The 55,979-nt window shown below is 59.9% G+C and carries 53 protein-coding genes (2 of these 53 cut by a window edge); 28 read left to right on the top strand and 25 right to left on the bottom strand.

Translation table 11 applies throughout. From position 1 onward, the window contains the following. The 3 genes from ACIF4X_RS08435 to ACIF4X_RS08425 all read right to left on the bottom strand — a co-directional run. Positions 1-6,037: the 5' portion of a filamentous hemagglutinin N-terminal domain-containing protein gene (locus ACIF4X_RS08435; protein ID WP_397481750.1), read on the bottom strand. Its footprint begins 5,630 nt before the window's first position; 6,037 of the gene's 11,667 nt are visible here — the first part of the coding sequence; it begins with the start codon at positions 6,035-6,037; its stop codon lies beyond the left edge, outside the window. 24 nt (positions 6,038-6,061) lie between these two features. Beyond that, positions 6,062-7,768 (bottom strand): ShlB/FhaC/HecB family hemolysin secretion/activation protein, encoded by a 1,707-nt coding sequence (locus ACIF4X_RS08430; protein ID WP_397481749.1) that lies wholly within the window; start codon positions 7,766-7,768, stop codon positions 6,062-6,064. Between the two features lie 192 nt (positions 7,769-7,960). Continuing rightward, a complete protein-coding gene (locus ACIF4X_RS08425; RefSeq protein WP_397481748.1) occupies positions 7,961-8,410 on the bottom strand; it encodes a winged helix-turn-helix transcriptional regulator in 450 nt (149 codons plus the stop codon). A 180-nt stretch (positions 8,411-8,590) separates the two neighbouring features. Between ACIF4X_RS08425 and ACIF4X_RS08420 the strand changes: the two genes are divergently transcribed. The 6 genes from ACIF4X_RS08420 (at position 8,591) to argE (ending at position 13,717) form a co-directional block, all read left to right on the top strand. Next, positions 8,591-9,409, top strand: coding sequence for an alpha/beta fold hydrolase (locus tag ACIF4X_RS08420; RefSeq protein WP_397481747.1), 819 nt, complete (start codon positions 8,591-8,593; stop codon positions 9,407-9,409). Positions 9,410-9,471: 62 nt separating this feature from the next. Beyond that, positions 9,472-9,738, top strand: a complete 267-nt coding sequence (locus ACIF4X_RS08415; RefSeq protein WP_397481746.1) for a FecR/PupR family sigma factor regulator — start codon at positions 9,472-9,474, stop codon at positions 9,736-9,738. 206 nt (positions 9,739-9,944) lie between these two features. After that, positions 9,945-11,264, top strand: coding sequence for a flavin-containing monooxygenase (locus ACIF4X_RS08410; RefSeq protein ID WP_397481745.1), 1,320 nt, complete (start codon positions 9,945-9,947; stop codon positions 11,262-11,264). Between the two features lie 59 nt (positions 11,265-11,323). Further along, positions 11,324-11,740: a RidA family protein gene (locus ACIF4X_RS08405; protein WP_038367990.1), complete on the top strand. Its 417-nt coding sequence runs from the start codon at positions 11,324-11,326 to the stop codon at positions 11,738-11,740. A gap of 154 nt (positions 11,741-11,894) precedes the next feature. Beyond that, positions 11,895-12,572, top strand: a complete 678-nt coding sequence (locus ACIF4X_RS08400) for a DUF1028 domain-containing protein (protein ID WP_397481744.1) — start codon at positions 11,895-11,897, stop codon at positions 12,570-12,572. Then, positions 12,569-13,717, top strand: a complete 1,149-nt coding sequence (gene argE, locus ACIF4X_RS08395) for an acetylornithine deacetylase (protein WP_397481743.1) — start codon at positions 12,569-12,571, stop codon at positions 13,715-13,717. Before ACIF4X_RS08400 ends, argE begins: the two co-directional genes overlap by 4 nt. 18 nt (positions 13,718-13,735) lie before the next feature. On the opposite strand, the gene ACIF4X_RS08390 is transcribed toward argE, so the two are convergent. Then, entirely contained in the window at positions 13,736-14,647 is a 912-nt protein-coding gene (locus ACIF4X_RS08390; RefSeq protein WP_397481742.1) for a LysR family transcriptional regulator, read from the bottom strand. Positions 14,648-14,882: 235 nt separating this feature from the next. On the opposite strand from ACIF4X_RS08390, the gene ACIF4X_RS08385 reads away from it, so the two are divergent. Together ACIF4X_RS08385 and ACIF4X_RS08380 are read left to right on the top strand one after the other, a co-directional pair. Next, positions 14,883-16,298: a purine-cytosine permease family protein gene (locus tag ACIF4X_RS08385; protein ID WP_397481741.1), complete on the top strand. Its 1,416-nt coding sequence runs from the start codon at positions 14,883-14,885 to the stop codon at positions 16,296-16,298. Between the two features lie 100 nt (positions 16,299-16,398). Continuing rightward, entirely contained in the window at positions 16,399-17,022 is a 624-nt protein-coding gene (locus ACIF4X_RS08380; protein ID WP_397481740.1) for a glutathione S-transferase family protein, read from the top strand. Positions 17,023-17,028: 6 nt separating this feature from the next. Here ACIF4X_RS08380 and ACIF4X_RS08375 read toward each other — a convergent pair whose 3' ends face one another. Next, complete coding sequence (locus ACIF4X_RS08375) at positions 17,029-17,526, bottom strand: winged helix-turn-helix transcriptional regulator (RefSeq protein ID WP_397481739.1); 498 nt, start codon at positions 17,524-17,526, stop codon at positions 17,029-17,031. 98 nt (positions 17,527-17,624) lie between these two features. On the opposite strand from ACIF4X_RS08375, the gene ACIF4X_RS08370 reads away from it, so the two are divergent. Beyond that, positions 17,625-18,263 carry an isochorismatase family cysteine hydrolase gene (locus ACIF4X_RS08370; RefSeq protein WP_397481738.1) on the top strand — a complete coding sequence of 213 codons (639 nt, stop codon included), beginning with the start codon at positions 17,625-17,627 and terminating at the stop codon, positions 18,261-18,263. Continuing rightward, positions 18,260-19,825 carry an aldehyde dehydrogenase (NADP(+)) gene (locus ACIF4X_RS08365; RefSeq protein ID WP_397481737.1) on the top strand — a complete coding sequence of 522 codons (1,566 nt, stop codon included), beginning with the start codon at positions 18,260-18,262 and terminating at the stop codon, positions 19,823-19,825. The genes ACIF4X_RS08370 and ACIF4X_RS08365 overlap by 4 nt, the downstream gene beginning before the upstream one ends. Positions 19,826-19,884: 59 nt before the next feature. On the opposite strand, the gene ACIF4X_RS08360 is transcribed toward ACIF4X_RS08365, so the two are convergent. The 3 genes from ACIF4X_RS08360 to ACIF4X_RS08350 form a co-directional block, all read right to left on the bottom strand. Further along, on the bottom strand, positions 19,885-20,313 hold the full coding sequence (locus ACIF4X_RS08360; protein ID WP_025111546.1) for a molybdopterin-binding protein: 429 nt from the start codon (positions 20,311-20,313) through the stop codon (positions 19,885-19,887). A gap of 152 nt (positions 20,314-20,465) precedes the next feature. Further along, entirely contained in the window at positions 20,466-21,128 is a 663-nt protein-coding gene (locus tag ACIF4X_RS08355) for a M24 family metallopeptidase (RefSeq protein WP_397481736.1), read from the bottom strand. A gap of 83 nt (positions 21,129-21,211) precedes the next feature. Further along, positions 21,212-22,090 carry a LysR family transcriptional regulator gene (locus ACIF4X_RS08350; RefSeq protein ID WP_397481793.1) on the bottom strand — a complete coding sequence of 293 codons (879 nt, stop codon included), beginning with the start codon at positions 22,088-22,090 and terminating at the stop codon, positions 21,212-21,214. Between the two features lie 103 nt (positions 22,091-22,193). Here ACIF4X_RS08350 and ACIF4X_RS08345 point away from each other — a divergent pair, with 103 nt between their 5' ends. Beyond that, positions 22,194-23,585, top strand: a complete 1,392-nt coding sequence (locus ACIF4X_RS08345; RefSeq protein ID WP_397481735.1) for an aldehyde dehydrogenase family protein — start codon at positions 22,194-22,196, stop codon at positions 23,583-23,585. A gap of 117 nt (positions 23,586-23,702) precedes the next feature. On the opposite strand, the gene ACIF4X_RS08340 is transcribed toward ACIF4X_RS08345, so the two are convergent. Next, positions 23,703-24,872 (bottom strand): DUF1624 domain-containing protein, encoded by a 1,170-nt coding sequence (locus ACIF4X_RS08340; RefSeq protein WP_397481734.1) that lies wholly within the window; start codon positions 24,870-24,872, stop codon positions 23,703-23,705. A gap of 219 nt (positions 24,873-25,091) precedes the next feature. Between ACIF4X_RS08340 and ACIF4X_RS08335 the strand changes: the two genes are divergently transcribed. Continuing rightward, positions 25,092-25,688, top strand: coding sequence for a paraquat-inducible protein A (locus tag ACIF4X_RS08335; protein ID WP_397481733.1), 597 nt, complete (start codon positions 25,092-25,094; stop codon positions 25,686-25,688). Continuing rightward, positions 25,685-26,371, top strand: a complete 687-nt coding sequence (locus ACIF4X_RS08330; protein ID WP_397481732.1) for a paraquat-inducible protein A — start codon at positions 25,685-25,687, stop codon at positions 26,369-26,371. Before ACIF4X_RS08335 ends, ACIF4X_RS08330 begins: the two co-directional genes overlap by 4 nt. Here ACIF4X_RS08330 and ACIF4X_RS08325 read toward each other — a convergent pair. Next, positions 26,304-29,330: an FAD-binding and (Fe-S)-binding domain-containing protein gene (locus ACIF4X_RS08325; protein WP_397481731.1), complete on the bottom strand. Its 3,027-nt coding sequence runs from the start codon at positions 29,328-29,330 to the stop codon at positions 26,304-26,306. The genes ACIF4X_RS08330 and ACIF4X_RS08325 overlap by 68 nt on opposite strands. A gap of 157 nt (positions 29,331-29,487) precedes the next feature. On the opposite strand from ACIF4X_RS08325, the gene ACIF4X_RS08320 reads away from it, so the two are divergent. Continuing rightward, positions 29,488-30,372 (top strand): LysR substrate-binding domain-containing protein, encoded by an 885-nt coding sequence (locus ACIF4X_RS08320; RefSeq protein ID WP_397481730.1) that lies wholly within the window; start codon positions 29,488-29,490, stop codon positions 30,370-30,372. 103 nt (positions 30,373-30,475) lie between these two features. On the opposite strand, the gene ACIF4X_RS08315 is transcribed toward ACIF4X_RS08320, so the two are convergent. Together ACIF4X_RS08315 and ACIF4X_RS08310 are read right to left on the bottom strand one after the other, a co-directional pair. After that, complete coding sequence (locus ACIF4X_RS08315) at positions 30,476-31,750, bottom strand: glucarate dehydratase family protein (protein ID WP_397481729.1); 1,275 nt, start codon at positions 31,748-31,750, stop codon at positions 30,476-30,478. A 30-nt stretch (positions 31,751-31,780) separates the two neighbouring features. Next, a complete protein-coding gene (locus tag ACIF4X_RS08310; protein WP_397481728.1) occupies positions 31,781-33,148 on the bottom strand; it encodes an MFS transporter in 1,368 nt (455 codons plus the stop codon). 117 nt (positions 33,149-33,265) lie between these two features. Between ACIF4X_RS08310 and ACIF4X_RS08305 the strand changes: the two genes are divergently transcribed. After that, entirely contained in the window at positions 33,266-34,165 is a 900-nt protein-coding gene (locus tag ACIF4X_RS08305) for a LysR substrate-binding domain-containing protein (RefSeq protein WP_150652518.1), read from the top strand. Between the two features lie 102 nt (positions 34,166-34,267). Here the strand turns inward: ACIF4X_RS08305 and ACIF4X_RS08300 are convergent, their stop codons facing one another. Then, positions 34,268-34,912 (bottom strand): DUF6338 family protein, encoded by a 645-nt coding sequence (locus ACIF4X_RS08300; protein WP_397481727.1) that lies wholly within the window; start codon positions 34,910-34,912, stop codon positions 34,268-34,270. Between the two features lie 175 nt (positions 34,913-35,087). Continuing rightward, positions 35,088-36,293, bottom strand: coding sequence for an NAD(P)/FAD-dependent oxidoreductase (locus ACIF4X_RS08295; RefSeq protein WP_397481726.1), 1,206 nt, complete (start codon positions 36,291-36,293; stop codon positions 35,088-35,090). Between the two features lie 292 nt (positions 36,294-36,585). Between ACIF4X_RS08295 and ACIF4X_RS08290 the strand changes: the two genes are divergently transcribed. Beyond that, the gene (locus ACIF4X_RS08290) at positions 36,586-37,134 is read left to right on the top strand and encodes an RrF2 family transcriptional regulator (RefSeq protein ID WP_397481725.1); all 549 of its coding nucleotides are present in this window, start codon (positions 36,586-36,588) and stop codon (positions 37,132-37,134) included. Positions 37,135-37,213: 79 nt separating this feature from the next. On the opposite strand, the gene ACIF4X_RS08285 is transcribed toward ACIF4X_RS08290, so the two are convergent. Beyond that, complete coding sequence (locus ACIF4X_RS08285) at positions 37,214-37,549, bottom strand: hypothetical protein (protein WP_397481724.1); 336 nt, start codon at positions 37,547-37,549, stop codon at positions 37,214-37,216. Positions 37,550-37,733: 184 nt separating this feature from the next. On the opposite strand from ACIF4X_RS08285, the gene ACIF4X_RS08280 reads away from it, so the two are divergent. Next, a complete protein-coding gene (locus ACIF4X_RS08280) occupies positions 37,734-37,973 on the top strand; it encodes a hypothetical protein (protein ID WP_397481723.1) in 240 nt (79 codons plus the stop codon). A 68-nt stretch (positions 37,974-38,041) separates the two neighbouring features. Here ACIF4X_RS08280 and ACIF4X_RS08275 read toward each other — a convergent pair whose 3' ends face one another. Then, positions 38,042-38,239, bottom strand: coding sequence for a DUF2188 domain-containing protein (locus ACIF4X_RS08275; RefSeq protein WP_397481722.1), 198 nt, complete (start codon positions 38,237-38,239; stop codon positions 38,042-38,044). 225 nt (positions 38,240-38,464) lie between these two features. Here ACIF4X_RS08275 and ACIF4X_RS08270 point away from each other — a divergent pair, with 225 nt between their 5' ends. Next, complete coding sequence (locus ACIF4X_RS08270) at positions 38,465-38,827, top strand: NUDIX hydrolase (protein ID WP_397481721.1); 363 nt, start codon at positions 38,465-38,467, stop codon at positions 38,825-38,827. Positions 38,828-38,831: 4 nt separating this feature from the next. Here ACIF4X_RS08270 and ACIF4X_RS08265 read toward each other — a convergent pair whose 3' ends face one another. From ACIF4X_RS08265 to ACIF4X_RS08255, 3 genes are all read right to left on the bottom strand, one after another. Next, on the bottom strand, positions 38,832-39,074 hold the full coding sequence (locus ACIF4X_RS08265) for a DUF1652 domain-containing protein (RefSeq protein ID WP_397481720.1): 243 nt from the start codon (positions 39,072-39,074) through the stop codon (positions 38,832-38,834). 111 nt (positions 39,075-39,185) lie between these two features. Then, a complete protein-coding gene (locus ACIF4X_RS08260) occupies positions 39,186-40,085 on the bottom strand; it encodes a polysaccharide deacetylase family protein (protein WP_397481719.1) in 900 nt (299 codons plus the stop codon). A gap of 131 nt (positions 40,086-40,216) precedes the next feature. Next, positions 40,217-41,164, bottom strand: a complete 948-nt coding sequence (locus ACIF4X_RS08255) for an ABC transporter substrate-binding protein (RefSeq protein WP_397481718.1) — start codon at positions 41,162-41,164, stop codon at positions 40,217-40,219. Positions 41,165-41,457: 293 nt separating this feature from the next. Between ACIF4X_RS08255 and ACIF4X_RS08250 the strand changes: the two genes are divergently transcribed. The 4 genes from ACIF4X_RS08250 (at position 41,458) to ACIF4X_RS08235 (ending at position 44,592) form a co-directional block, all read left to right on the top strand. After that, on the top strand, positions 41,458-42,438 hold the full coding sequence (locus ACIF4X_RS08250; RefSeq protein WP_397481717.1) for an aliphatic sulfonate ABC transporter substrate-binding protein: 981 nt from the start codon (positions 41,458-41,460) through the stop codon (positions 42,436-42,438). 61 nt (positions 42,439-42,499) lie between these two features. Next, positions 42,500-43,342 carry an ABC transporter permease gene (locus ACIF4X_RS08245; protein ID WP_397481716.1) on the top strand — a complete coding sequence of 281 codons (843 nt, stop codon included), beginning with the start codon at positions 42,500-42,502 and terminating at the stop codon, positions 43,340-43,342. A 29-nt stretch (positions 43,343-43,371) separates the two neighbouring features. Next, the gene (locus ACIF4X_RS08240; RefSeq protein WP_397481715.1) at positions 43,372-44,052 is read left to right on the top strand and encodes an SOS response-associated peptidase; all 681 of its coding nucleotides are present in this window, start codon (positions 43,372-43,374) and stop codon (positions 44,050-44,052) included. A gap of 267 nt (positions 44,053-44,319) precedes the next feature. Then, positions 44,320-44,592 (top strand): hypothetical protein, encoded by a 273-nt coding sequence (locus ACIF4X_RS08235; protein ID WP_277761731.1) that lies wholly within the window; start codon positions 44,320-44,322, stop codon positions 44,590-44,592. A gap of 46 nt (positions 44,593-44,638) precedes the next feature. On the opposite strand, the gene ACIF4X_RS08230 is transcribed toward ACIF4X_RS08235, so the two are convergent. From ACIF4X_RS08230 to ACIF4X_RS08220, 3 genes are read right to left on the bottom strand one after another with little or no spacing between them, the layout of a single operon-like run. Continuing rightward, positions 44,639-44,785: a hypothetical protein gene (locus ACIF4X_RS08230; RefSeq protein ID WP_397481714.1), complete on the bottom strand. Its 147-nt coding sequence runs from the start codon at positions 44,783-44,785 to the stop codon at positions 44,639-44,641. Positions 44,786-44,838: 53 nt separating this feature from the next. After that, positions 44,839-45,150: an AzlD domain-containing protein gene (locus tag ACIF4X_RS08225; RefSeq protein ID WP_174244501.1), complete on the bottom strand. Its 312-nt coding sequence runs from the start codon at positions 45,148-45,150 to the stop codon at positions 44,839-44,841. Then, positions 45,150-45,848 carry an AzlC family ABC transporter permease gene (locus ACIF4X_RS08220; RefSeq protein ID WP_016983007.1) on the bottom strand — a complete coding sequence of 233 codons (699 nt, stop codon included), beginning with the start codon at positions 45,846-45,848 and terminating at the stop codon, positions 45,150-45,152. The genes ACIF4X_RS08225 and ACIF4X_RS08220 overlap by 1 nt, the downstream gene beginning before the upstream one ends. 186 nt (positions 45,849-46,034) lie before the next feature. Here ACIF4X_RS08220 and ACIF4X_RS08215 point away from each other — a divergent pair, with 186 nt between their 5' ends. After that, positions 46,035-46,409, top strand: a complete 375-nt coding sequence (locus ACIF4X_RS08215; protein WP_397481713.1) for a DUF2784 domain-containing protein — start codon at positions 46,035-46,037, stop codon at positions 46,407-46,409. On the opposite strand, the gene ACIF4X_RS08210 is transcribed toward ACIF4X_RS08215, so the two are convergent. Continuing rightward, positions 46,410-46,937, bottom strand: a complete 528-nt coding sequence (locus ACIF4X_RS08210) for a DUF3087 domain-containing protein (protein ID WP_397481712.1) — start codon at positions 46,935-46,937, stop codon at positions 46,410-46,412. 224 nt (positions 46,938-47,161) lie between these two features. On the opposite strand from ACIF4X_RS08210, the gene ppnN reads away from it, so the two are divergent. Continuing rightward, entirely contained in the window at positions 47,162-48,535 is a 1,374-nt protein-coding gene (gene ppnN / locus ACIF4X_RS08205; RefSeq protein WP_047598267.1) for a nucleotide 5'-monophosphate nucleosidase PpnN, read from the top strand. Between the two features lie 201 nt (positions 48,536-48,736). Here the strand turns inward: ppnN and ACIF4X_RS08200 are convergent, their stop codons facing one another. Beyond that, positions 48,737-50,131, bottom strand: coding sequence for an FAD/NAD(P)-binding protein (locus ACIF4X_RS08200; RefSeq protein ID WP_397481711.1), 1,395 nt, complete (start codon positions 50,129-50,131; stop codon positions 48,737-48,739). After that, on the bottom strand, positions 50,132-50,695 hold the full coding sequence (locus ACIF4X_RS08195; RefSeq protein WP_397481710.1) for a helix-turn-helix domain-containing protein: 564 nt from the start codon (positions 50,693-50,695) through the stop codon (positions 50,132-50,134). It abuts the gene before it with no gap. An 85-nt stretch (positions 50,696-50,780) separates the two neighbouring features. On the opposite strand from ACIF4X_RS08195, the gene ACIF4X_RS08190 reads away from it, so the two are divergent. From ACIF4X_RS08190 to ACIF4X_RS08175, 4 genes are all read left to right on the top strand, one after another. Further along, positions 50,781-51,716: a DMT family transporter gene (locus ACIF4X_RS08190; RefSeq protein ID WP_397481709.1), complete on the top strand. Its 936-nt coding sequence runs from the start codon at positions 50,781-50,783 to the stop codon at positions 51,714-51,716. 176 nt (positions 51,717-51,892) lie between these two features. Next, a complete protein-coding gene (locus ACIF4X_RS08185) occupies positions 51,893-54,811 on the top strand; it encodes a monovalent cation/H+ antiporter subunit A (RefSeq protein ID WP_397481708.1) in 2,919 nt (972 codons plus the stop codon). Next, positions 54,811-55,155 (top strand): Na+/H+ antiporter subunit C, encoded by a 345-nt coding sequence (locus ACIF4X_RS08180; RefSeq protein WP_007910763.1) that lies wholly within the window; start codon positions 54,811-54,813, stop codon positions 55,153-55,155. Before ACIF4X_RS08185 ends, ACIF4X_RS08180 begins: the two co-directional genes overlap by 1 nt. Further along, on the top strand, positions 55,152-55,979 hold the start of the coding sequence (locus tag ACIF4X_RS08175) for a monovalent cation/H+ antiporter subunit D (RefSeq protein WP_397481707.1). It continues 852 nt past the right edge of the window; the window shows 828 of its 1,680 coding nt (coding positions 1-828); the start codon lies at positions 55,152-55,154; its stop codon lies off the right edge, out of view. The genes ACIF4X_RS08180 and ACIF4X_RS08175 overlap by 4 nt, the downstream gene beginning before the upstream one ends.

Raw genomic sequence — 55,979 nt, 5'->3', positions numbered from 1 at the left:
CGCCGCTGAGACCGAAGTCGATGCGCTCCGCGGCAATCTGCCCGGCGCCGTTATCCAGACCAGTGCCGCTGACGCTCACCAGGCCTTTTGCATAGAGCACACCGTTGCGGTTATCGAAACCTGCCGTGGTGATAACTGCATCGGCCGCTTGCGCGGAGATTCGTCCGCCGTTGTTGTCCAGCCCGGCCAATGCCGACACGATCAGACCCTGTGCCTGAATGATGCCGCCCTGGCGGTTGTTGTTGAGATCAAAGCCATTGCGCAGCACACCGACGGTGCGCGCTTCGAGTGCGCCCTTGATGCTGGACAGAATCCCGCCACGGTTATCGATGTTGGCAGCACTGATGCTCACATCGCCGTTCTGGGCGATGACTTTGCCGCTCTGGTTGTCGAGGTCACCGGTGACGTTCAGGGTCAGGCCGGTTTCGCTTTGCAGCGCGCCCTTGCCGTTATTCAGGCTCGCAGCCTTCAGTTGGAGGGCGGCGTTCTGGCTATAGATCAAACCGTCAGCGTTATTACGCACTGCGCCGCTGGCGGTGATCTGCAACAGATCCCTGGCAGCGATGGTGCCCTTGTTGCTGTTGTCCAGCGATCCGGTCAGCAGTTCCAGCGTTTTCTGGCTGGCGAGTTGGCCGTTCTGGTTGCTCAGGTCAGTTACGCCCTTGATCAGCACCGGACCTGCGCCGGCCAGTCGGCCGCCGTTGTTGTTAAGGTCGCCACTGAGGTCAAGGGTGATCGCGTCGTTACTGGCGATCTGGCCGCCACTGTTGTCCAGTCGCGAAACCGTAGCGCTGATCGCCTGCTGCGCATTGATCGCGCCGCCGACGTTGGTCAACGCCATGCTGACCAGATCCAGCGCCGCACCACTGGCGATCAAACCGCCCTGATTGTTATTGAGCGCGCCGCTCAGCGTCAGGCTCTGCCCTGCGCCACTGCTCAGAATGCCTTTGTTGCTGTTATCGAGGCTGCCGGCCTTGACCGTCAGGCTGCCCTCGGCGACCAACGCACCGGCGCCGCTGTTGAGCAACGCGTCTTTGAGGTCGACCGAGATATCACCGAGTTTGCCGGAGAGCGTGCCGCTGTCGCGGTTGTCGAGGCTGTCGCCGCTGACGCGCAACCCCTGCCAACCGGACAACAAGCCCTTCTGGTTGGTCAGTGTGGTGCCGCGCAACAAGAGTTTTTCGCCGCTGATCAACTTGCCGGCGCTGTTGTTCACAGCACGGGCAATGACGTCGAAACTCAGGTTGCTGGAGATTTCACCGCGCTGATTGTTCAGGTCGCGCAAACGCTTGAGGGTCAACGGACCTTTGGCGGTGAGCAGACCGTTCTGGTTGTCGAGGTCGCCGTTGGCCAGGTCCAGCGTGACGGCTTTGTCGCCCAACAGGCGTCCACCGTTCTGGGTCAACGAGGTCAAGACGAGATTGATGTCGCCGGCAGCGGAGACTTCACCGCCATTGCTGGAATCCAGACCGGTAGCGGTCAGCGTCAGGCTGCCTTTGCTATTGATCAAACCATTGGCGCGGTTGTTCAGTGCCATCGCATTGAGCGTTAGTGCGCTGACGCCCAACAATGTGCCGCTCTGGTTGTTCAGGTCGGCGCTGGTGATATTCAACGCTTGTGCGGCACTGATCAACCCGCCGGCATCGTTGCGCAGCAGGCCATCGACCGTAAGTTCAAGATCGCCACGGCTGACCAGGCTGCCGCCGCTGTTGTTCAGGCTACCCGCGCGCACATCGATCGACGCCGCGCCGATCAGGCCTTTGACGTTGTCCAGCGCGTTGGCGATGCGCACGGTCAGACCCTGATTGCTCAGGAGTTTGCCGTTGCTGTTGTCCAGATTTTCAGCACTCAGGGTGAACGCTTCGGTACTGGAAATCGTGCCGCCCTGGTTGTTGACGCCATTGAGTTGCTTGAGCAGCAAAGTGCCGGGCGCACTGATCACACCGTTGATGTTGTTCAGTTGGCCGTGGTTCAGGTCCAGGCTCAGGCGCGTGTTGCTGAACAGCTTGCCGCTCTGTTGATCGAAGCCTGTGACCGAGGCCGTCAACGCCCCCTGACTGCCGATACTGCCTGCATTGCTGTTGGTGACCTGAGCGGCGAGGAGGTTGAGGGTGTCGGCGCTGCTCAACGAACCGCTGCTGTTGTCGAAGGCACCGGTCGTGACCGTGACCGCGCCTTTGCCACTTAGCGTGCCCTTCTGGCGGTTATCGAGACCGGTGCTGTTGAGCACGAGTGCGCCATCGGTGACGATCCGGCCTCCCTGGTTATCGACGTTGCCAGTGCTGTCGAGGGTCAGGTCCGCCGCGCTGGACAGGCTGCCCTCGGTGTTGCTCAGTTGCGCGGTGCTGACGGTCAGCGCCCCTTCGCTGCTGACTTTGCCGAGGTGGTTGGCGAAGTCGCCACTGAGGCTCAGGCCCATGTCCTGTTGGCTGAGCAATTCACCACCGCTGTTATCCAGCGCACGTCCCTGCAGCTTCAACAGCGTGCCCGCGTCGATCAGGCCTTTGTTACGGTTGAGCAATTGATCGACCGTCAGGGTCAGGGATTTACCGGTGAAAACCTTGCCGCCATCGCTGTTATCGAGTTTTTTACCGGTAATCAGCAGCTCGCTATTGGAGGTGATTTCGCCGCCACGGTTGTCCAGCTCATCGACCGTCAAGGTCATGGCTTTGGTCGAGCCGAGCAAACCGCCCTGACGGTTGTCGAGGGTTTCGGCGTTCAGTTTGAGCACACCGGTGGCGATCAGTTGACCGTCCTGGTTGTTCAGGTTTTTGACCTGAACGCTGGCATCCGACTTGCCGGCGATGCTGCCCTGCCGGTTGACCAGCGCATCGGCGGTCAGCGTCAGTTCACCGTCGGCGACAAGTGTGCCGAGCTGGTTGTTCAAGGTCTTGTCAGTGGTCAGCGTGAGGAGGCCACCGCTGCTGATCAAGCCATCCTGGTTGTCGAGGCTGCCGGAATGGCTGCCCAGCGTCGCGGCAGAAATAACGCCTTTGACGTTGTTCAACGCTTGGGCAATGCGCAAGATCAGCCCCTGCTGACTGATCAATTTGCCACTGCTGTTGTCCAGATCGTTGGCGGCGAGCGTAAACGCTTGCTGGCTGGAGATCTCGCCGTTCTTGTTGATCACACCGTTGAGGTTTTTCAGCAGCAACGTGCCAGGCGCGTTGATCAAACCGTTCTGGTTGTTCAATTGTCCGTTGTTCAGGTCAAGGGTCAGATCGGCCTTGCTGAACAATTCACCGCCCTGCTGATCCAGCCCGCGCACCGAAGCGGTAAGGGCCTGCTGACTGGCAATCCGCCCGGTAGCGTTATTGACCTGCGCCGCGTCGAGCTCCAGCGTCGCGCCACCGATCAGCCGACCGCCCTGGCTGTTGTCGACATCGCCGGTGGTGATACGTGTTGCACCCGCCCCCGAGATCAGGCCTTGGCGGCTGTTATCCAGCGTGCCGCTTTTGAACGTCAACGTGCTGTCGGTACTGATCGAACCGGCCTGATTGAGGAGTGCCCCGGCGCTGGTGATGCGCAGGCTGCCGGCGCTGCCCAGCGCACCGGCACTGTTGTCGATCCGACCGACAGTGGCCGTCAACGTGCCTTCGCTGCTGATGTTGCCTTGAGCATTGATCAAGGCATCGTCGAGGGTGATCACCAGACCCTTGAGGCTGTCGAAGCGACCGCCGCTGTTGTCCAGGCTGCTGCCGGTCAGCGTCGTGGTGCCTTTGGCACTGATCAGGCCTTTGCTCAGGTTGATCAGCTTCGCCACAGTGAGGCCCAGGTCGGTGCCGGCCAGCAGCTTGCCGCCGTTGCTGTTGTCCAGCCGCTGGCCCTGGATGTTGAGCAGCAGGTTGCTGGAGATCTCGCCGCTGCGGTTATCGATCTCGGCGACCGCCAGTGTCAGCGCTTTTGTGGTACCGACCAGCCCGCCGTTGCGATTGTCGAGGGTCTTGCCGGTCAGGCTCAGATTGCCTTGAGCGACCAGCGCACCACCCTGTTGTTGTAGCAGACCGATGGTGGCCGTCAGGTCGCCCTGACTGGATATGCGCCCAGCGGCGTTTTGCACTTCGCCGGCCTCAAGGCTGACCGGACCGACCGCACTGATCAGCCCGCCGCTGTTGTCCAGACGCGTACCGGTATAGGCGATACCGGCCTTGCCGGTGACCTGGCCCTTGTCGCGGTTATCCAGTCGATCGACCTTGAGCGTCAATTGCTGATCAGCCTGAATCACACCGGCACGGTTGTCCGCCGTGTCGCTGCGCAACGTCAGCGTGGTTTTGCCGATGACTTTACCGTCGCGGTTGTCGAGGCTGCCGGTTTGCGCGTCGATGGTGCCCTTGGCGGTGATCTCGCCCTTGTTGCGGTTGTCGAGCACACCGCGCACACGGACGGTCATGCTGCCGTCGCTGACCAGCGCACCGCCATCGCGGTTATCCAGGCTGGCAGCTTGCAGGTTCACCGCCTGGCCGGAGCCGAGCACACCGTCACGGTTGTCCAACGCACCACGCAGATCAATATTCAACCCCAGGTCGCCGAGGATCTGACCGCTGCGGTTATTCACTCCATCGGCGTTGAGTCGGATGACAGCGCCGCTGGAAAGCTCACCATTGCTGTTGTCCAGCAGGCCGAAACTGCCGGTCAGGTTACCCGCGCTGTGGATCAAGCCTTGAGTATTGAACGCCTGATTGGCGGTCACGCTCAGCGTAGCGTTGCCAAGCACACGCCCCGCGTTGCGATTGTCCAGAGAACCGGCGCTGACCGCTGTGCTCTGACCGCTCAGCGTGCCGCCCTGATTGTTCAGGGTTTGCGCCGTGCTGACCGTCATATTGCGGCTGGCGGTGAGCGTTTTGCCGGTGTTGTCGAGGTTCTGTGCGATGAGGCTCAGATCGCCGCTGGCATTGCGGCTGCCATCGGCGTTGACGCCGGCGTCGATGGCGCCAGCGTTGGTCAGTTGGCCGCCAGCGCTGAGACTGATGCCGTCGCGGGCCGCGAGGGTCTGGCGGTTGGTCAGATTGCCCTGGGTTTGCACATTGACGCTGGTGCCGGCGTAAACCGGGCCGCGGGCGTCGAGGCTGGCAGCCTTGACGTTGACCGCGCCAGTGGCCGAGGTGTCGGCCAGACTCAACTGGCCGTTGGCATCGAGCTGAATATCACCACCGCTGGCAATCAGTTTGCCGTCGAGCTTCACCCCGACCCCGGCCTCGGTGCCGACCAGTTTGATCGCCCCGGCGTACATGCCGCCCAACGCTGAAGAATCGATGGCCAGTTGCGGTTTGCCGCCGCCGTCATCGGCGCGGGCCGTAGCATTCAGGGTTTGTGCGTTGACGTCATTGCGACCGGCAACAATCGTCAGGTTCTGCGCCTGAATCTCGGCGTTGATCTTTGCGCTGCGGGTGATGATTTCGAAGCGATCGACGTTGGTCGCGTTGAGACCCGCACCCTCGATGGCCACCGAGCCCTGATCGACCTGAAAACGATCCAGACGACCGTTGTCGAGCACCGGTTTACCGGTGGTCAGCGTGACGCGCGGCGAGTTGATGAAACCGCAGCCATTACAGGTAATGCCATACGGGTTGGCTACGATCACCCGCGCCGACTGCCCCGCCACTTCGGTGTAACCGCGCAACTGGCTCGGGTTGCCGCTGATGACTTCGTTGAGAATCGCCTGCGCCGAACCGCTGTTCTTCAGATTCGGGTTGTCGACGATGTGCCCACCCAATTGAGTGAGATTATTCTGCGTCGAGCCGTTGTTGAGGATCAGCCCTTGCGCACCGACGTTGTAATCGTGGAACTGGTTATGCGACAGGCCGCTGGCATTGGGCGTAGCGATGTTGATGATCGGCACACCATTGCCGGCGCGATCCAGCGAGGTGTTCGGGTTGGCCACCACAATGCCGTCGGCCTGCGCCCACATCGGTTGCCAGAACATGACGTTCGCCAGCAGGAACGCGAGTCCGCGCTTGGGCATGCCCAAAAAACTTTCGCGGTCTTTTACGGCCGCAGAAGGTTGGAGTGCAAGAAAGGCAAACTGGCGAACGTCCATGTCGGTGTTCTCGGAAAGTTGTTATTAGAGGAAGAAATCCAAGCGGAAGTAGATCGGTGCTTCACGCTCGGTCAGCGCATCGGGGCGTTCCAGGGAATGGGCAAACGTCACGCTGGCGGCGACATGCTGACCACGGGCAAACAGGTCCAGCGAGTTGCTCGACATGCGCCCGTGCTGATCGCCGTTGTAGCGACCGTTCTGGATCACACCCTGGTCGTAACCGAGGCTGGTGCCGTATTCGGAGAACACCGGTTGCAGCCACTCGACCGTCACCGGACGCGACCAGCGCAAATCGTTGCGCCAGTAACCACCGCTGTCGCCGGACAGCGACTGATCCTTGTAGCCTCGAATCGACGACGAGCCACCGAGACTGGTGCGCTGCGGGCTGAACAGCACATCTTCACTGCGCTGACCGGTCATCAGGCTGCTGAAGCTGAACGACTCGCCCCAGAGTTTGAATGGCTGCAAATAACTCAGCGTTGCGGTGTATTTGCGGTAGCGGGCATTCGGTTCACCCGGACCCGGATCATGACTACCCTGCGCATCGAAGGCACCGATGCCCTCTTGCATGCCGGCGTCAAAGTTGACGAAGGCACTGCCGACACGGCGACCGTGGTTGAAGCCGAACTGCGCTTCGCTGATGCGGTTGCTGCTCAGTTTGAGTTTGCTGTCTTCGATGAAGTTGTTGGTGCGCAGATACGACAGACCCGCGCTGAGCGAGGTCTTGCTGACGGCGTCGCGGTGGATCACCCGCTCGGCGCGCAACTGATGGTTTTCGCTGTCGCCAGTCTGTTTGAAGTTGTAGAGGTTGGCGGCGATTTGCGAGCGGTATTCGCTCTGGCTGTAGGTGTAGCTGAACGTCCACCAGCCCCACGGCAAGCTGTAATTGAGCATAGCGTTGTTGGAGGTGTGCTGATGATCCGTCATCGCATCGTGACCGCCGCGCAGGCTCAACTGATCGGCCAGACCGAGCGGGCTGTCCCAGTCAAACGTGGTGCCCCACTGCTGTTCGCCGGTGCTGCGCTGGCCGTCGTTGTTGCGCGACAGCCCGACTCGCCATGGTTTCTGCGGCGTGTTGGTGACCAGCACTGCACTGCCACCGACGTTCTGGCCGGGCGCCAGCTCCATTTTTGCCTGGTTCGAAGGCAGACGGTTGAGCTGATCAACCATTTGCTCGATCTCGCGCAGGTTGACCAGTTCACCGGTTTTGCCGGGAAAAGCCATGGCCAGTTCGCGCGCCGAGAGCTGGCTGTTTTCCGCGCCCTTCATGCCTTCGAGCTTGCCTTCGACCACCAGCACTTGCAGGTGTCCGGTGGACAGATCCTGCTGCGGCAGGTAGGCGCGGCTGGTGACCAGGCCTTTCTCGATGTAGTGATCGGTGATGACCTTGAGCAGCTCGTTGAGCTGAGGCACGCCCAGGCATTCGCCGATATAGGGTTTGAGCAGGCGGGTTTTATCGCGCTCGGAAAGGCTGTCGGCCCCCTTGAGTTCGATGTCTTTGATCGGGAAACAGCGGGTATCGGTGGGGGCTGCCGGTTGCGCCGGTTTGACGTCCTTGCCGGGCAGATCCTTGAGTTCTTCGAGGCGCCGCTGCTGCTCTTCGAGCAGGCGGTTCTGGCGATCACGGATAAGGTCGGTGTCGCCGGGTGTAGGGGCCGCAATGGCAATCTGGAGTGGAGACAGGCACAGCAAAGCTACGCACAACCTCGCCACGAGGGCGGGTGAGGACATGTTCGATCCCTCGAGACGAAAAGTGACATCAAAATAGTGGCGCGATATTAGATGGCCATCATTTTGACGTCAAACAATCGTTTCGACCGTTTGTCGGGTTTGTAACGAGGAATGTACAAATGGATTCGCTGGCGAGGTCCGAGCTCATTGAGCTGACGACAGCGGGTCACTCAGTTCAAGCAGCGCCGCCCCTCAGTGTTCAACGCCCAGTCGAGTCGCGACGTCTTCCGGAGCCAGCACGCGACCATCGGCCGCCGTCAACGCCAACTTGCGAATCGGCTGACGGTCCTTTGCATCAACCATCACTGAACCCGGTTCACCCGGTGCGTACATGAACTCGCCGCCCCACTGCGACAGCGCGACGATCACGGTCTGCAAGGCTTTGCCGCGCTCTGTCAGCACATATTCCTTATAGGCGCCACCGTCGGCGGCCGGCATCGCTTGCAGGATGCCCTGCTCGACCAGCCCCTTGAGTCGTGCGCTGAGCATGTTCTTGGCGATATCCAGACTCTTCTGAAAATCATTGAAACGGCGAATCCCGTCCAGCGCGTCACGGATGATCAGCAACGACCACCAGTCGCCGATCAGGTCCAGCGTCCGGGCGACCGGGCAGGCATTGCCCTGCAGGCTTTTGCGCTTCACTTGAACGTACTCCCTCGATTCATCAGTCGGCGATGCGGTTTTGGGTTGCATCATACAACTCTGGAGCTGATCCATGGCTGAACCGGCGCAAAACCAGCACCTGCATACAAGTAGCCGGATCGCTTTGCGCTGATAGTGAATGCCGCCATTTCGGCAGCGAACCCTGAAGCAGGAGTTTCCATGAGCACCTTCACCACGCAAGACGGTACCGAGATTTACTACAAGGATTGGGGCAGCGGTAAGCCCGTACTGTTCAGCCACGGCTGGCCGCTGGATGCCGACATGTGGGAATACCAGATGGAATACCTGAGCAGCCGTGGCTATCGCACGATTGCGTTCGATCGTCGCGGTTTCGGCCGGTCCGATCAACCGTGGACCGGTTATGACTACGACACTTTTGCCGATGACATCGCGCAACTGATCAACCATCTGGACCTGCGCGACGTGACACTGGTGGGCTTTTCCATGGGTGGCGGCGACGTCAGCCGCTACATCGCCCGACATGGCAGCGAGCGGGTTGCCGGGCTGGTGTTGTTGGGCGCGGTGACGCCACTGTTCGGCAAGAAAGCCGACTTCCCGCAGGGTGTCGACACCTCGGTGTTCGACGGCATCAAGGCAGGCCTGCTGCAGGATCGCGCGCAATTCATCGCCGATTTCGCTGCGCCGTTCTATGGCACCAACCAAGGCCAGAAAGTCTCTGACGGCGTGCTCACGCAAACCCTGAATGTCGCCCTGCTGGCGTCGCTCAAAGGCACGGTGGATTGCGTCACCGCATTCTCGGAAACCGACTTCCGCCCGGACATGGCGAAAATCGATGTACCGACGCTGGTGATCCATGGCGACGGCGACCAGATCGTGCCGTTCGAAACCACCGGCAAACAGGCTGCCGCACAAATCAAAGGCGCCGAGTTGAAGGTCTACGCAGGAGCGCCACATGGCTTTGCGGTGACCCATGCGCAGGCATTGAATGAGGATTTGCTAGCGTTTCTCAAACGCTGAAAATTCGAAATTAAAAAGTCCGTCGGCATCGGCTTGACGGACTTTTTTGTTACCCTCGTTCAATGACCCCTTCCGACCTCAACGAAATGGACGAAGACATCTCTCTGCAAGCTGCCGATTGGTGCATGCGTCTGCACGATGACAATTGTTCGCCGGCTGTACGCCAGGATTTCCAGCGCTGGTTACAGCGCGACTCGCGCCACGCTTTCGAATACGCAAAAATGCTCGAAATCTGGGATCTCAGCGGCCAATTGCCGGATGAACCCGAGACGGCAAAAAAACTCCTCACCGGTCATGGGGTAGCGCCTGAACGCAAGCGTGAAATTTAGCGGCCAGGTTTGCCCCTCCCTTCCCGCCTGCTGATCTGCAGCGCGCATTTTTAAAGGCTTTCGCCGCTCTGCATCAGAATTTTATCTTCACATCCCAGCTTAATAATATTTTACCGATATCCCCCCTCTCCCTAGTCTGACCTCAAGCCAAACGGACAAGCCAACAGCGGCCCGAATCCCACTGCCTTGCTAGGAAGGATGTAGAGATGACCCCTGAAATAATAAAAACAGACACGCTGATCGTGGGTGCCGGCCAAGCAGGCGTGGCCATGAGCGAGCACCTGAGCAAACTCGGCGTGCCGCACCTGGTGCTGGAGCGCAATCGCATTGCCGAACGCTGGCGCACCGGGCGCTGGGACTCGCTGGTAGCCAACGGCCCGGCGTGGCACGACCGCTTCCCGGGTCTGGAATTCGATGACGTCGATCCCGACGGTTTCGCCCCGAAAGAACGCGTAGCCGATTACTTCGAAGCCTATGCGAAGAAATTCAATGCACCGATCCGTACCGGCGTTGAGGTGAAAAGCGTGGTGCGCAATGTCGGTCGCCCGGGTTTCACCGTCGAGACATCCGAAGGTGTGATCGAAGCCAACCGCGTGGTCGCCGCGACTGGCCCGTTCCAGAAACCGGTGATCCCGGCGATTGCCCCGCAAGACGAACGTCTGCTGCAAATCCACTCCGCCGACTACCGTAACCCGCAGCAATTGCCGTCTGGCGCAGTGCTGGTAGTCGGTGCCGGTTCTTCCGGCGTGCAGATCGCCGATGAACTGCAACGCTCCGGCAAGCAGGTTTACCTGTCCGTCGGCGCCCACGACCGCCCGCCTCGCGCTTACCGCAACCGGGATTTCTGCTGGTGGCTGGGCGTGCTCGGCGAATGGGATCAGGCAGCGATGAAACCGGGGCGCGAGCACGTGACCATTGCAGTCAGCGGTGCCCATGGCGGTCGCACCATCGATTTCCGTGGTCTGGCCCATCGCGGCATGACCCTGGTCGGCGTCACCGAGTCGTTCAATAACGGCGTGGTGACCTTCAAGCAGGATCTGCTCGGTAACCTCACTCGTGGCGACGAAAACTACCTGGCACTGCTGGATGCTGCAGACGCCTACATCGAGCGCAACGGCCTCGATCTGCCGGAAGAACCGGAGGCGCGCGAAACCTATCCGGACCCTGAGTGCGTGAAAAATCCGCTGGCCGATCTGGATCTGACCAAGGCTGGCGTCACCTCGATTATCTGGGCCACCGGGTTTGCCGTGGATTATTCCTGGCTGCAAGTCGCGGCGTTCGACGACAAGGGCAAGCCTGTGCATCAGCGTGGGGTGTCGAGCGAACCGGGTGTGTATTTCCTCGGCCTGCCATGGCAGTCGCGCCGTGGCTCGTCGTTTATCTGGGGTGTGTGGCACGACGCCAAGCATGTTGCCGATCACATCGCCACCCAGCGCAAGTATCTGGACTACCGCGATGCCGAGCAGCGTGAAGCCGCACTGCATTCGAGCAACCACAACAAAGCCGCCGATACCGTCGACGCTTGATTGCCTTTTTTCGCGCCGGCGCCGATTGCGCCGGAGCACGCCATCTTCAGGAGTTTCACATGAGCCAGCCAACCCACACGCGCATCCGCATGTTCAACACCAAAGACACCTACCCGAACCAGACGCTGGACAACGACCTGTGCCAAGCCGTGCGCGCGGGCAACACGATTTATGTCCGTGGTCAGGTCGGCACTGATTTCGACGGCAATCTGGTGGGCCTGGGTGACCCGCGTGCGCAGGCCGAACAAGCGATGCGCAACGTCAAGCAACTGCTGGAAGAAGCCGGAAGCGACATGAGCCACATCGTCAAAACCACCACTTACTTGATCGACCCGCGTTATCGCGAGGCGGTGTACGGAGAAGTCGGCAAGTGGCTCAAAGGCGTGTTCCCGATCTCGACCGGTCTGGTGGTCTCGGCGCTGGGGCAGCCGCAGTGGCTGATGGAAATTGATGTGATTGCGGTGATTCCTGAGTAAGGCATCACACCGCGTTATGGCCATCGCTGGCAAGCCAGCTCCCACAGGTATCGGGTTGATCACAACATCTGGGCTTAACTCAAAACCCTGTGGGAGCTGGCTTGCCAGCGATGAGGCCCTCAAGGACAACATCTTCCTAGAAAGGAGTAAGTAGATGACCTTTTCAATCGCAGCCCGCTGCGCCGAAACCGGCCAGTTCGGTGTCGCCATCAGTTCCTCCAGCATCGCCGTCGGCGCGCGCTGCCCGTGGCTGCTGCCGGGTGTCGGCGCGGTGTCGAGCCAGAACATCACCCTGCCGTCCCTCGGCCCGGAAGTACTCGCGCTGATGGAGCAAGGCCTGGCCCCCGATGACGCGCTGGACAAAGTCCTGACCCGTAACGGCTACAGCCAGTACCGCCAGATCACCGCGATCAACCACCTTGGCCAGACTGCGCATTTCAGCGGTGCGCAAACCCTCGGCGTGCACAACGCCGTCACCGGTGAACAGTGCGTCGCCGCCGGCAACATGCTCGCCGGGCGTTCGGTCATCGAAGCGATGGTCCGCGCCTTTGAGGACGGCGAAGGTCAACTCGCCGACCGTCTGCTCAAAGCCCTGCACGCCGCACAAGCGCTCGGCGGTGAAGCCGGCCCGGTGCATTCGGCCGCTGTCGTGGTGGTCGGCGAGCAGACCTGGCCGATCGTCAACCTGCGTGTCGACTGGGCCGATGAAGACCCGATCGGCCAGTTGCAAAAGCTCTGGGATGCCTATGAGCCACAGCTTCAGGATTACATCGACCGCGCCCTCGATCCGGCCAAGGCACCGGGTTATGGCGTGGCCGGTGATGACCGATGAACAGCGTCGAGTTGCTCAAGGCGCTGGTGGCGTTCGATACCACCAGCCGTGAATCCAACTTGCAGTTGATCGAATTCGTCCGCGATTACCTCGAAGGTTTCGACGTGCCGTGCGCGCTGATCTACAACGACGAGCGCAGCAAAGCCAACCTGTTCGCCACGATCGGCCCGGTGGATCAACCGGGCATCGTGCTGTCCGGGCACACCGATGTGGTGCCGGTCGATGGCCAGCCGTGGACGCTGCCACCGTTCGAACTGACCGAGCGCGACGGCAAACTGTTCGGGCGCGGTACGGCGGACATGAAGGGCTACATCGGTTGCGTGCTGGCCCTGGTGCCGTCACTGGTCAAAACGCCGCTGCGCATGCCGGTGCACATTGCCTTGTCCTACGACGAAGAAGTCGGCTGCCTCGGCGTGCGCTCGTTGCTCAAAGTGTTGCAGCAGCGCCCGATCAAACCGTTGCTGTGCATCATCGGCGAGCCGACCGAACTGAAACCGGTGCTCGGCCACAAGGGCAAACTGGCGATGCGCTGCGATGTTCAGGGCCATCCGTGCCATTCGGCTTACGCGCCGCTCGGGGTCAACGCGATTGAGTACGCCGCCGAACTGATCGGCGAACTGGGTCGGCTCGGCCAGCAGTTGAAAGCGCCGGAGCATCACGATGCGCGTTTCGATCCGCCCTACAGCACGGTGCAAACCGGCGTGATCAGCGGCGGCAAGGCCTTGAACATCGTGCCTGCCGATTGCCGTTTCGATTTCGAGATTCGCGCCCTGCCCTCGCAGGATCCGGCCCTCGTCGCCGAAGCACTGAAAGCCTACGCCGAACGCGAAGTGTTGCCGCGTATGCGAGCGGTCAATGCGCAGAGTGATATCCGCTTCAGCGCCTTGTCGGCGTATCCGGGGTTGGCCACCGATGCGCAAAGCCAGGCGGCGGAATTGATTTCAGCGTTCTGCGGCTCAAAGGATTTCGGCACTGTAGCGTTTGGTACCGAAGGTGGACTGTTTGATGCGATGGGGATTCCCACGGTGGTCTGCGGTCCCGGGAGCATGGATCAGGGTCACAAACCCGACGAGTTTGTCAGCCTCGATCAAATGCAGGCGTGCGATGCCATGCTGCAACGGATGCTGTCCTTTATCAGCCTCTGAACAACGGCTCGACGGTACTTACGGGTGCAGCCGGGCCAACTCCTCGCGGCAATGATCGACAAACAACTGGACCGGTTTGGTCAGTTGCACCCGACGCAGCCAGGCCGCTGATAATCCCGAACCGGTGACGTCTTCCGCCAGCGGCACACAGACGACTTGCTGACCGTCGTAGGTGTAGTCGCTGAACGGTTTGGTCACCAGAATCGAGAAGCCGAAACCGTTGCCGACCATGCCGCGCACCATCTCGATCGACGGTGAGCTGAAGACGATATTCGGCGTCAGGCCACGCTCTTCGAAGATGCTCACGAAATAGGTGCGGCTCGGCACCACGTCGAGCAGGATCATCGGCTCCAGCACCAGATCATGCAGCGAGACCCTGGCCTGTTGCGCGAAGCGATGGCTGGCCGGCAGCAACGCATAAGGCTGTTGCGGTGGCATCAGAGGCGCGGTTTCGATGGTGCTGTCCAGATCGTGTTCGAACAGCATCGCCACGTCGATGCTGCCGGCGGTCAGGGCCTGCACCAGTTCTTGTTGCTCGCCATCACGAATGCGGATTTCCACCCCGGGCCAGCGTGCCTTGAACCCGGCGATCAGGCGCGGCAGATAGAGCGGCGCGACGGTTTCGAAACAGCCGATATCGATCTGCCCGGCGACCACATCATTGTCGGCCAGAGCGTTCTGCTCAAACTCATGAGCCACCCGCAGCAGCTCCAGCGCCTTGCGATAAAAGCGCGAGCCACTGGGTGTCAGCGACACGCCTTGAGCGTGGTGGCGGATGAACAGCTGCACACCGAAGCTTTCTTCCAGATGCTTGATCGCCGTGGAAACCGAGGGTTGCGCGATGTAGAGCTTGCGCGACGCCTCGGCGACGCTGCCGCAGTCGGCGGTGGTGACGAAGTATTTGAGCTGGCGCAGGTTGTAGGCAGCCATGTAAACCTCCCGAAGAGCGCTGATATTCGCCCTGTTTCCCTGGCGCACGATCAAGGTTGAACATACCGGACGAGCCCGTGCGCGTGAGCATATTTTTTTTAAGGTCTGAAGCAACAAACTTACTAATTTATCTATCCCGACGCTTTGCACATGATCACTTCAACAAGAAATGCGCCGCCCGTGCCGGCGCTTGCCGAAGTACGTCCACGTACTCATCCTTGCCTTGGAGTTCGTCATGGCTACCCCTGCAGCATCCTCCGCTCCGCTGATTGAAAAACACACGATAGGATACGTGCCCCCCGAAGATCGCCACGGAAAGGTCAGGGATCTGTTTACGCTCTGGTTCGGCGGCAACATCGCGCCGCTGCCCATCGTCACCGGTGCGCTGGGCGTGCAGTTGTTTCACTTGAATCTGGTCTGGGGCATCGTCGCGATTCTGGTCGGCCATCTGGTCGGTGGCGTGCTGATGGCGCTGCACTCGGCGCAAGGCCCGCAGATGGGCATTCCGCAGATGATCCAGAGCCGCGCGCAGTTCGGCTCTCTCGGCGCATTGTTGGTGGTGTTGATTGCCGGCGTCATGTACATCGGGTTCTTCGCTTCCAATATCGTGCTGGCCGGCAAGTCGTTACACGGCGTGGTCGACAGCGTTCCGGTGCCGGTCGGCATCGTCATTGGCGCCGTCGGTTCGGGGATTATCGGCATCATCGGCTACCGTTTTATCCACGTGCTCAACCGCATCGGCACCTGGGTGCTGGGGATCGGCATCGTCGTCGGTTTCGGCTACATCTTCACCCACATTCAGACTGACGACTTCCTCACCCGTGGCAACTTCAACCTCTCCGGTTGGCTGGCCACCGTGTCGCTCGCCGCGTTGTGGCAGATCGCGTTTGCGCCTTACGTGTCTGATTATTCGCGTTACTTGCCGGCCGACGTGAAAGTCTCGTCGACGTTCTGGACGACCTATCTGGGTTCGGCGCTCGGTTCGAGCCTGGCGTTCATTTTCGGCGCCGTTGCCGTGCTTGCCACACCGGTTGGCATGGACACCATGGATGCCGTGAAAATGGCCACCGGCTCGATCGGCCCGCTGATGCTGGTGCTGTTCCTGCTCAGCGTGATCAGCCACAACGCTCTCAATTTGTACGGTGCGGTGTTGTCACTGATCACCCTGGTGCAAACCTTCGCCTACCGCTGGATCCCCACCGCCAAGAGCCGCGCAGTGATCTCGATCATCGTCTTGCTGGCCTGCTGCTTTGCCGCTGTCGGCGCCTCGAAAGACTTCATCGGCCACTTCGTCGACATGGTGCTGGTACTGCTGGTGGTGCTGGTGCCGTGGACGGCGATCAACCTGATCGACTTCTACGCCATCCACAAAGGCCAGTACGACATCCAGTCGATCTTCCAGGTCGACGGCGGCATCTACGGCCGCTACAACCCGCAGGCATTGCTGGCTTACGCGATCGGCATCGCCGTGCAGATCCCGTTCATGAACACGCCGCTGTACGTCGGCCCGGTGTCGGCACATATCAATGGTGCGGATTTGTCGTGGCTGGTGGGACTGCTGGTGACTTCGCCGTTGTATTTCTGGCTGGCTAACCGCGACACGTCTTATCGTCGGCGGATGATGGGCGGGAAACTGGCGAGTAGTCTGTGAGATTGATTTGATGAAAAACCAAGGCCCGCTTAGTGCGGGCCTTCTTTATTTCGGTATGGTATTTCTTCAAGCCTGAAGACTCTGAGGAAAGGGACATCCAATGCTGCGAATACTCGGTAAAGCCTCATCGATCAACGTGCGCAAAGTGCTGTGGACTTGCGCTGAATTGCGCATTCCTTTCGAGCGTGAAGACTGGGGATCGGGGTTCAGATCGACGAACGATTCGGAGTTTCTCGCGCTCAATCCCTGTGCCATGGTGCCGGTGATTCAGGAAGGTGATTTCACCTTGTGGGAATCGAACACGATCATTCGTTATCTGGTCTCGCGATACGACGGCACGCAGCTTTATCCGACGGAGCCGATGGCGCGGGCGCGGATTGATCAGTGGATCGACTGGCAAGCGTCGGAGCTGAATCGCTCGTGGTCGTACGCCTTCATGTCGCTGGCGCGCCAGTCGCCCGACTATCAGGATAATGCCGCGCTGGCGAACGGCATTGAGCAATGGTCGAAGAACATGGCCATCCTCGACCGACAACTGGAGAAGACCGGCGCCTACGTCAGCGGCGAACAGTTTTCCCTGGCGGACATTCCCATCGGGCTGTCGGTGAACCGCTGGTTCGAAACGCCACTGGCTCACCCGGATTTTGCCGCAGTGAAAGCCTATTACGAACGTTTGAGCCAGCGCCCAGGCTACTTGCTGCACGGTCGCAACGGCACGCCGTGATCGCGGTTATTTGCTTTTGAACGCCTCACGCCGCGCCTGTCGTTCGGCGGCGTAGGCTGCTTGTGGCTGGCTGATCAAATCTTGCCGACGCAACGGTTCACCGCAGTGCTCGCACAGCGGCCCGAGACCGGCGCTGTGGTTGCAGTTTTTGTGGGTCATGTTCACCGCCAGCCCCTCCTCCGGTGCCTTGCACCAGGTCTCTCCCCACGCCCGCAGCGCAATGATTACCGGGTAGAACGCCTCGCCTTTCGCGGTGAGGTGGTACTCGTAGCGTTTCGGTCGCTCGTTGTACAAGCGTCGTTCGACCAGCCGATCCGCTTCCAGACATTTCAGCCGCGCGGCGACCATTTGCGGCGTACCGCCGGTCTGCGCCTGGATCTCGTCATAGCGATGATTGGCCATGAACAACTCGCGCAAAACCAGCACGGTCCAGCGGTCGCCGACGATCGTCTCGGCCCGGGAGATCGGGCACAGCGTGTCAGGAAGACTATCGTTTACTGCCATCAGGGCTTGCCTCTTTTACAGTTACTATGATTATCATATCTACGCGATGCCGGGACAAGCCCTGTGCACCGATAATCCCATTGCCGGAGCAAGCCGCCATGTCGAATACCCTCTATCCACCGGACAGAACCGCCTACCTGCTGGTCGATCCGTACAACGATTTTCTGTCGGACGGCGGCAAGATTTTCCCTCTGATCAAACCCATGGCCGAACAGAACGGCCTGCTCGACAACCTGCGCAAACTCGACAGCACCGTGCGCGAACTGAAAATTCCGGTGGTCATCGTACCCCATCACCGCTGGGAAAAAGGCGACTACGAAACCTGGGATCACCCGACCCCGACGCAATGCAAAATCATGCACATGCATCATTTTGCCAGGGGCGAATGGGGCGGCGAATGGCACCCGGATTTTGCGCCGAAGGACGGCGATATCGTGGTTCAGGAACACTGGGGTTCCAGTGGTTTCGCCAACACCGACCTGGATTTTCGCCTGAAGCAGCAAGGCGTCACCCACGTGATCATCGTCGGCCTGCTGGCCAACACCTGCATCGAAGCCACCGCGCGCTATGCCGCGGAACTGGGCTACCACGTCACTCTGGTCCGCGATGCGACAGCAGCCTTCAAAGCGGAAATGATGCACGCCGCCCACGAACTCAACGGCCCGACATTCGCTCACGTCATTGCCAGCACGGACGAACTGATTGCCCGCCTCAAATCCCAGGGTGAATCGAAATGAGCCCGACCGGCCATTTGCTGATCGGCGCGGCGGATGTCGCCGCCACCGAAGGCACGATGAAAGCGCTGAACCCGGCCACCGATCAACTGATAGAACCCGACTTCGCTTTCGGCGGTGCGGCACAGGTTGATCAGGCAGTCACTCTCGCCGACGCGGCGTTCGACCGCTACAGCCACACCTCGCTGGCCGAACGCGCGGCGTTTCTCGAGAGCATCGCTGACAATCTCGATGAAGTACGCAGCGAACTGGCGGCACGCGCGGCACTGGAAACCGGGCTGCCCGAAGCGCAGTTTGAGGGCGAAGCGTTGAGAGCAGCGACCCAGTTCCGCCAGTTCGCCGATGTGGTACGCCGGGGTCGCTTCCTGCAACTGGCGATCGACCCGGCGCAACCCGAGCGTCAGCCGCGCCCACGGATGGATCATCGCCTGCAAAAAATCGCCATCGGCCCGGTGGCGATTTTTGGCGCGAGCAACTTCCCGATCTCCTACTCAGTGGCGGGCGGCGATACCGCGTCGGCACTGGCGGCCGGGGCGCCGGTGATTCTCAAGGCACACAACGCGCATCCCGGCGCTTCGGAACAGGGCCGCGCCATTCGCAAAGCCGTGCAGGCGCAGGGTTTGCCCGAAGGTGTTTTCTCGATGGTGCGTGGCAGCGGCAATGCCATTGGCGAAGCGCTGGTCGATCATCCGTTGATCAAGGCTGTGACCTTCACCGGCTCCGAACCAGGTGGCATGGCGCTCTACCGCCGCGCGCAATTGCGCCCCGAGCCGATCCCGGTGTTCACCGAAATGACCAGCGTCAACCCGACCTTCATCCTGCCCGAGGCACTGGTGGCTCGCGGCGCCGAAATCGGCGACGGCTTTATCGAACGGATGCTGGTCAACGTCGGCCAGGCCTGTTTGTGTCCGTCGATCCTGATCGCCATCCGCGGTGCGGGGTTTGATGAGCTGCGCAACGCCATGCGTAAACGGGTCAGCGCGGCACCGGCGCGGACAATGCTGACGCCGGGCATTCATGGCGCCTACGTCGAGGGTCTGATGGCGATGGAAGGTGCCGGCGCGCAGGTGATCGCGACAGGCACGCCGGCCGATGCCACGTTCGCCGGACGTGCTGCGTTGCTGGAAGTCGAGGGACACCAATTGCTCAGCGAACCGGGGTTGGCCCACGAAGTGTTTGGCCCGTCGGCACTGTTGGTATCGGTCAGTGATGAAGTCGAGCTGCTGGCCGTCGCCCGTTCGTTCAAGGGACAGCTCAGCGCGGCGATTCACCTTGAAAGTGTCGATCTGGGATTGGCGCGGCGCCTGCTGCCGATTCTCGAACGCCGCACTGGACGCATCGTGGTCAACGCCTTCGCGCATCCACAGGAAGTGACCTTTGCTACGGTGCACGGCGGCCCTTTTCCGGCTACATCGGACAGCCGCTTCACTTCGGTCGGCATGACTTCGATTGAGCGCTTCTTGCGACCCGTGGCTTATCAGGGTTTTCCGGATGAGTTACTGCCAGAAGTGTTGCGCGAAGGTAATCCGCTGAACGTGCCACGCAGTATCGACGGGGCCTTTTGACAAGCAAAAAAATGCCGGCCTCTTGTTCAAGAGCCCGGCATTTTTTATTGCAAAATCAATCAGGCCGGCACACCCAGAATGATGTGCGAAGCCTTGATCACTGCCGTCGCGCTAACACCCTTGGCCAGGCCCAGTTCGGCAACGGCATCGCGCGTCACGATCGAGTAAACCTTCGAACCGCCGGCCAGCTCGATGACCACTTCGGCGTTGACCGCGCCATCGGTCACGCTCAGCACTTTACCTTCCAGGCAGTTGCGCGCCGACAGGCGAATGTCGCTGGATTCGGTCATCAGCATGACCCATGGCGCCTTGACCAGCGCGACGGCTTCTTTGCCGACGGCGATGCCGAGGTTTTTGATGCTTTCCATGGTCACGACCGCCACCAGTTGCTCACCGCCAGCCAGGGTCAAAACCACCTCGGCGTTGACCGCGCCGGCCTGAACCTGACTGACCTGACCTTTGAATACGTTGCGTGCGCTGACTTTCATGCTGGACGTCCTTTTTTTGACTTTAGAGTTAGGAAACGGCGTGCATCATCAAAGTTGACGCTATATAAAAACAACTACAGCGCTGCGCCCGGTTGTCACGCCTGCACGTAAACCCATGCGTCGACTCCAGACTTTAGCAGCACGCTGATGAGTTAAATGAGCAAGTCTTCGTAAAAGGCGCCAAACGGCCGCGACGGATGGGCGATCTGGATTTCCAGAATCCACACGCCGGCATTCGGTGCCTGTTCGAAATCGCCCAGATCGCCGCCGCGATGGATCGCATGCGGGAAATCGCTGACTCGGTGACCCTTGATGTTCAGGTTCAGCACCCAGCCCATCGCCTCGGCCTGATCACTGGCGTAGCGATAAAGCTCCACCCCGGAAACACCCTGGCGCCAGAAGGCTTCAACTCTGTCGAACAGTTCTTTCAAGGCCGCCGCGCAAGCGATCATTTCCGGGTCGGATCCGGTGGTGAACGTCGCGCCCGCATCACCTTCATGGCCCTGCCAGACCACACCCATGTCGATGAAGAAAATATCCTCTTCACCCAGCACCGGATCGCCATCGGAACGCTGTTTGAAGGTCTTCAGCGTGTTGGCGCCGAAGCGGATCAGCAGCGGATGCCAGATGCGGTCCATGCCCAGTTCGGCGAGGATTGCCTTGCCCCGGGCCGTCGCTTCGGATTCGAGCATGCCCGGTTTGATCACGGCGGCGATGGCGTCGACGGCTTTCCAGGTCAACTGTTGCGCGTGGCGCATGGTTTCCAGCACAAAACGTTCGCCGACGGCTTCTTTACCGCTCAGGGCTGTGGTCATTTCCAGATTCCTCATGGCTACGCTGTATAGTTTTTTATATTGCGAAACGCCGACCAAGATACAGTCATGACACAAAGTGTCAATTACTCTTCTGCACGCACCACCCCGCGCTCTTCCAGCAAGCGCACAAACATGCTCAAACTGCGCGACACCGTGCCCCGCCGCCACACCAGCCAAGTGGTCAGGTAGCGAAAATCCGCCGCCAATGGCCAAACGCTGACGGTCGCACTGCCGGGCATGCTCTGCAGCATTTTGCGCGGCATCAAGGCCAACCCGGCACCCGCACTGACACAGGCGAGCATGCCGTGATAGGACTCCATTTCAAAGATCTTGCCCGGCACCGCCGCGTCGGTGCTAAACCACTTTTCGAAGTGGTGACGGTAGGAACAGTTGGAGCGAAAGGCGTAGATATTCTCGCCATTCACATCCGCCGCGCGCTTGACCGGGGCGTGATTGAGCGGCGCGATGATGACCATCTCTTCTTCGAACGCCGGCACGCCTTCCAGCGCTGGATGCAGCACCGGGCCGTCGACAAACGCTGCAGCCAGACGCCCGGACAGCACGCCGTCGATCATCGTCCCGGACGGCCCGGTGGACAGGTCGAGATCGACTTTCGGGTGCAGTTGGTTATACGCCGCGAGCAACTCGGGAATGCGCACCGCTGCTGTGCTTTCCAGCGAACCCAAGGGAAATGCGCCTTGCGGTTCTTCGCCCGCCACCGTCGCCCGGGCCTCCTGCACCAGATCGAGAATCCGCCGCGCGTATTCGAGAAAACTCCACCCCGCCGGTGACAAGCGCAGACGGCTTTTCTCGCGGATAAACAGATCGACGCCCAGATCCTGCTCAAGCTGCTTGATCCGCGTGGTGAGGTTCGACGGCACGCGATGAATCTGCGCGGCGGCGGCGCTGATGCTGCCGTGCTCGGCAACCGCTTTGAAGATTTCCAGCTGCACCAGATCCACAGTCATTCTCCAATCGTGAAAGAAACGATCTTTATTATTCAGTTTCCAGAAAACAAACACCACCCTACTCTAGGCTCATCCGACGAACATGCAGGACGACGCCATGAGCCAGATTTCCAGCCAGACCCACGCCATCTCGATCAATCCCGCCAACGGCGAGCAGATCGGCCACTACGCATTTGAATCCGCTGCTGCCCTCGACGCCGCACTGACCCGCGCAGCTTTCGGCTTCGGCAAATGGAAGCGCAAGCCGCTGCAGGATCGTTCGCGCTTGTTGACCGCGCTGGCCGCTGCGCTGCGTGAAACCAGCGATGCCATGGCGACGATGATCACTCAGGAAATGGGCAAGCCCATTGCTCAGGCCCGTGGCGAAATCGAGAAATGCGCGAAGCTCTGTGAGTGGTACGCCGAACACGGTCCGGCCATGCTCGACGCTGAACCGACTCAGGTTGAAGGTGGCAAGGCGCGTATCGAATACCGTCCGCTCGGCCCGATTCTCGCGGTGATGCCGTGGAACTTCCCGATCTGGCAAGTGCTGCGCGGTGCAGTTCCAGCGCTGATCGCCGGCAACACTTACGTGCTCAAGCACGCGCCGAACGTGATGGGCAGCGCCTATCTGCTGCGCGACGCCTTCACCCGCGCCGGTTTCGCCGAGGGCGTTTTTGAAGTGATCAACGTCACGCCTGAAGGCGTTTCCACCGCCATCGCCGACCCGCGCATTGCCGCCGTGACCCTGACCGGTAGCGTGCGTGCCGGTATGGCAATCGGTGCTCAGGCCGGTGCAGCGCTGAAGAAATGCGTGCTGGAACTGGGTGGTTCCGATCCGTTCATCGTGCTCAACGACGCCGATCTGGATGAAGCGGTGCAAGCGGCGGTCATCGGTCGCTACCAGAACTCCGGCCAGGTTTGCGCCGCCGCAAAACGCTTGATCATCGAAGAAGGCGTGGTCGAGGAATTTACCCGCAAGTTCGTCGAGGCTACGCGTAAGTTAAAGGTCGGTGATCCATTGTCCGCCGAGACCTACATCGGCCCGATGGCGCGTTTCGATCTGCGTGATGAGCTCGACCAGCAAGTGCGCGACACCCTGGAAGAAGGCGCCACCCTGCTGCTCGGCGGCGGCAAGTCCGAAGGCCCGGGCAACTACTACGAGCCGACCGTGCTGGCCGATGTCACCGACCGCATGACCTCGTTCAAACAGGAACTGTTCGGCCCGGTCGCGTCGATCATCACCGCCCGCGATTGCGCCCACGCCGTGGCCTTGGCCAACGACAGCGAGTTCGGCCTGACCGCTACGATCTACACCGCCAACGTGGCCCTCGCCCAGCAACTGACCAGCGAACTGGAGACTGGCGGCGTGTTCATCAACGGCTACTCGGCCAGTGATCCGCGCGTGACTTTTGGTGGCGTGAAGAAAAGCGGTTTCGGCCGTGAACTGTCGCACTTCGGCGTGCGCGAGTTCTGCAACGCACAAACCGTGTGGCTGGATCGTAAATAATCCAGACACCTGAAAAACCTGTGGTAGCGAGCTTGCTCGCGAAGGCGGTCAGTCAGGCAGCTTAATTGCCACTGACCCACCGCTTTCGCGAGAAGATTCGCTCCCACAATCGGCTGCTTACAAATACTTCAGCCAGGCGATGTCACGGCGACGGGCCTTCAACGCCGAGAACCAGCGCACGGCCGGGAACAGCCCGATCGCCAGAATGACCGCCGCCAGCCAGATCGCCGCCACGGAAGAGAAACCGAAATAGCTACCCTGATTCAGCCCGAACAGGGCCACGCCAATCAGGTACAACACCTTCAACGCGTACAGGTGCAGCAGATAGAAAAACATCGGCGCCGAACCGAACACGGTCAAAACGCGAATCCAGCGACGATCCTGTACACGCTCGAACAGCAGCAGCAACAACAGCCCGGCGCTCACGGTCAGCGCGATAAACAGCAGCGACGGTGGATACTTGGTGATATTGAAAAAACTCATCAAGGTTTGCACCGACGTGTCGCCCACGGCCCACGGTTTCTCGCCATAACCATTGATCAGCCGCAACCCGACAAAGCCAAGCAGCCCGGCGCTACCCGCGATCAGCAGTTGCCACTGACGCAAACCCGCTTTAACGCCGCGAGCAAACCACGGCCCCAGCGCATAACCCAGACCGATCACACCGATCCACGGCAACAACGGATACGAGGTGCGCAGACGCAGAGTGTCGCTGACGTCGATCCAGCCGCGATCATGCAAAATCGCCCACGGTACATGCAGCACCGACTCCACGGGGAAATGCACCGCGTCGAGCAGGTTGTGTCCGCCGATGATCATCAGGCTCAACGTCAGCAACAGCCAGCGCGGCACCCAGACCAGCAGCGACAAGGCGATCATGCTCAAGCCGATGGCCCAGATGACTTGCAGATAAATCACGCTCGGCGGCAACTGGAACGTCCATGCGAAGTTCACCAACGTGAACTCCAGTACCACCAGAAACAGACCACGCTTGAACAGAAAGGCGCTGACATCAGACTTGCCCGCGTACTTTTCACCGAACAACCACGCCGACAATCCGGTCAGCAATACGAACACCGGCGCGCATAGATGCGCCAGAGTGCGACTGAAAAACAGCGCCGGCTCGGTGCTGGCAATGTCCATCGGGTCACTGACCTGACGATGCAGCAAGAAGGTTTCACGCACGTGGTCCAACAGCATGAACAGAATCACCAAGCCTCTGAGCGCGTCAATGGACAGCAGCCGGCCAGTGGTCAACGGGGCAGAACGAGGAAGCACAATCGTCATGAGCGTTTCGCAATCGAAGGAAAAACAACAGGGACCACGAGGGCTACCCCTTAAAATTTGCGTTACCTTATAACATCAAAAAACAAAATCCCAATCCTGATCGACAGTGATACTCGGAAAAACCGCAGCCGATCGTGCCGCGCCATTTGCCCAATAGCCTCAGGCTTCTATAGTGATCAGGTCTCCCTCGCCCTTGCGGCCTGCTGTCGAGCGTTGTCCATGGTCAACACCGAACACCTGATCATCTGCGAGCACTGCGATTGCGTTTACGAAAAAGTCGTGCTGGCCAAACATCAGAAAACCAACTGCATGCGTTGCGGCGGCGTACTGCAGCGCTTCAACGGTTTGACCGTCGAACAGCGCCTGGCACTGACGTTCACGGCGGCGGTGCTGTGGCTGTTTGCCAATTTCTACCCGGTGATGAGCATCAGCATGAAGGGTCTGAAAAACAGCGCCACGCTGTGGGATTCGGTGCTGGCGCTGAGTCAGGGGCCGATTACCTTCATCGCCATGGTGGCGGCCATCGCGATCATCATTGCCCCGGCGTTCCAACTGGTTTTGTTGACCTGGGTATTGAGCTTTGCCCTCGGCGGGCAACGTGCACCGGGCTTCAAGGTGTGCATGCGCTGGCTGGAAACCCTGCGCCCATGGAGCATGCTCGAAGTATGTTTGCTGGGCGCTATGGTGGCGGTGTTCAAACTCGCCGGGCTGCTCGATGTGTTGCCCGGCATCGGCCTGTTTGCATTGGCCGCGCTGAGCTTGATGATGATCCGCATTGCCGGCCGCGATATCCGCGACCTCTGGGACATTCTATGAAGCGACCACCGACCGCCAGCGAACTCAATCTGTGCCTGTGCCACAGCTGCGGGCTGGCTTGCGACATGACCGACGAGCCGCACGAATGCCCGCGCTGCGATGCGCCGCTGCACCGGCGCAAGACCAATTCGCTGACCCGCACCTGGGCTTACATGTTCGCCGCTCTGGCGTTTTACGTACCAGCCAATCTGCTGCCGGTGATGAATACGGTGATGCTCGGCAATGGCGCCGACAGCACGATCATGAGTGGCGTACTGGAGTTTTGGGAGGCTGGCGCGTGGGACATCGCGCTGATCATTTTCATCGCCAGCATCGCCGTGCCAGGGATCAAGTTCGTCGCCCTGACATTGCTGCTGACGACCGTGCAACGCGACAGCGCCTGGGCGCGCAAGGAGCGCTCGAAGCTGTACCGCTTCGTCGAGCTGATCGGCTATTGGTCGATGCTCGACGTGCTGGTGGTGGCGCTGGTCGCAGCATTGGTGAAGTTTCAGGCGCTGGGCGATATCGAACCACGACCGGGCATTCTGTTTTTCGGCCTGGTCGTGGTGTTCACCATGCTCGCGGCGATGAGTTTCGACCCGCGCCTGATCTGGGACAAGGACACGGACGAATCCCTCAGCGACGCTGAACCTCCAGCAGCACCTGCAGCGGATGACGCAGTGCCTGATCCGACTGGCGCTTGACCTGACTGCGGCAGGAATAACCGGTCGCCAGTGCTTCGCCCTTCTTCGCCGGCGCGTCTACTTGACGGGCCCACGACTGCTCGTAGATCACCGCCGAGGTTTGGCGATTGCGCGCCTCATGGCCGTAAGTGCCGGACATGCCGCAGCAGCCGGTGGCTTGTGTGGCCAGCTTCAATCCTGCGCGTTCGAACACCTGTTCCCACTGGCGAGTGGCGGCCGGGGCGTTGGTTTTTTCGGTGCAATGGGCGAGCAGGCGGAACGCTGCGGTTTTATCCTGCCGCGCCTGCTCCGGCATGACCTTGAGCAACCACTCCTGCACCAGCGCCACTTCCGGGCATTGCGCCATGCCCGGCACCTTCAGATATTCCTGGCGATACACCAGCGTCATCGCCGGATCGAGGCCCAGCAACGGCACGCCCACATCCGCCAACTCACGCAATTGCCGGGCATTGCGCAACGCTGCGCGGTTGAACGCCGAGAGGAAGCCTTGCACATGCAACGGCTTGCCGTTGGCGCTGAACGGTGCCAGATACACCTGATAGCCGAGGCGCGAAATCAGCTCGATCAGATCGGCCAACAGCGGCGCTTCGAAGTAACGCGTGAAGGCGTCCTGCACGATGACCACGCTGCGCTCACGTTGCGCCTCGGTCAGCGCCGACAACGTCGAAACCTTCGCCGGTTGCACCTGCCAACGGCGCATCGCCGCATGGAAATCAAAACGACTGAGCAACGGCACGTCGATCATGCCACCGACCCGTTCCAGCAGGTTGCGAACGAATGAAGCGCCCATCAAACCGTTGTACAGCGCCGGAATCCGCGCCATGTGCGGGATGCTGTACTCCAGCGAGGCGATCAGATAATCCCGCGCCGGACGCAGATAACGGCTGTGATACAGCTCGAGAAAGCGCGAACGAAACTCCGGCACATTGACCTTCACCGGGCACTGCCCCGCGCAGGATTTGCACGCCAGGCAACCGGCCATGGCGTCGTAGACTTCATGGGAAAAGTCTGCAGAAGCCGAACGACTGTTACGCCAGCGCTGCCACAACGAGCTGAAAAACGCCGGTTTACGCATCGCCTCGGACAACACATCGACGCCCGCCTCGCCCTGCAAACGCAGCCACTCGCGGATCAACGAAGCACGGCCCTTGGGCGATTGCGCCCGTTCGCGGGTGGCTTTCCACGACGGGCACATCGCGTCGTCGGGGTCGAAGTTGTAACAGGCGCCGTTGCCGTTGCAATGCATGGCCGCGCCGTAGCTCTGCCAGACTTTTTCGTCAATCTGCCGATCGAGTTCACCGCGCAAAGTGACTTCGTCGATTTTCAGCAGCGCCGCGCCGGTGTTGGCCGGTGTGGCGATCTTGCCCGGGTTGAACTGGTTGTACGGGTCGAACGCGGCCTTCAAGGCTTGTAGCGCCGGATACAACTCACCGAAAAACGCCGGGGCATATTCCGAGCGCAGGCCTTTGCCGTGTTCGCCCCACAGCAGGCCGCCATAGCGTTGAGTCAACGCGGCAACGCCATCGGACACCGGACGCACCAATGCCGCTTGCTGCGGATCTTTCATGTCGAGAATCGGCCGCACGTGCAGCACGCCGGCATCGACGTGACCAAACATGCCGTATTGCAAACCGTGGCTGTCGAGCAGCTCGCGCAACTCGGCGATGTACTCGGCCAGGTGCTTCGGTGGCACGGCAGTGTCTTCGACAAACGGCTGCGGTCGCGCTTCTCCGGCGACGTTGCCGAGCAGGCCCACCGCACGCTTGCGCATGCCGTAAACCTTGTTCACAGCGGCGTGACCGACCGCCAGCGTGTGGCCCAGACGCTCGACCGTGCGGTCGTTGCTCAAGTGCTCGACGAACGCCTCGACCCGGCGCTGCAAATCCTCCGGATCGTCGCCGCAAAACTCCACCAGATTGATGCCCAAGGTCGGCCGCTCGGCACTTTCCGGGAAATACTCGGCGACGCCGTGCCAGACAATGTCCTGCATCGCCAGCAGCAAGACTTTCGAGTCGACGGTTTCGATCGACAACGGTTTGAGCGCCATCAGGGCCCGTGCATCGCGCAGTGCGTCCATGAACCCGGCGTAGCGGATGTTCACCAACATCGTGTGCTTGGGAATCGGCAGTACATTCAGCCGCGCTTCGACCACAAAACCCAGCGATCCCTCGGCACCGCACAACACGCTGTTGAGGTTAAAGCGATTGTCCGCCTCACGCAGGTGCGCAAGGTCATAACCGGTCAGGCAGCGGTTGAGATCGGGAAAGCGTTGTTTGATCAGCTCGCCCTGCTCATCAATGATCTGCCGCGCACAGCGATGGACTGCGCCGACGCGATCTTCGCGGGCGCACAGGGCTTCAAGTTCACTCTCTTCCAGTGGCTGGCCGTGCAGGCGCTCACCGCCGCGCAAAATCATGTCGAGTTCGAGCACATGGTCGCGGGTCTTGCCGTAGGTGCAACTGCCCTGGCCACTGGCATCGGTGTTGATCATGCCGCCGACGGTGGCGCGGTTGGAGGTCGACAATTCCGGGGCGAAGAACAGCCCGGCGGACTTCAGCGCGGCGTTGAGCTGGTCCTTGACCACCCCGGCCTGCACCCGCACCCAGCGTTCCTCGACGTTGATTTCGAGGATGCGGTTCATGTGCCGCGACAGGTCGACGACGATGCCGTCCGTCAGCGACTGGCCGTTGGTGCCGGTGCCGCCACCGCGCGGCGTGATCACCACTTGCTGGTACGCGGGCTCGGCGATCAGTCGAGCGACCCGTGCCACGTCCTCGGCATCCAGCGGAAACACCGCCGCTTGCGGCAGGCGCTGATAAATCGAGTTGTCAGTCGCCAACACCACGCGACTGGCGTAATCGGCGCTGATCTCACCGCGAAAACCGCTGGCTTTCAGGGCTTGGAGGAACTGCTGGTAATCGCTGGTCAGGGCTTTTGCGGGGGACAGCTGGGCAATCATCGGTCAGGTTATCTCGGTCAAATCGGGCCGTGTGGCGGTGAACAGTTGTACGCAACGAATGATTGCGTCAGGCTCCGCCATCTCATGGTGCCCATGTTCATTGCTGGCGAACGCCGGGACAACCGTAAATTCGACCCGCTATTGATGACGTTTACGAATGAATCCGCGCACGCTCACTCCTTCCATGTCGTTATTGCTGGCTTTCGAGGCTGCCGCGCGTCACGAAAGCTACACCCGCGCCGCTCACGAACTGTCGCTGACGCAAAGTGCAGTCAGCCGTCAGGTGCAGATTCTCGAGAAAATGCTCGGCATGCGCTTGTTCAGCCGCGAAGGCCGGCAAGTGGTGCTCACCGATGTCGGGCGCATGTATCAGCGCGAACTCGCCGAAGCGCTTGGGCAGATTCGCAGTGCGACGCTGCAGGCCATGGCGTTCGGCTCGGGCATTCACAGCTTGCGCCTGGCGACGCTGCCGACCTTCGGTTCGAAATGGTTGCTGCCACGCCTCAAGGATTTCTACACCGCGCACCCGGGCATGACCGTACATTTGCATTCGCGGATCGAAGCAATCGACTTCGATACCAGCGAAATCGATGCAGCGATCTGTGTCGGTGGCGGTGACTGGCCGGGGCTGACCGCCCTGCCCCTGCACACGGAAGAACTGGTGGTGATCGCCAGTGCGCAGCTGTCCGCCGCCGAACGCGATAACGCCGAACAGCAAATCGCCGGGCAACTGCTGCTCAATGTCAGCAGCAATGCGCAGGCGTGGGCGGAATGGTTCAGCCATCACGGCTTGCCACACCGCAGCATGCGCATCGGGCCGAGTTTTGAAATGACCTCGCACTTGATTCAAGCGGTGCGGGCGAACATCGGTGTGGGGCTGGTGCCGAGGATTCTGGTCGAGGATGAGTTGCTGAATGGCGAGTTGCTGCAACTGGGCGAGCCGATTACCAGTCGACGCAGCTACTACCTGGTGTATCCGCCGCGTAATGAAAATTTGCCGTCGCTGAAAGCGTTTCGGGATTGGCTGATGCATACACTCTGAAGAATGAGTCGCCCCTTTTCGCGAGCAAGCTCGCTCCCACACGCTGGAATGCATTTCACCTGTGGGAGCGAGCTTGCTCGCGAAGAGGCCAGCATGGGCAACCTCAAAACCGTGGTTTGACTGCCTTCCAGTCCGGCTTATAGCGCTGCATCTGCCGCACATCATCACGCTGGCGAATCCCGCACGTCAGGTACTGATCATGCAGCTTGCCCAACTGGTCATGATCCAGTTCCAGCCCGAGCCCCGGCGCCCGGCTGATCTTCACACAGCCATCGACAATCGGCAGTTTGCCGCCCTTGATCACCTCTTCATCCGGCTCCTGCCACGGGTAATGCGTATCGCAGGCGTAATCCAGATTCGGCACCGCCGCCGCGACATGTGCCATGGCCATCAGGCTAATGCCCAAGTGTGAGTTGGAATGCATCGACACACCGAGCCCAAACACATCGCACATCTTCGCCAGCGTCTGCGTATCGCGCAGGCCGCCCCAGTAATGGTGGTCGGCGAGAACAATCTGCACGCTGTTTTGCGCGATGCTGCGGCGAAACTCGTCGAAATCGGTGACCACCATATTGGTCGCCAACGGCAGACCGGTGCGTTTGTGCAACTCGGCCATGCCGTCGAGGCCCGGGGTCGGGTCTTCGTAATACTGCAAATCATCGCCGAGCAATTCGGCCATGCGAATAGACGTTTCCAGCGACCAGTTGCCGTTCGGATCGATGCGCAACGGGTAACCGGGAAAGGCTTGTTTCAGCGCTTTGATGCATGCCACCTCATGCTCCGGCGGCAACGTGCCGGCCTTGAGTTTGATGCTTTTGAAACCGTAGGCCTCGATCATCCGCGCGGCCTGCGCAACGATCTGCTGCTCGCTGAGCGCCTCGCCCCAGTTGTCCGGTTTGTACGGCGAATCGACATGCTGCGCGTACTTGAAGAACAGGTAGGCGCTGAACGGTATCTCGTCGCGAATCGCACCACCGAGCAAATCCACCAGCGGCACGTTCAAGTAATGCGCCTGCAAATCGAGAAAGGCCACTTCGAACGCCGAGTAGGCATTGCTCACCGCTTTGCTGGCGTGGGAACCAGGCGCCAGTTCAGCGCCAGCGAGGCTGGCAGGTTTGTTCGCGGCAACGGTGGCCTGCACGATGGCGCGCAACTGGTTGAGGTTGAACGGGTCGAGGCCGATCAATTGCGCCTGCAACTGTTGCTGGATCGCCAGCGCCGGGGCATCGCCATAGCTTTCGCCGAGGCCGATATAGCCGTTGTCGCTTTCGATTTCGATGATCGAACGCAAGGCAAAGGGTTCGTGGATACCGCTGGCGTTGAGCAGCGGCGGATCACGGAAGGCAATCGGGGTCACAGTTACGCGGGTGATTTTCAAGATAACGCTCCTGATAGATCAACAATCAATTCAATGGCTCGCGGCCGGGCTGGCCGTCGCGACAACGGCGGTGTCGTCATGGGGCTTTGCCGGGGTTTTGCCTTTGGCTCCTGGCGCCGTGCGGGCGAAAAAGATCACCACCGCCGCGATCAGCGACGTCGCCGCCAGGCCATACAGACCGCCCTCGATGGAGCCAGTGGTTTCTTCAAGGAAGCCGAACGCCGTCGGCGCGACGAAGCCGCCGAGGTTGCCGATGGAATTGATCAGGGCGATCACCGCAGCGGCGATACGCGCATCCAGATAGCTTTGCGGAATCGGCCAGAACAGCGCCGACGCAGCCTTGAAGCCGATGGCGGCGAAACAGATGGCAACGAAGGCGAAGATCGGCCCGCCAGTGGTCGACATGAACATGCCGATGGCCGCGATCACCAGCGTCAGCGCCACCCACGCCTGCTGGAATTTCCACTTGCCGGCCATTGCCGCGAAGCCGTACATGGCAACAATCGAAATGATCCACGGAATCGAATTAAGCAGGCCCACCTGGAAGTCGCCGAGATTGCCCATCTTCTTGATCATGCTCGGCAGCCAGAACGTCGCGCCGTAAATGGTCAGGGCAATGGAGAAGTAGATGAAGCAGAACAGCGCAATCTGCCGATCCGCCAACAGCTTGAACATCGACGGCTTGGCCACTTGCACCGCCTCACGAGCGCGCTGCTCTTCGGCAATCGCCGCCACCAGCGCTTCGCGCTCCTCTTCGCTCAGCCACTTGGCCTGACGCGGATGCGATTGCAGCCAGAACCAGACAAACCCACAAAGCACCACCGACGCCGCGCCCTCGATCAGGAACATCCACTGCCAGCCATGCAGGCCCAGACCGCTGATGTGCAGCAGTGCACCGGACACCGGGCCGGAGATCACCGAGGCAATCGCCGAACCGCTAAGAAACACCGCCATGGTCTTGCCGCGCTCGGACGCCGGCAGCCACTGCGTGAAGTAGTAAATGATTCCCGGAAAGAACCCTGCCTCGGCCGCGCCGAGAATAAAGCGCAGCACATAGAAACTTGTTTCACCTCGGACGAACGCCATGGCCATGGCGGCCGCCCCCCAGGTGAACATGATCCGGGTCAGCCATACCCGCGCGCCGTAGCGCTGCAGAAGCATGTTGGACGGTACTTCGAACAGCGCGTAGCCAACGAAGAACAATCCAGCGCCGAGGCCGTAAGCCGCCGCGCCGATGCCCAGATCGGTTTCCATATGACTGCGTACGAAACCGATGTTCACCCGATCGATGTAGTTGACGATGAACATCACCACGAACAGCGGCAGCACGTGGCGCTTGACCTTGGCGGCGGCACGGGCGAGAACCGTGACGTCCAGCGGACTCTGGAGGGTTTTCAAGGGCGACTCCCGATCTTGTTTTTTTAGGGATGGCGTGAAGCGTTGGGCCGATCATGGACGGGGTCATTGATCCCGTCTAATCTAACTTGGCATTCGATTGATACCCGGATTAGATCAATGTTCGAACTGACCCAACTGCGCTGCTTCACCACTGTCGCCACCGAGCTCAACTTTCGCCGCGCCGCCGAGCGACTGAACATGACCCAGCCACCGTTGAGCCGGCAGATCCAGTTGCTGGAGCATCACCTCGGCGTCGAGCTGTTCACCCGCAGCACCCGTAGCGTCGCGCTGACCGCCGCTGGCCGTGCTTTTTTCATCGAAGCACAGAACCTGCTGGAACGCGCGCAACAAGCGGCAGTCACCGCCCGGCGGTTTGCCGAGGGCGACATTGGTTCGGTGAACATCAGTTTTGTCGGCAGCGCGGTGTATGAGTTTTTACCCAAGGTCATCGCCGAGGCGCGCCTGAAACAGCCGCAGGTGAAAATCGATCTGTCGGAAATGAACACTTACCAGCAGCACGAAGCCCTGCGCGCGCGCCGCATCGATCTGGGCATCGCCCGTGCGCCGTTACTCGAGCCTGGGTATGCCACTGAATGCCTGGTGCGCGAGCCGTTTGTACTGGCGGTGCCGAGCGCACATCCGTTAGCGACGGCGGCTGAAGTGGCGGTCAGTGATCTGGATAAGCAACCGTTCCTGATGTATTCCCACGCCGCGTATCCGCCTTTCAACGAACTGCTGACCGGCATGCTGCGCTCGGCAAGGGTCGCGCCGGATTATGTACAGTGGCTGGGTTCTTCTCTGACGATTCTGGCTCTGGTCAACGCCGGCATGGGTCTGGCGCTGGTACCGCGTTGCGCTACCAGTGTGGTGTTCAAGAATGTGGTGTTCCGCGATATCGATCTGGGCGAAGGGGTGCAGAGCGAGCTGCATCTGATCTGGCGGGAGAACAACGACAACCCGGCGTTTGCGATGTTGCTGGAAGCGATTCGCCGGGCGGTGGCTGAGGGGTGGGGCTGAGGATTTATCGTGCCTTCCGGCGTTTCAGGGGTGGCGGCGCACTCGGTCCTTTGATCAACGGTACTTCCAGCATTTTCCCGTCCGGCCCGACGAAAAGGCGCTCTAAATGTTTTGGTATGAGTTGAGGTGCTCTGGCAGTCGGCATACGGATCCCTCTGATGATGGGCTGAACTCAACCCATTTGACGTTCGCGGAATCTATCAACAAAAACTCCGCGCCATAAGATGCCGGTTGGCCATCATCGTTGAGCCAACGTGGATATTGCATCACGAACTGACCATTGGCTGATTCGCGTGGCCACTCGACCGGCCAGCCCAGGACGCGCCTTTCGTCATTCAAATGCAGTGTGATGAAGCGCTGATATTGCGCAAATGCGCAGAACCATTCACTTGGGTAGGAAGATTGTTTCGTTAAGTTTCTACGGCGTAACCCTGCATGCAGTTTGTCGCTGAGGGCCAGATAACAGGCGAAAATTCCGAGCATCAGAGAAAACGAAAAAGCCCAAGCGGTTTCGGCCCGAGCATCCCACTTCCCTACAGAAAATCCTTTCGAACCCACCCAAAGACACAGAGTGCCAATCCCCAACACCGCTCCCTGAATCACAAACGTAAAAATCAGCGCCTGCACAATCTGCCCGAACGTATCGGGTCGCTTGAACGCCGTCAGCGAATAAAAAATCCACGCTGACAAAAATCCGGGAATCAAGTACTGCAACAGCGGAATAACTTCTTTGACCAGATCATCCATGATCCGAGGCTCCTTGAAAGGTCATACCGGCCTGACTATCCACCAGCCCTCAAAAGCCTAGTGCACCCAACTGCAAATCCTCGCGCGCAACTGTCACCGTTCATTTCGTGCCATCACCCTTCGTGCGGACAAAAAAATCCCGCTCAAGGAGCGGGATTCATTGACGCTGCGAGGATTATGCAACCACTGGAATCAGCGGATCAGCCGCTGCCAACGCACTCACACGATCAGCGGCCGGCGGATAGATCCACTGGGTGTTGATCTGCGTTTTCAGGGTTTTGCCTTCCTGCTTGACCAGCTTCACCTGACGATCCCAGCCTTCGGTGTACACCGCGCCCCAGGCACCGAGGTCCAGACAGGTTACGTATTTCGGCTGGCTGTACGGCGTCGGGTCGATCCCGAGAATCTGCGCAGCGACGTTGTTGCCGGCGTGACGCCCCAGCGAAATCGCGTGCTGGCAGGTCATCAGTGCATAGTTGCCGATGTCGTCGGTGGCGGCGTAAGCGACATCACCGGTGGCGAAGATGTCGTCCTGACCGATGACTTTCAGGTGTGCGTCGACGTGCAGACGCCCTTGTTTATCGCGCTCGGCGGGGATCTGCTCGGTTAGCGAGCTGGCGCGGACACCGGTGGTCCAGACCACGGTTTTCGCGTCGATGTGCTGGCCATCCGAAAGCGTCACACCGCTGGCATCCACCGATTGCACAGACACGTCCAGGCGCCATTCAACGCCCAGTTCTTCGCTGGCTTCGAGGATCGACTTGCTGATTTCTTCGCCCATCGACGCGCCGATTTTCTGCCCGCGATCAACGATGATCACGTTGATGTCGGCCTGCTCGCCAAGAATCTCGCGCAGTCGCCCCGGCATTTCGGTGGCCGTTTCAATCCCGGTGAAACCACCGCCCGCCACCACAACTGTATTGCGCGCCTTGGTTTCAGGGAGATCTTTCAGTGCTTTCAGGTGGTTTTCGAGGCGAATGGCTGCTTCGATCTGGTCGACATCAAAGGCGTATTGCGCAACACCCGGCGTGGCCGACTGCGCCAGACCACTGCCGCTGGCCAGAACGAGTTTGTCGTAGTGAAAGAGGTGTTGCGCACCGGACGCATCGGTGTAGCCGACGGTTTTGGCCGCCACATCGATGGTGTCAGCCGCGCCTTTGATGAAGTGAACACCGACTGCTTCAAACAGCTCATGCAACGGGGCGGCCAGTTGATGCGCATTCGGCTCATAGAAGCGTGGACGTACGCGCAACTCGGCTTGCGGTGCGAGAACGCTGATTTCGACGTCGTTGCGACCCTGCTGGTCAACCAGACGCGTAGCGCTCAACGCCGACCACATGCCGCCAAAACCTGCGCCGATAATCAGAATCTGCTGCTTCATTGTGTTTCTCCAGAAAACGCCCAACGGTGGAAAGAGGTGAAATCGAGTTCGTCGTGAGTCAGCCCTCGCCAACCCAATACCGCCGACTTTATTGGTCGGATATAAATCTCACAAGTCAGATTATCCGATAGCTTTAATCGGATTTATCGATAGCTAATACGCGGCGCCACCCTCAACCGATCTTCATCTAATCAGAAAATCAGCCAGTTTCATGGCATATCAGCGCATTAGACCGATTGCCGAGTTCAGTTCAGGCTGTTAGCATTTACGACAAATACAGTCGGATTTATCTATGTCTCTTTACAGTGCAGGCGTCGAATACGGCATCCATTGCCTGGCGTTTCTCGTTACTAACAGCGGCGATACTCGCGAGGCCAGCGTGCGTGACCTCGCCGAACTTCAAGGCGTACCGCTGGAGTACCTGGCGAAGATCTTCACCAAACTGGCCAAGGGCAAACTGGTGGTGGCGTCCGAAGGGGTGCGCGGCGGATTCAGCCTGGCGCGGCCGGCCGATGAAATCACCCTGCTCGACATCGTCAAGGCCATCGACGGGCGCAAGAATATTTTCGAGTGCCGCGACATTCGCGGGCGTTGCGCCCTGTTTGAAGGTAACGCGCCGGAGTGGGCCGTCGACGGCACGTGCTCGATTCACGCCGCCATGATGACTGCGCAACAACGCATGGAAGAAGCGCTGGCCCAACAGACGATTCTCGACATCGCCAGAAAGGTCGGGCGCAAAGCACCGAAAGAGTTCGGTCAGCAAGTGGAGGACTGGATTCAGGACCGGCGGGAGAAAAAGGGCAACGTCGGCAGCATTCCCCTGACCGACATTTCAGACTGAAAGGCTGGCCTGATAACAGTCGAAAAAAAAGCAGAAGCCGTTGATCCGGCTTCTGCTTTTTTTGTCTCTGCAGGCGCCGCTACAGGCAGTCACGCACCGATTGGCGCAACGAACCGGACTTCGCCCACGGCGGCCCCTGATACAACGAGACCCGGCTGCCATCCTTGTATTTGACGATGTCGAGAACCTCGTCTGCCGTGATGATGCTCGGCGCGGTGATGCGGTAGCCGTTGGAAATCGACGTCTGCGAAGTTTTCGCGACATCCCGCTGCCACAACGGCAATACACACGCGGCATAGTCCTTGGGCGTTTTGACGCTGGTCTTGCTGACATTCGGCTCACCCGGCACCAACGACGCCGGCAACGAACAACCTGTCAATACGGCCAACGCCACCCCCCCGATCCATATCCGCATAGTGTTTTCCTGATCTGAAAAAAGTGAATGTAGCGCGTAACCGGGTGTACATCCATCGTGGCACCGCGCCCTCGGCGCAATCTGCACAACTTTTCACAACCGCCCGGCTTACTGATGAACAGGCTTTCCCCATCAGCGAAAAATGCGACTACTCTTTTCTACCGAGAATGTTCTGGAGGTGATCATGCGGCTCAATGAATATGAACACGAACTTCAACGCGACCTGCAAAGCGTTGCATCGGACTTGAGATGGTCGGCAGTCGACCTGAAACGTATCGCGGACCAACTGCGCAAATCCGGCAACGAGGCCGACGCGCAAACCGTACTGAGATCCTGCGAGGTGCTGCAAAGCGATGAAGAACGGCTGCAACTCTACGCCAGGGAAGTGAAAGCCCGCGCCATCAGCCGAACCAAGGTCCACTGAGACCCACCCGCCCGGCCCCAAACAAAAGCCCCGACACATGCCGGGGCTTTTTCGTTACTGCCAGCCAGTCAGTGGGTTTTGTGACTTTGCGCGCGCGTCGAGCGTTTTTTGTAGCCGGGCAGTGCGACGGCATAAGCCAGCGCCTCCTCCCGGCTGCCAAACGACGCCAGCCGATCGCCCTGGGTGCAAACCCACCATGGGCCATTGTTCACGCTAAGCACGTCATAGCCGTTCATGTGCATCTTGTTCAACATCGGCATGCTCATGGACACCTCCATTTTTTGCTAACGGTCAGATCCAGCTTCACGCTTTTACCTTACACCTCGATCCGCATGAAATGCCGACCGAGTGTCGCAAGGCTTCAACGGTCATGGAACTGGCACTTTTCGCTGTAATCAACGCTCAACATTTCAATGAACCCTTGCCGCGAGCCTCGGCTCAAATATTGCAGTTTTATTTCTATTTTGTGACAGGCAGTAAACAGGTAACAGATGAAAGTACGTGCAACCGTCATATGCGAGCAGGATCGCCACATTCTCCTGGTGCGCAAACCCCACTGTCGCTGGACATTGCCCGGCGGCAAGGTCGAGCCCGGAGAAACCCGCTCGCAGGCCGCCGTACGCGAATTGCAGGAAGAAACCAGCCTGAACGCCGACGACGTGTTGTACCTGATGGAACTGCAGAACGGCAGCACGCGGCATCATGTCTACGAAGCGTCCGTGCAGGACTTTGAGCAAGTGCGTCCACAAAACGAGATCACCGAATGCATCTGGCATCCGCTGGATGCAGTGGGCAATCTGAAGACCAGCGAAGCGACGCTGCGCATCGTTCGAGCGTTTCAACGACGTTTATGAGGGGTTAGCCCGCGAACGCTCGGCGGCCGGCGCTCATTTCGGTGCGTAATTCGCCGATGAAGTTGGAAATGTCACGGATCGTGACGAGGTGTTCCGGGGAAACGCCATTCAACAACAACTCGACGCGCCCGCTGTCCGGCTCATATACCTTGATTTGCAATAGCCCCTGCGTGCTTGGAATGCAATCGCACTTGAACGCAGGAAAGCCGGATTCGACAATCCGGCAAATATCGGTAATGGCAAGCATGGCTGAACGCCTCGCAGGCGGTGGGTCGGTCGACTCGTTGAGCATAGATGAGCAATGTGTGTCCCGCTCGACACAAAAATGCCAACCAGGTCACAACTTTCAGGCACGCCGTCAATGCGCGTCATGGTCCCAGATCCAGTTCCACATCCCCGGCAAATTCACCGACTCCGAACTGTTCTCCACGGTACGCGCCAGCGCAGCTTTCTCAAGTTCAGCGTGATTATCATAAAAAGGCTCGTCCGCCAGTTTCACACCTGTGGCAGCGGCACTGTCCAGCAGAATCTGCAGGTATTCGCGGGTGTGCCGCGCGGTATAGCGGTTGAGATCATGAAACGTCACCACGACCGGGATGACCCCGTCCACGGTTGGCAACTCGCCAAGGGCGATTCGCTCACGGACTTCCGATAACTGTCGCAGCATGTTTGCCCGACGGCGCGGGCTGGCATTGAAGCCCCAGATCTTGCCGTCGTTGGCGCTTAAATCCGTCAGCAATACGTGCAAACCGTGCTGCTGATAGGCGGCGAAGGTGCGTTTGTCGTAGTTCCAGAACGGCGGGCGCAGCAAGGTCGGCGGCGCCCCGGTGATGGCTGCGATGTCAGCCGTGCCGTTGGTCAGTGACTCTTCGAGTTCTTGCGGGTCGAGCGAGCGATGATTGGTGTGCCAGTGGGTGGCCGTGTGAAACGCGAGTATGTGCCCCTCTTCATGCTCGCGACGCATGATGGCGCGGCCAATGTCACTGTTGCCTGCTCGTGGCGCGCGCGTCTGCACGAAGAACACCGCTTTGATATTGGGCATCAGCGGATTGTCCTTGAGACTGTCGAGTACCGTGGCCGACGGATTCCAGAAACCCGAAGCGCTGGGACCGTCGTCGAACGTCAACAGAAAGCGCACCGGCGCTTGCGACTTCAGGCGCGTTTCGGTTTGCGCGGTCATTTCTATCGGGGTGGCGATACAACCGGCCAGTCCGAGAGCAATCAGCGCGGCACAAAGAAGTTTGAATCCGGATGTCATGTTTTGCCTTGAGCACGGCGACTGCCGTCATGTGGTCGATTGGCAAAACTCCCTCGCCCCTATCCATCCCTGCGCTCCGATCCGCGAGCGGAGGTTGGATAAGGTACACAGGGTTTGGTTCCGGCGCTCGTTCAGTGCGTCAATGCCTGTTGAAAAGACGTGTCGATAATTCCAGCGGTGGCCAACGGAGCCGGCAGCGCTTTCACTTTGAACAAGAAGTCGGCAGTGCTTTGCAGGTCCGCAGCGGCTTGCTGGTCCACCGGTCCGACCGTCATGTGCGCCTGACGCAACCAGTGACGCGACACCTGCTGATCGAGATTGGCTTTCTTTGCCCATAGATCGGCGTATTCATCCGTATGACTATCAACCCATGCCCGAGCCTGTTTCAAACGACCGAGAAAATCGGCAATGGCCGCACGTTTGCTGTCGATGGACGGCGTGGACGCAGCGATTGCACTGAGCCCCGGCATCAGGTTCTTTGCGGTCAGGATCGGCCGCGCGCCGGAGAATACGATCTGCTGGGAAATGTACGGCTCCCACACCGGGAAAGCGTCAATGCTGCCCTGTGGCAAGGCTGCGGCGGCATCGATCGGCATCAACTTGACGAAGTCAACGTAGTTTTCCGGCAGTCCGCCCTGCTCCAGAGCGCGCAAGGTCAACTGCTGACTCCAGGCACCGGGCCAGTAGGCGACTTTTTTGCCCTTCAGATCGGCGATGGTTTTTACCGGCGAATCCTTTGGCACCAACAGCGCGATGGTGTCCGGGTTTTGCCGCGAAACGCCGATCAACTTTACCGGCGCCTGCTTGGCGGCCAAAAACAAAAAGCCGGAATCACCGAGGAAGCCCAGATCCAGCGAACCGGTCTGCAGGGCTTCCGCCAAGGGCGCTGCGGCCTGGAAGTGTTTCCAGTCGACGGTATACGGTGCGTCTTTCAACACACCGGACGCCTCCACCGAGGCACGAATGTTGTAGTAGTTCTGATCGCCGACATGCAGGACCAATGGCTCGGCTGCGTAAGAAAGTGGCGTGGTGAATAGTGCAGTGATTAACGCACTGCGTAGGAAACGTGAAAGCTTCATGGCGAGTCCTGCAAAGGTAATTGCATAGACCATAACGCTGTTGATTCATGGATTTTAAATTCGATAAATGCATAAGCTCATCACAGTTGATACCTGCTGTTCGCTTGGCAACAGTGGCGAATCACACTGTTGTCCACGCAACAGCTGAAAACGGCTACCAAGCCTTGAAAGCCTTATGAAACGGCGCTTTCAAGTACATGGCACAGAGCCTGCAATATTCCATTCATGCAGGAAGCATTCGATAAAAATATCTTTTTGGACATAAGAAACCTGTGCCTTTGCCGGAGCGCCCCATGACATCTTTCTTTCCTCGACTTAAAACCCTGCTGGCTGCCAGCGCAGTGGCACTGAGCCTGCAACCGCTCGCCCACGCGGCTGAAACCGCGCCGGCAGTGGTGCATCTCGACTACGCCTATTACTCGCCAGTCAGCCTGGTGCTCAAGCACTTCGGCTACCTCGAAAAAGCCTTGCCGCAAACCAAAGTCAGCTGGGTACTGAGCCAGGGCAGCAACCGCTCGCTGGAATACCTGAACAGTGGCGGCGTGGATTTCGCTTCCAGCGCCAGCCTCGCCGCTGTGCTGAGTCGCGCCAACGGCAGCCCGATCAAATCGGTCTATGTCTACAGCCGTGCCGAATGGACAGCATTGGTGGTGCGCAAGGATTCGCCATATCAGACCGTCGCCGACCTCAAGGGCAAAAAAATCGCCGCCACCAAAGGCACCGACCCTTACCTGTTCACCCTGCGTAGCCTGCAACAGGCCGGCCTGAAAAAAGACGATGTTGAACTGGTTCATCTGCAACATCCAGATGGCCGCACCGCGCTGGAAAAGGGCGATGTCGACGCCTGGGCCGGACTCGATCCGCATATGGCCGCCAGTCAGGTGCAGGCCGGTTCGCGCCTGCTCTATCGCAACCCGGCGTTCAACAGCTACGGCGTAGTCAGCGTCACCGAGCAGTACGCCAAAGAACATCCGCAGACCATCGACACCGTCATCAAAGCTTACGAACAGGCCCGCGACTGGGCCTTGAAAAACCCCGATGAATTCGCCGCCCTGCTCGCCAAGGAGTCCGGCTTGCCGCTCGACGTGGCCAAGCTGCAACTGTCACGCACCGACCTGAGCAGCCCGCAACTCACTCACCAGGACATCAGCGCCTCCAAGACAGCGGCGCCGATTCTGGTCTCCGAGGAACTGGTGCGCCGTGGGGTGAATGTCGATCAAGTCATCGATCAATTGCTCGACAGCGGCGTGCAGCAAGCCGTCGCCCACCAGTAACCGATCAGTCTCACGACAAATCCGCGCCCGCCGCGGATTTGTCGTGAGCGGAGCCAAAACCATGACCGCTCAGAGCAAAGACCTGCCCACGCCACTCACCGTGTCCCGTCGGCGCGCAACGGGTTTGAATCCGACGTGGCAGCGCCGCTGCAAAGGCCTGGCCCTGCCCCTGCTGATCATCGTTGCACTGGAAATTATCGTACGCATCGGTTGGCTGCCGTCCTACCAGATGCCGGCGCCTAGCGAAATCGCGCTGACCCTCACCGACCTCGCCGAAGGCGCACTGTGGAAACACATCGGCGCCAGCCTGATTCGCGTGTTGCTGGGTTTTGCCATTGGCGCCAGTCTCGCGCTGGTGTTTGCTGCATGGGTCGGTTTGAGCCGCGAAGCCGAAGCCTATCTGGAGCCGACTTTTGCAGCGCTGCGTTCCATTCCGAGCCTGGCCTGGGTGCCGCTGCTGCTGTTGTGGCTGGGCATCGACGAGACGTCGAAAATTGTCTTGATCGCTATCGGCGCGTTCTTTCCGGTGTACGTCAACGTGGTCGCGGCCATTCGCAACATTGATCGCAAACTGGTGGAAGTCGGCCGCATCTATGGCTTCAGCCGCTTGCAACTGGTGCGACGAATATTGCTTCCGGCCGCCCTGCCCGGCCTGTTCACCGGGTTGCGCAGCGGCATGAGCCTGGCGTGGATGTTTCTCGTGGCAGCGGAGTTGATCGCGGCCACCAAGGGCCTGGGCTATCTGCTCAGTGACGGTCGGGAAACCTCACGGCCGGACATCGTACTGGCCGCGATCATCGTGCTCGCCTTGCTCGGCAAAATCAGCGACGGCTTGCTGGCCATGCTCGAACGCCGCTGGCTGAGCTGGCGTGACACGTTCACCGGCCAGGACGCCAGCGACTAAGCTGAACTCTCCAACCGGAGATTCAGCCCATGTGCGGAAGACTCTCGCAGTACCGTGGCATCCATGACTTCGTCGCGGTGCTGAGCATTCCCGACGCGTTGATCAATCACGTCGACGATGCGCCGCTTGATCGCTACAACGCGGCGCCGACCACCGCGCTGGCCGTCCTTCATCAACAAGGGCAACAGCTGCATGCCAACAATCTGCGCTGGGGTTGGCGCCCGCACTGGGCCAGGGATCGCCCCGCCCCCATCAATGCCCGGGTCGAGAAAGTCGCCCATGGCCCGTTCTTCCGGGCGATCTGGCGCCATCGTTTGATTGTGCCGGTCGATAACTGGTTTGAATGGGTCGACGCAGAGGACAAAACCCGCCAACCGTGGCTGATCCGTCGCGCGGATCACGGGCCAGTTTTCTGCGCGGCCATCGGACAATTTCCGACAGCCGAAACAGCGGCGCGGGATGACGACGGTTTCGTCATCATCACCGCCGATGCCGTCGGCGGCCTGCTCGATATCCACGATCGCCGACCGGTGGTGTTCCGCGCAGAAAGGGTGCGCGAGTGGCTGGATCCGGCGACGGCGGTTGAGCGCGCCGAGCAAATGTTGCTGTTCGAAGGTGAAGGCAGTGAGGTGTTCGAATGGCACAAAGTCGGCAAAGCCGTCGGCAACGTACGCAATCAAGGTGCGGAGTTGATTGAACCTGTCGCTTAAATTTTTCTCGATGCGGTGCGTTTTTATGGAAACGGCCAACGTCTTGATTCTTCAGCGTTACGGCGGGTGTTTCAATCTCGATACAGTAGCGATAAAACACACGTTCGAATGAACTAACCGCCTGTCTGACATTTCAACCGTCATACATACATTTAGATGCACTACGGCTAGCATGCGCGCCGCCTTTCCGATTGGTATACCAGTTGACCAAAGAGTCAACAAATCAGGAATCCCCCACAACTTCTACAAGCCTTGCAGAGAAATAAGTTGCGCGACGATTTTGCAATCAAACAGGTCAGCGGCCTGGAGTGTATTTATCTGTCGATGACAGAACGCTTTGAACTCGACTGTTTTATCGGCCACTACATCAAGACTCGAAACCTGCGTACCGTTCCCGATATCGAACGCACCCTGCGCACCACTCTCGAAGCGTATCCCGGCCACCCACCGGTGATGGTCAACGAGCTGAACGCGTGGATCGACCGAACATTGGGATACCGGGCCTCACACCCCGATTTCACGCAGTTGGACGATCTCTGAACCACAAAAAAGCCCCGCACATGCGGGGCTTTTTCGTAGCAATCACTCAAAATTTGCGGTCAGGGTCTGAAAGTTCTCTGCTGTCATCGTGCTTCCAGGTTTGTTCCTTATGCTTCTCCCGCTCTATCTCCTCTTCGGTCGGCTCATCCGTCTCTTGCTCATCCGTCTGCGGATGCTTCTGCTCAGTCGCCATGCGCACCTCCCGTTATCAGTAAACCTCCCTCTCTGAAGCGTAGAACAGACAACTTACAACCACCAGCGCAGCAAAAAGAAGAACGCCATGCTCAACAGCATGCTGAGCAAAGTACTGCGCGTGTAGATCACGAGTGCGATCGCCACCAGCGAACTGAGCAAATACGGATTATCCCACTGCAGATTCAGCTGTTTGTCGGGCATGAAGACAATCGGCCCACAGATAGCGGTCAACATCCCCGGTACCGCAAACCCGAGAAACTGTCGCGCATTACTGCTCAGACGCACCGGTAAACGCGGTTCGAGAAACACGTAGCGATTGAGAAACACCAGTATCCCCATGCCGAAAATCACCGCCCAAACCATCATGTACGCTCCCGATACAGCTTGTTGCAGATAAACCCGGCAGTCATTCCGGCCAGCCCCGACAACACCAGGGCCGAGCCCCATTGCCAGTAACTGAACAGCACCGAACAAAACAGTGACACCGCCACGCAAACCACCGTCGGCACGTTGCGTACCACCGGTGTAATCAGGGCGATGAAGGTGGCAGCAATCGAGAAGTCCAGCCCCAGGTGTTCAAGCCCCGGAATGCTGCTCCCGAGGACAATACCGGCCAGGGTGAACAGATTCCACGCGATGTAGAACGTCAGGCCGACGCCGAGCGCATACCAGCGATTGAATTGTTGACGATCATGCTGACTGGTCAGCGCAAACAACTCATCTGTGAGCAAAAAACCCAGACCTATGCGCCAGCGCCCCGGCAACGGCGAAATGACCGAACGCATACTCATGCCGTACAGCAAGTGCTGCGACGTCAGCAGCAGCGTGGTCAGCAGAATCGAGAAAATCCCCGCCCCGCCCTTGAGCATACCGATCGCCACCAGTTGCGCAGCACCGGCAAACACGATGCTCGACAAGCCTTGGCCCTGCAGCGGCGTAAGGTTGGCTTCGATCGCCATTGAGCCGGCCAACAGCCCCCACGGCGCGGTGGCCAGAGACAACGGCATGATCGCCGCAGCGCCGCGAAGGAACGCACTGCGCGGCATAAGTGAATCAGACATAAACGTTCTTCAACCAGGAAAACGGTCCGAGACTGTGCCACTCCTCTCGCCTTTCTGGCTTGAACAATCTTGCGCACTTGTGGGAAATCGGCAGGATGCGCGCGCAATTCGCTGATTTTCGCACTGACCTTTGATCCCCTGACCGGCGTAACATAGCGCCATTCACAATCGCGTCAGGGAGACGACATGCTGTACCGAATCGCAGCCGACGGGCTGGTGGTGTTTCATTTGTGCTTCATTCTGTTCGTGCTGTTTGGCGGGCTGCTGGTACTCAAATGGCCACGGGTGATGTGGCTGCATTTGCCGGCCGCCGCCTGGGGCGTGGCGGTCGAGGTGTTGCACCTGACCTGCCCGCTGACCTACTGGGAAAACCTCATGCGCCACGCCGCCGGACAGACTGAATACGCCGGCGGTTTTATCGAGCATTACATCTGGCCGATCATCTATCCGGCCGGGCTGACCCCGCAGATTCAACTGGCGCTCGGCAGCGTGGTGCTGGCGGTCAACCTGCTGGTGTATGGCCGTTTGATCCGTTCATGGAAGCTGCGGCGAGCACTGTAATCAGCGCGAAGTCGGCTTCAAGGCTTCGAGCCAGGCCGGATCCAGGCACGTTTGCTCGGTATCAAGCCCCAGCGCCTGCATCCGTTCCTTATGTGCCTCGACTTCCCGCCACAGCTGCCCATGATCGCTGGAATTACCGTCCAGTTCGTGCATTTGCGTCAACCCCAAATGGTAGAAACGCAGAACCTTCATCGCCACCGGATCGTTCCGCTCCACCGCCGCCGTCACCTGATGCATCACATTGGTGATGCTCATCAGGTTGCGCTTGAGTCGCCAGCTGTACATGGCTGGCGCCATCCAGCTCTGATTCCAGAAGCGCCCGCGCAACAGCGCCGCCGTCAGCAGAAAGGCCACAAACACCCCGCCGACATTGAAGCGCAGGTTATCGCCACCCGGTTCACCGAACAGCGCCACCGCTACGCTGGAAAACAACATCGCCAAGACAAGAAATAAAACGGCGATGATGATCGTGCTGCGCCGCGTCTGCTGGCGAAAGGTAGCGGCGTCCATCGGCTGAATCTCGAACATCACAAATGACTTCCTTGAGCGACAAAAGGGGTAACTGAAAAAACCGGCCGGCGCATTATCGCCTCTACCGCGGATTTAGCTATGCTGGGGCTCCTTTTCATCTTTTCAGCGTCCAACGGGGACATGGCGGTACAGCGCAGATCGTGCCATCTTCATTCATGGATACACACTATTCGGATGCCATTCGCCTGGTTTTGGGATGACATCGTTTTAAGGATCATTGCATGACCCAACGACACGTAATCAATGCCTCGGTCAGCCCGAAAGGCAGCCTGGAAACCCTTTCTCAACGTGAAGTCCAGCAACTGAGCGAAGCCGGATCCGGCAGCACCTACACCCTCTTCCGCCAGTGCGCCCTGGCCATCCTCAATACCGGCGCCCATGTCGATAACGCCAAGACCATCCTCGAAGCCTACAAAGACTTCGAAATCCGCATTCACCAACAGGACCGCGGCGTCCGCCTGGAGCTGCTGAACGCGCCGGCCGATGCCTTCGTCGACGGCGAGATGATCGCCAGCACCCGCGAAATGCTCTTCAGCGCCCTGCGCGACATTGTCTACACCGAAAACGAACTCGACAGCCAACGCATCGACCTGAGCACCTCGCAAGGCATCAGTGACTACGTTTTCCACCTGCTGCGCAACGCGCGCACTTTGCGTCCGGGCGTCGAGCCGAAGATCGTCGTGTGCTGGGGCGGCCACTCGATCAACACCGAAGAATACAAATACACCAAGAAAGTCGGCCATGAACTGGGCCTGCGCAGCCTCGACATCTGCACCGGCTGCGGCCCCGGCGTGATGAAAGGCCCGATGAAGGGCGCGACCATCGCCCACGCCAAACAGCGTATCCACGGCGGTCGTTATCTCGGTCTGACCGAGCCAGGCATCATCGCCGCTGAAGCGCCAAACCCGATCGTCAACGAGTTGGTGATCCTGCCGGACATCGAAAAACGCCTGGAAGCGTTCGTGCGTGTCGGCCACGGCATCATCATCTTCCCGGGCGGTGCCGGGACGGCGGAAGAGTTCCTTTACCTGCTCGGCATCCTCATGCACCCGGACAACGCCGGCCTGCCGTTCCCGGTAATCCTTACCGGGCCGAAACATGCCGCGCCGTATCTGGAGCAGCTCGACGCGTTTGTCACCGCGACCCTCGGCGAAGCGGCCAAACAACACTACGAAATCATTATCGACGACCCGGCCGAAGTCGCGCGGCAGATGACCCAAGGCCTGAAAGCGGTGAAGCAGTTCCGCCGCGAGCGCAACGATGCGTTCCACTTCAACTGGCTGCTGAAAATCGACGAAGGCTTCCAGCGCCCGTTCGACCCGACCCACGAAAACATGGCCAACCTCAAACTGCATCGCGACCAGCCACCGCATGAACTGGCGGCGAATCTGCGTCGGGCGTTCTCAGGAATCGTTGCCGGCAACGTCAAGGACAAGGGCATTCGCCTGATCGAAGAACACGGGCCGTACCAGATCCGTGGTGACGCAGCGATCATGCAACCGCTCGATGCGCTGCTCAAAGCTTTCGTCGCCCAGCACCGGATGAAACTGCCGGGTGGCGCGGCGTATGTGCCGTGTTATCGAGTGGTGGCATAACCAATCCCGGGCCACACACAAAACCTGTGGGAGCTGGCTTGCCAGCGATAGCGACAGATCAGAAACACTTATGTTCTCTGACACACCGCCATCGCTAGCAGGCTAGCTCCCACAGTGGTTTTTGGGTGCACACACATTTTGCATTCACTCCGATCAAATGTGGGAGCGAGCTTGCTCGCGAAGAGGCCAGAAAGAACAACCTCAACCCACCAATCGCGCCGCTAGCGCCTTCGCCTGCAACGCGACATCCGTCACCGCTGTACTCTCCCACCACATCCCGCGCAACGGTGGGCCCATGGCAAACAATCGGCTAGCCGCACGCCCCTCGGCATCCAGCACCGCACCGTCCACGGCCGCCGCAACCCCCAGTGCCAATGGCCCTGGTTGCACCAAACCCCGCGCCAGCACCTGCTGCGGCAACGGTCGCGCCACCCGGCGCCAGTCGTATTCGATGCCACTGGAGTTGATCAGTGCAGCGCCCTGCACCACACAAGTTTCAGACTCACCGCGATGTCGAATGCGAATGCTGACGCCACCCTCCACATTGGGCTCAAGCCCTTTGAACGACGCCGCCTGAATCCGCAATCGCCCTTCGCTGTACAACCGCTCAACCAGCTTCGCGCTCAACGGCGGCGAACGGTGATGATGACTCTCCCACCATGGCCGCACATGCCGTACGAATTGTCGCCGCTGCCCGTCAGTCGCCTGACTCCACAACCGAGCGATGTGCACCCGAACCGTGTCCAGTGGCGCCTGCCAATCGATGCCTTGTGCCATGGCTGCCTGGCATTGCCGACGCAATTCGCGCAATAACTGGCGCGGCGAACGCAGGCTGTGATCGTTGCCAAGAAAGTCCACCCAAATCGGCGGTTGCCGGCGCACATGGGGCAACAGGCCATGCCGCGAAAACACTTCAATCGGCCCGCGATGCCCGGCTTGCTCCAGCGACACCACGGCATCGACCATGGTCAGGCCGGAGCCGATGATCAGCACCGTCGATTGCGGATCGAGTTGGCGCATGGCCGCGACATCCCAAGGATCGAGCGCGGCGGCGTTGAGGCCGCTGGAGGCTTTCTGTGGGGTTCGCGCGGCAGGGAACATTCCAGTCGCCAGGACCGCGTAGCCACCGCGCAATGATTGGCCATCGCTCAGCGTCAGTTGCACCGAGTCGGTGTCAACTTGCAGATCGACGACCTCCGCACGAACGTGCTCAACACTTGAGCCATTCTGCGCCCCGACTCTGCGGGCTTCGGCCAGACGCTGCTGCACATAAACGCCGAACAATCCACGCGGTGGAAACAGTTCGCTGACCGGCACATTCTGCTCGGCCGATTCAGGCCAGCCACCGCCGGCAATGTGCTCGGTAAGCCATTGCGTCAGATCATCAGGATTATCCGGATCGACGCTCATTCGTGCGGCGTTGCCGTTGAGCGTATGACCCAACTCGACCGCGCTGTAGGCCTCGCCCCGCCCGAGTTCGGCGCGCGGCTCGATAAGCAGAATCGTGCGCTGGCCAGGCAGTCGCAACAATTGCACCGCCAGCATCGTGCCGCTGAGGCCGCCGCCGATAATCAGGATGTCTGCGCTCTGACTCATTCAAATCACCACATTGCGAACAAACCGCGCCGGCACGTCCCCGTCATTGCGATAGGAATGCGGTTGGTTACTGGCAAACATAAAGAACTCACCGGTGCCGATGTGCTGCGGCTGATCGCCTAGCATCAGGGTCAGGCAGCCCTCAAAGACGAAAATCTGTTCACTCCAGCCTTCGGCATCCGCTTGCGACGGATAAACCTCGCCGGGTTGCAGGCACCATTCCCACTGCTCGACCTCGCGAGTCGCCGTGGCTTTGGAGAGCAGCACCGCTTTGCTGCCCGGGTGGGTTCCTGCCCAGGCCACCTCGTTGATGCGGCTTGGATCACGCGCATCCGGCGCCTGAATCAGATCGCTGAACGCCACATCAAGTGCTTCGGCCACGCGATCAAGGGTGGTCAGGCTGACATTCTTCTCACCTGCCTCGATCGCCACCAACATGCGTCGGCTGACGCCGGACTTTTCTGCCAGCGCGCTCTGACTCAAGTCGGCGGCATGCCGCAGGCGCCTGACGTTCTGGCTGACGTGTTGTAAAACGGAAGCCCGCTGCGTTGAATCTTTGTGCACTATATTGCTCACTCGGTGGGGTTGGGCAGTATACTGCGCAACGTTGGGCGCATTGTGCGGCCTCCTTTTTATAGTGCGCAAGGTCATGACGTCGCAGAACAACTCCCCCACTCCTCTCCGTTTCTCTCGTTTCAGCAAAGCCGAGTGCGTGCTGGTGGTGATCACCATGATCTGGGGTGGCACTTTCCTGCTGGTTCAGCACGCGATGACGGTCAGCGGACCGATGTTTTTCGTGGGGCTGCGTTTTGCGGCGGCGGCTTTTATCGTCGCGTTGTTCTCGTGGCGTCATCTGCGCGAACTGACCTTGTTCGAACTCAAGGCCGGCGCGTTCATCGGCGTGGCGATCATGCTCGGTTACGGCTTGCAGACGGTCGGCTTGCAAACGATCCCGAGCAGCCAGTCGGCGTTCATTACTGCGCTATATGTGCCGTTCGTACCGCTGCTGCAATGGCTGGTACTCGGCCGTCGGCCAGGGTTGATGCCAAGCATCGGGATCATGCTGGCGTTTACCGGTTTGATGTTGCTGTCCGGGCCGGCCGGGGCGTCACTGAATTTCAGTCCCGGTGAAATTGCCACGCTGATCAGCGCCATCGCCATTGCGGCCGAAATCATTCTGATCAGCACCTACGCCGGGCAAGTCGATGTGCGCCGGGTGACCGTGGTGCAACTGGCAACCACCTCCGTGTTGTCGTTCCTGTTGGTGGTGCCGACCGGTGAAGTGCTTCCGGACTTTTCCTGGACCTTGTTAGTGACCGCGTTGGGGCTGGGCGCCGCGAGTGCGGCGATTCAAGTGGCGATGAACTGGGCGCAGAAGAGCGTTTCGCCGACGCGGGCAACGCTGATCTATGCCGGTGAGCCGGTCTGGGCCGGGATTGTCGGGCGGATTGCCGGCGAGCGTTTGCCGGCGATTGCACTGGTGGGCGCGGGGTTGATTGTCGCGGCGGTGATTGTCAGTGAGCTGAAGACCAAGGGGAAGGTTACTGAAGCCGAAACTGAGTTGGAACGGGAAACCCAGGGATAAAGCTCCTAAATCTTCACAGTCTGAATTATTGCTATCGCGAGCAACATCCATCTACCTGAAACAATGCCAAACAGAAAATTCCGGACTACTTTGTAGGATTCTGAGACATCCTGGCGTTTGGTGATCGGGGAGCTGGCACGTATGATGCTTCACAAACTTCCGCAGATTAGAAGCCTATGTCCCTGATAGTTCTACTGCTTCTGCCATTCATTGGCAGCTGTCTGGCAGCGGTGCTGCCACACAACGCGCGTAATACCGAATCCCTGTTGGCAGGTCTGGTCGCTTTGATCGGCACCGTCCAGGTCGCGATGTTGTACCCGCAAATTGCCCACGGCGGCGTGATCCGCGAAGAGTTCATGTGGCTGCCCAGCCTCGGCCTGAACTTCGTCCTGCGCATGGACGGTTTCGCCTGGCTGTTCTCGATGCTGGTGCTCGGCATCGGCACGCTCGTCTCTCTCTATGCCCGTTATTACATGTCGCCGGACGATCCGGTGCCGCGTTTCTTCGCGTTTTTCCTGGCGTTCATGGGCGCCATGCTCGGTCTGGTGATCTCCGGCAACCTGATTCAGATCGTGTTCTTTTGGGAGCTGACCAGTCTCTTTTCGTTCTTGCTGATCGGCTATTGGCACCACCGCGCCGACGCTCGTCGCGGTGCTTATATGGCGCTGATGGTCACCGGCGCCGGCGGACTATGCCTGCTGGCGGGGGTCATGATTCTCGGCCATGTCGTCGGCAGCTATGACCTCGACAAGGTCCTGGCCGCCGGCGACATGATTCGTGCACACGCCCTCTACCCTATTCTTTTACCCCTCATTCTTATCGGCGCACTCAGCAAAAGTGCGCAGTTCCCTTTCCACTTCTGGTTGCCGCACGCGATGGCGGCGCCGACCCCGGTTTCGGCTTATCTGCATTCTGCGACCATGGTCAAGGCCGGGGTTTTCCTGCTTGCGCGCCTGTGGCCGTCGCTGTCAGGCAGTGAAGAATGGTTCTACATCGTCAGCGGGGCCGGCGCGTGTACGCTGTTGCTCGGCGCGTATTGCGCGATGTTCCAGAACGATCTCAAAGGTCTGCTCGCTTACTCGACCATCAGCCATCTCGGCTTGATCACCCTGTTACTGGGCCTGAACAGTCCGCTGGCTGCCGTGGCGGCGGTGTTCCACATCCTCAACCATGCGACGTTCAAAGCCTCGCTGTTCATGGCCGCAGGCATCATCGACCACGAAAGCGGCACCCGCGACATCCGCAAACTCAGCGGCCTGATCAAACTTATTCCCTTCACCGCGACGCTGGCCATGGTTGCCAGCGCCTCGATGGCAGGTGTGCCGCTGCTGAACGGCTTCCTGTCGAAAGAAATGTTCTTCGCCGAAACCGTGTTCATCAACGCCACGGCGTGGGTCGAAGCGGCGCTGCCGATTGTTGCGACCATCGCCGGTACATTCAGCGTTGCCTACTCGCTGCGCTTCACCGTCGATGTGTTCTTCGGTCCGCCGGCTACCGACCTGCCGCACACTCCGCACGAGCCACCGCGCTGGATGCGCGCGCCGGTAGAGCTGTTGGTGTTCACCTGCTTGTTGGTGGGGATTTTCCCCGCGCAGATCGTCGGCCCGTTGCTTGCCGCTGCTGCGTTGCCAGTGGTTGGCGGCACGCTGCCGGAATACAGCCTGGCAATCTGGCACGGCCTGAATGCGCCGATGATCATGAGCCTGATCGCCATGTCCGGCGGCATCGTCGTCTATCTGTTGCTGCGCAATCAGCTCAAGCGCGGGCGCTTCAAGTACCCGCCGCTGGTGGGTCGTTTCAATGGCAAGCGCCTGTTCGAGCGCAGTCTGGTCGTCATGATGCGCCTGGCCCGACGTCTGGAACGGCGACTCGGCACCAAGCGTCTACAGATGCAATTGTTCCTGATGGTATTGGCGGCGGTGCTCGCCGGCCTGATTCCGATGCTGCACAGCAGCCTGAGCTGGGGCGACCGGCCGAAGATTCCCGGCTCCATCGTCTTTGTGACCCTGTGGCTGCTGGCCATCACCTGCGCCCTCGGCGCCGCATGGCAAGCCAAGTATCACCGTCTCGCCGCCCTGACCATGGTCAGCGTCTGCGGCTTGATGACCTGCGTCACCTTTGTCTGGTTCTCTGCGCCCGACCTGGCCCTGACGCAACTGGCGGTCGAAGTGGTCACCACCGTGCTGATCCTGCTTGGCCTGCGCTGGTTGCCACGCCGTATCGAAGAAGTCTCGCCACTGCCGAGCAGCCTGCGCAAGGCTCGCATTCGTCGTTTGCGCGACTTGCTGCTGTCGATTGCCGTCGGCGGCGGCATGGCGCTGCTGTCCTACGCCATGCTCACGCGGCAGACGCCAAACGACATTTCCTCGTTCTACCTCAGCCGCGCCATGCCCGAGGGGGGTGGCAGCAACGTGGTCAACGTGATGCTGGTGGATTTCCGTGGCTTCGATACCCTCGGTGAAATCACCGTGCTGGTCGCCGTGGCGCTGACCGTATTCGCCCTGCTGCGGCGCTTCCGCCCACCGAAGGAAAGCCTGCAACTGCCCGCCCAGCAACGCTTGCTGGCGCCGGACGTGGTCACCGACCTGGTCAACCCGCGTTCGGCCAGCGACACTGCGCTCGGTTTCATGATGGTGCCGGCCGTGCTGGTGCGCCTGCTGTTGCCGATTGCGCTGGTGGTGTCCTTCTACCTGTTCATGCGCGGGCACAACCAACCGGGCGGCGGTTTCGTCGCCGGTCTGGTGATGTCGGTGGCCTTCATCCTGCAATACATGGTCGCCGGTACACAGTGGGTCGAGGCGCAAATGAGCCTGCGGCCGCTGCGCTGGATGGGCACCGGGTTGCTGTTCGCCACTGCTACAGGCCTGGGCGCGATGCTGGTCGGTTATCCGTTCCTGACCACGCACACCTGGCATTTCACCTTGCCGCTGCTCGGTGACATCCATGTCGCCAGCGCTTTGTTCTTCGACATTGGTGTGTACGGCGTGGTGGTCGGTTCAACGCTGCTGATCCTCACTGCCCTCGCCCACCAATCGGTGCGGGGTCACAAGACCGCATCGCTGCCCAAGTCCGTCGCCACCAAGGGAGCCGTCTGATGGAAGAAGTCATCGCAATCGCCATCGGCGTGCTCGCCGCGTCCGGCGTCTGGCTGATCCTGCGGCCAAGGACGTTCCAGGTGGTCATGGGCCTGTGCCTGCTGTCGTATGGCGTCAATCTGTTCATTTTCAGCATGGGCAGTCTGTTCATCGGCAAGGAACCGGTGATCAAGGACGGCGTCACCCAAGACTTGCTGCACTACACCGACCCGCTGCCACAGGCCCTGGTGCTCACCGCTATCGTTATCAGCTTCGCCATGACCGCGCTGTTCCTCGTCGTGCTGCTCGCCTCGCGCGGCCTGACCGGCACCGACCACGTCGACGGCCGGGAGCCTAAAGAATGATGGCGATGACTCACCTGATCGCCGCACCGATCCTGCTGCCGCTGCTGACCGCCGCCATCATGCTGATGCTCGGCGAACGGCACCGCCCGCTGAAGGCGAAAATCAACCTGTTCTCCAGCGTCGTCGGTCTGTTCATTTCGGTGATGTTGCTGCAATGGACGCAGACCACCGGCGTGCCCGGTTCCATCGGTGTGTATCTGCCGGGCAACTGGCAGGCGCCGTTCGGCATTGTGCTGGTAGTCGATCGCCTGTCGGCGCTGATGCTGGTGCTGACCGGGATCATCGGCGTCAGCGCCCTGCTCTTCGCGATGGCACGCTGGGATGGCGCCGGTTCGAGCTTTCACGCGTTGTTCCAGATTCAATTGATGGGCCTGTACGGCGCGTTCCTGACGGCGGATCTGTTCAACCTGTTCGTGTTCTTCGAAGTGCTGCTCGCCGCGTCTTATGGCCTGCTATTGCATGGGTCGGGTCGAGCGCGGGTATCGTCGGGGCTGCATTACATCTCGATCAACCTGCTCGCCTCGTCGCTGTTTTTGATCGGCGCGGCACTGATTTACGGTGTTACCGGCACCTTGAACATGGCCGATCTGGCGCTGAAGATTCCGCTGGTACCTGAAGCCGACCGGGGCTTGCTGCACGCCGGCGCGGGGATTCTGGCTGTTGCGTTCCTGGCCAAGGCCGGTATGTGGCCGCTGAACTTCTGGCTGGTGCCCGCTTACTCTTCGGCCAGTGCACCGGTGGCGGCGATGTTCGCGATCATGACCAAGGTTGGCGTCTACACCCTGCTGCGTCTGTGGACCCTGTTGTTTTCCGGGCAGGCCGGA

Origin of the sequence: Pseudomonas sp. NPDC085632 (genome assembly GCF_044541255.1) — a bacterium.
Taxonomy (GTDB): domain Bacteria; phylum Pseudomonadota; class Gammaproteobacteria; order Pseudomonadales; family Pseudomonadaceae; genus Aquipseudomonas.
This window is presented reverse-complemented; position numbering and strand designations above follow the sequence as displayed.

Excerpts from the sequence above, each read along its gene's own strand:
- ACIF4X_RS08275 (WP_397481722.1), bottom strand. The coding sequence starts at position 38,239 with ATGAGCATGCCGATGTTGAACAAGATGCACATGAACGGCTATGACGTG.
- ACIF4X_RS08255 (WP_397481718.1), bottom strand. The coding sequence starts at position 41,164 with ATGAAGCTTTCACGTTTCCTACGCAGTGCGTTAATCACTGCACTATTC.
- ACIF4X_RS08295 (WP_397481726.1), bottom strand. The coding sequence starts at position 36,293 with ATGAAGCAGCAGATTCTGATTATCGGCGCAGGTTTTGGCGGCATGTGG.
- ACIF4X_RS08240 (WP_397481715.1), top strand. The coding sequence starts at position 43,372 with ATGTGCGGAAGACTCTCGCAGTACCGTGGCATCCATGACTTCGTCGCG.
- ACIF4X_RS08230 (WP_397481714.1), bottom strand. The coding sequence starts at position 44,785 with ATGGCGACTGAGCAGAAGCATCCGCAGACGGATGAGCAAGAGACGGAT.
- ACIF4X_RS08330 (WP_397481732.1), top strand. The coding sequence starts at position 25,685 with ATGAAGCGACCACCGACCGCCAGCGAACTCAATCTGTGCCTGTGCCAC.
- ACIF4X_RS08360 (WP_025111546.1), bottom strand. The coding sequence starts at position 20,313 with ATGAAAGTCAGCGCACGCAACGTATTCAAAGGTCAGGTCAGTCAGGTT.
- ACIF4X_RS08200 (WP_397481711.1), bottom strand. The coding sequence starts at position 50,131 with ATGAGTCAGAGCGCAGACATCCTGATTATCGGCGGCGGCCTCAGCGGC.
- ACIF4X_RS08365 (WP_397481737.1), top strand. The coding sequence starts at position 18,260 with ATGAGCCCGACCGGCCATTTGCTGATCGGCGCGGCGGATGTCGCCGCC.
- ACIF4X_RS08405 (WP_038367990.1), top strand. The coding sequence starts at position 11,324 with ATGAGCCAGCCAACCCACACGCGCATCCGCATGTTCAACACCAAAGAC.
- ACIF4X_RS08220 (WP_016983007.1), bottom strand. The coding sequence starts at position 45,848 with ATGTCTGATTCACTTATGCCGCGCAGTGCGTTCCTTCGCGGCGCTGCG.
- ACIF4X_RS08355 (WP_397481736.1), bottom strand. The coding sequence starts at position 21,128 with ATGACCACAGCCCTGAGCGGTAAAGAAGCCGTCGGCGAACGTTTTGTG.
- ppnN (WP_047598267.1), top strand. The coding sequence starts at position 47,162 with ATGACCCAACGACACGTAATCAATGCCTCGGTCAGCCCGAAAGGCAGC.
- ACIF4X_RS08180 (WP_007910763.1), top strand. The coding sequence starts at position 54,811 with ATGGAAGAAGTCATCGCAATCGCCATCGGCGTGCTCGCCGCGTCCGGC.
- ACIF4X_RS08285 (WP_397481724.1), bottom strand. The coding sequence starts at position 37,549 with ATGCGGATATGGATCGGGGGGGTGGCGTTGGCCGTATTGACAGGTTGT.
- ACIF4X_RS08210 (WP_397481712.1), bottom strand. The coding sequence starts at position 46,937 with ATGTTCGAGATTCAGCCGATGGACGCCGCTACCTTTCGCCAGCAGACG.
- ACIF4X_RS08215 (WP_397481713.1), top strand. The coding sequence starts at position 46,035 with ATGCTGTACCGAATCGCAGCCGACGGGCTGGTGGTGTTTCATTTGTGC.
- ACIF4X_RS08250 (WP_397481717.1), top strand. The coding sequence starts at position 41,458 with ATGACATCTTTCTTTCCTCGACTTAAAACCCTGCTGGCTGCCAGCGCA.
- ACIF4X_RS08410 (WP_397481745.1), top strand. The coding sequence starts at position 9,945 with ATGACCCCTGAAATAATAAAAACAGACACGCTGATCGTGGGTGCCGGC.
- ACIF4X_RS08400 (WP_397481744.1), top strand. The coding sequence starts at position 11,895 with ATGACCTTTTCAATCGCAGCCCGCTGCGCCGAAACCGGCCAGTTCGGT.
- ACIF4X_RS08225 (WP_174244501.1), bottom strand. The coding sequence starts at position 45,150 with ATGGTTTGGGCGGTGATTTTCGGCATGGGGATACTGGTGTTTCTCAAT.
- ACIF4X_RS08325 (WP_397481731.1), bottom strand. The coding sequence starts at position 29,330 with ATGATTGCCCAGCTGTCCCCCGCAAAAGCCCTGACCAGCGATTACCAG.
- ACIF4X_RS08305 (WP_150652518.1), top strand. The coding sequence starts at position 33,266 with ATGTTCGAACTGACCCAACTGCGCTGCTTCACCACTGTCGCCACCGAG.
- ACIF4X_RS08290 (WP_397481725.1), top strand. The coding sequence starts at position 36,586 with ATGTCTCTTTACAGTGCAGGCGTCGAATACGGCATCCATTGCCTGGCG.
- ACIF4X_RS08185 (WP_397481708.1), top strand. The coding sequence starts at position 51,893 with ATGTCCCTGATAGTTCTACTGCTTCTGCCATTCATTGGCAGCTGTCTG.
- ACIF4X_RS08340 (WP_397481734.1), bottom strand. The coding sequence starts at position 24,872 with ATGACGATTGTGCTTCCTCGTTCTGCCCCGTTGACCACTGGCCGGCTG.
- ACIF4X_RS08280 (WP_397481723.1), top strand. The coding sequence starts at position 37,734 with ATGCGGCTCAATGAATATGAACACGAACTTCAACGCGACCTGCAAAGC.
- ACIF4X_RS08190 (WP_397481709.1), top strand. The coding sequence starts at position 50,781 with ATGACGTCGCAGAACAACTCCCCCACTCCTCTCCGTTTCTCTCGTTTC.
- ACIF4X_RS08320 (WP_397481730.1), top strand. The coding sequence starts at position 29,488 with ATGAATCCGCGCACGCTCACTCCTTCCATGTCGTTATTGCTGGCTTTC.
- ACIF4X_RS08345 (WP_397481735.1), top strand. The coding sequence starts at position 22,194 with ATGAGCCAGATTTCCAGCCAGACCCACGCCATCTCGATCAATCCCGCC.
- ACIF4X_RS08385 (WP_397481741.1), top strand. The coding sequence starts at position 14,883 with ATGGCTACCCCTGCAGCATCCTCCGCTCCGCTGATTGAAAAACACACG.
- ACIF4X_RS08420 (WP_397481747.1), top strand. The coding sequence starts at position 8,591 with ATGAGCACCTTCACCACGCAAGACGGTACCGAGATTTACTACAAGGAT.
- ACIF4X_RS08260 (WP_397481719.1), bottom strand. The coding sequence starts at position 40,085 with ATGACATCCGGATTCAAACTTCTTTGTGCCGCGCTGATTGCTCTCGGA.
- ACIF4X_RS08390 (WP_397481742.1), bottom strand. The coding sequence starts at position 14,647 with ATGGCTGCCTACAACCTGCGCCAGCTCAAATACTTCGTCACCACCGCC.
- ACIF4X_RS08415 (WP_397481746.1), top strand. The coding sequence starts at position 9,472 with ATGACCCCTTCCGACCTCAACGAAATGGACGAAGACATCTCTCTGCAA.
- ACIF4X_RS08370 (WP_397481738.1), top strand. The coding sequence starts at position 17,625 with ATGTCGAATACCCTCTATCCACCGGACAGAACCGCCTACCTGCTGGTC.
- ACIF4X_RS08335 (WP_397481733.1), top strand. The coding sequence starts at position 25,092 with ATGGTCAACACCGAACACCTGATCATCTGCGAGCACTGCGATTGCGTT.
- ACIF4X_RS08265 (WP_397481720.1), bottom strand. The coding sequence starts at position 39,074 with ATGCTTGCCATTACCGATATTTGCCGGATTGTCGAATCCGGCTTTCCT.
- argE (WP_397481743.1), top strand. The coding sequence starts at position 12,569 with ATGAACAGCGTCGAGTTGCTCAAGGCGCTGGTGGCGTTCGATACCACC.
- ACIF4X_RS08270 (WP_397481721.1), top strand. The coding sequence starts at position 38,465 with ATGAAAGTACGTGCAACCGTCATATGCGAGCAGGATCGCCACATTCTC.
- ACIF4X_RS08380 (WP_397481740.1), top strand. The coding sequence starts at position 16,399 with ATGCTGCGAATACTCGGTAAAGCCTCATCGATCAACGTGCGCAAAGTG.
- ACIF4X_RS08430 (WP_397481749.1), bottom strand. The coding sequence starts at position 7,768 with ATGTCCTCACCCGCCCTCGTGGCGAGGTTGTGCGTAGCTTTGCTGTGC.
- ACIF4X_RS08375 (WP_397481739.1), bottom strand. The coding sequence starts at position 17,526 with ATGGCAGTAAACGATAGTCTTCCTGACACGCTGTGCCCGATCTCCCGG.
- ACIF4X_RS08245 (WP_397481716.1), top strand. The coding sequence starts at position 42,500 with ATGACCGCTCAGAGCAAAGACCTGCCCACGCCACTCACCGTGTCCCGT.
- ACIF4X_RS08300 (WP_397481727.1), bottom strand. The coding sequence starts at position 34,912 with ATGGATGATCTGGTCAAAGAAGTTATTCCGCTGTTGCAGTACTTGATT.